Here is a 55,736-nt window from a genome sequence, read left to right as displayed (position 1 = left end):
GACCACGGGGATGCTGCACAGCTCCGGGGTACCACGCACCAGGTCCAGCACCTCGAGGCCATCGACCTTGGGCAGCTTGAGATCCAGCAGCATCACGGCGGGATTGCCCGGCTCGCGATCGGCATAGGGCTCGCGGCGCAACAGGTAATCAACCGCTTCGGCGCCGTCACGCAGAACCACGACATCGTTGGCCAACTGGCTGCGCTCCAGAGCCACCAGGGTGAGCTCCAGATCGTGCGGATTGTCTTCGACCAGCACAATGGGTTTGAGCATGAATAGAACTACCTTTTGTGTACCGGCGACGGTCGTTGTTTGGGAAGGGCGAAATAGAAGGTCGCGCCCTCGCCGATGGCACCCTCGGCCCAGACGCGACCGTCATGGCGCTCGATGATGCGTCTGACACTGGCCAGACCGATGCCGACCCCTTCGAACTCATCGGCATGGTGCAGGCGCTGGAAGACGCCGAACAGCTTGCCTACGTAATCCATGTTGAAACCGACGCCGTTGTCCCGGACAAAGATGATGTCCTCGGAATCGCTCGGCAAGGTGCCGATCTCGATCACCGCCGGCTCTTCGTAGCGACTGTATTTGATGGCATTGGCCAGCAGATTGCGCAAGGCGAGATGGACGAAGGCGGCATCGGCGATGACGACAGGCAGGGGGCCGATGTGCCACTCCACCTGCCGCTCGGCATAGTCCGGCGCCATCTCTTCGCGGATGGCTTCCACCAGGGCGGTGAGATTGACGTCGGAATAGCGGATCGCGGCCCGCCCCATCTGCGAGAAGCTCAGCAGGTTGTCCACCAGGCTGCCGGCGAAGCGTGCCGACGAACCGATGTTCTCCAGGAAGCGCCGCCCCCGGTCCGACAGCTTGCCGCCCTCGATGTCGCCCAGCAGCTCGGCATAGCCGGCGATGTGGCGCAGCGGCGCCCGCAGGTCGTGGGACACGCTGTAGGAAAAGGCCGCCAGTTCCTTGTTGCTGCGCTGCAGCTCCTCGGCCAGCTCGGCCATCTCCTCGGCCTTGCGCAGGACGATCCCGCGCACCGCGTTGCGCAATTCGATGGCGCTTTCCAGCTCCAGCGGCGACCAGGGTAGCGACAGCCCGCGCACCGTCTCCTGCCAGAGCACGAAACTCTGCCGCGGCGACAGGCGCCCGTCGCTGCCTTCCTGCTTGGTCGGCCGGCCGGCCCAGTTGACCACCTGCACCAGCTCGCTGCGGAACCAGATCAGGTAGTGTGAATGCAATTCGGAAATGGGGACGGCGAGCACCCCGGCCGCATGCTGGGCCAGCTGGGGGAGCTCGGCGATATCCTTGGCCAGGTTGTCGGTGACGAAGTGGTCCTTGACGTTGACCGACAGCCACTCGACCAGGCTGTCCACCACCTCGCGCGGCGGTACCTGGCCGATCAGCTCGGTCCCGTCGGAGGAGATGATGGCGGCGCCCTGCGCCCGGGCGAAATCCAGGAAGACCTGCGGCAGCTCCAATAGTCCCTGGCAGACGCTGTCGCGGTCGGCCATGGTCGAGAGCATCTGCACCATGGATTGGCGCAGCGCCAGCCGGCGATCGGATTCCGCATGGGTCTCGGCGGCATCGATCTGCAGCGACAGCACCCGGCCGAACAGCTCGCAGGCGGTACGCGTCTGGAAGGACACCCGCTGGGGTTGACGGTCGTGGCAGAGCACCAGGCCCCAGAGGCGATCACCGACCACGATGGAGATGGACATGGACGCCAGGGTGCCCATGTTCCTCATGTACTGCAGGTGTACCGGCGACACGCTGCGCAGCTGCGCGAAGCTGAGATCCAGCGGCTGCCCGGTCAGCGGATTGGTCTGCGGCTGCAACGGCGAGGGCTGGTAGTAGGCGTTGCCAATCACCCGGATGCGGTTGGCCAGGTACAGGCGACGCGCCTGGGCCGGAATGTCCGAAGCGGGAAATCTCAGGCCCAGATAGCTGGGTACGCCGGGATCGCACTCCTCGGCCAGCACCTGCCCATGACCGTCCTCGTCGAAGCGATAGATCATGGTGTGGTCGAAACCGGAAATACGCTTGGCTTCGCGCACCGCGAGCTTGGCGATGGCGTCGACGGTTTCGGCCTGATGCAGCTGTTCGATGAACACCCGCACCATGGGATAGAGGGTATTGAGGCCAAGGCGGCTGTCCACCGGCGCCTCGAATTCGACGATCAGCACCCCGCCGAAGCGGTGCATGAACAGCGCGAAGGTCTGCTGCCGCGGTCCCAGGGTCACATCGCCCTGATAGATGGGGTTCTGCTCTTCCTGGGTCAGGGCACCGAGCATGGCCGGCAGATCCCGTTCCGGCAGCAATTCGCCGAGGGTGCGACCCAGCACCTCCTCCACGGCGACCCCGAGGTACTCGCGGACGTTGGCACTGGCCTGGACGATGCGCAGATCCGGCTCTTCCACGGCGAACAGGAAGCCATGTTCCTGGATACTGCCGGGAATATGGATCGGCTCGTTGGCGCAATCGGCCAGAGCGTCGGGCTGCGTCTTGGAGGGTGACTCGAGCGCCAAACCGGGAACCTCATGTGATCGGAAAGAAGCGCAGGGAAAGCGGTGCGCCGAAACGGAAACAAAGGTCATTCAGACTATCAGACCCTGGGCAGGAGGCGAAGCGAAACGGCGCGCAGCCTGGAGAGCGACATGCGCGGCGACACTGTCTCGCCGCGGGTTGGAATCTTCTCCGTCGGCCTTCGGTCGGAGCTGGTTTAGCCCCAGGATCCTGCCCATGTCCTTGCGCCGCGCCCTCCCCCTGGCCGCCCTGCTGCTGAGTCCGCTCAGTCAGGCCGAGCCCCTCTACGGCGAACGTCTCGAAGGCTTCGACTACGACTATCCGGTCAAGACCTTCAGCTTCGACTCCCAGCGCCAGGCGCTGGAGATGGCCTATCTCGACGTCGCGCCGAGCGGAAAACCGAACGGCCGGACTCTGGTGCTGTTGCACGGCAAGAACTTCTGCGCCGGTACCTGGGCGCAGAGCATCCAGGTGCTGAGCGCTGCCGGCTATCGGATCGTGGCCCCGGATCAGATCGGTTTCTGCAAATCCAGCAAGCCAGCCCACTACCAGTACAGCTTCCAGCAACTGGCCGCCAATACCCGGGCCCTGCTCGACCACCTGGGCATCGCCCGGGCGACCCTGATCGGCCATTCGACCGGCGGCATGCTCGCGACCCGCTACGCCCTGCTCTATCCCGAGGCCACCGAACAGCTGGTGCTGGTCAACCCCATTGGCCTCGAGGACTGGAAGGCCCTGGGCGTACCCTATCGCAGCGTCGACCAGTGGTACGCCCGGGAACTGAAGACCTCCGCCGACGGCATCCGCGACTATGAGCGCAGCACCTACTACGCCGGCCAGTGGTCCCCGGCCTACGAACGCTGGGTGACGATGCTCGCCGGTCTCAACAACGGCCCCGGCAAGGAAAGGGTCGCCTGGAACTCGGCCCTGATCTACGACATGATCTACAGCCAACCGGTGGTCTACGAATTCGCCCGACTGCGCATGCCCACCCTGCTCATGATCGGCCAGCGAGATACCACCGCCATCGGCAAGGACGCCGCGCCGGCCGCCATCAAGGCGCAGCTGGGTCACTATCCCGAACTGGGCAAGGCGGCGGCGCGACGCATCCCCCGGGCGACCCTGGTGGAATTCGAGGACCTGGGCCACGCGCCCCAGATGCAGGCGCCGGAGCGCTTTCACCAGGCCCTGCTGCAGGGGCTGAGCGCCCTCAAGGCATCCTCGACGCAGCCCCAGCCCTGATCGAATCCGAACGATGAAAAAGGGCGGCGTACCCAAGGGTACGCCGCCCTTTTTCATGCCCTGTCAGACGACGCTGCCCACGAACGCCATTCGTGGGCAGCGCCTGCCTCAGGCGCTGCTGCTGGCCAGATCCGCCAGTTCACGACTGGCGACGCTGTACATCGCATAGTCCTGACCGCTGGCATTGCGCAGATCCACCAGCAGACCCCGCCAGCGCTCCACGGCTGCCCGATGGCGCTCCAGCCACAGCGAGAGCCGCGCTTCCGGATCGCTTGGCGCCTCGCTCAGGTTGAGCATGGCGATGGTGATGGCGCGCTGCTGCACATCCACCTCGTCGCGGAAGGCCTCGCGCGCCAGGGCCTGCCAGGCATTGGCCACCGGCAGCTGGTTGAGCTGCTGCTGGTACCAGGCCAGGTCCAGCACATCGCCCGCGGCGAACCAGGTAGCCGCCACTTCCAGCGGATCCTGGGCGGTGACCTCCGCGGCCTGGATCACCGGCAGCAGGGTATAGATGTGGTTGGTCCCGGCGACGACCCGCGCCAGCAGCTCGGGCACGCCCGCCTCGGTATAGGCGCGGAAGCGCTCTTCCCAGTCCTGGCGCGGCTCGCCCTGCAGCAGTTCGTCCAGACGCACCCCCAGGGCGGCGATGCGCGGCCCGAAGAAGGCCGCCACGGCGCCGGCATCCAGGCCGCTGCGATGGCTGCGCAGGAACCAGCGGGTCGCCCGCCGGCCCAGTCGCATCAACTCGCTCATCAGGCGCAGCTGCAACTCCGCCGGCACCTGATGATCCAGGGCTTCCACCTGACGCCACCAGTGCGGCAGGTGCAGGACGTCGCGCATCACCACATAGGCGCGGGCGACATCGGCCGCGCTCATGCCGGTGGATTCGCACAGGCGCTGCACGAAGGTGATGCCCATGTGGTTGATCAGGTCGTTGGCGATCTGGTTGGCGACGATCTCGCGTTTCAGGCGATGGCGCGCCATGGCCTCGGGGAACTGCTCGGTCAGGCGCTGCGGGAAGGCACCCTGCATGTCCCGGGCAAGGTATTCGTCGTCCGGCACCGAAGAGGCCAGCAATTGCTCCTTGAGGTCGATCTTGCTGTAGGAGATCAGCACCGACAGCTCGGCCCGGGTCAGTCCCTGCTCCTTGGCGGCGCGCTCAGCGAGCACCTCGTCGCTGGGCAGGAATTCGAGGGTGCGATCCAGCTTGCCACGCCCTTCGAGGTCGACGATCAGCCGCTGGTATTCGGCCAGGTGCGTCCGCGCCCGGTATTCCGCCAGCGACAGGGCACCGGTCTGCATGTAGTTGTTGGCGACCACCAGTTCGCCGACCTCGTCGGTCATCTCGCCCATCAGCGTGTTGCGCTGCTTGACGGTCATGTCGCCGGCGGAGACCACGTCGCCCAGGAGGATCTTGATGTTGACCTCGTGGTCGGAGCAATCCACGCCGCCGGCGTTGTCGATGAAGTCGGTGTTGCAGGCGCCGCCGTGCAGGCCGAACTCCACCCGCGCCAGCTGACTCATGCCCAGGTTGCCACCCTCGCCGATGACCTTGGCGCGCAGGTCGCAGCCGTCCACGCGCAGGGCGTCGTTGGCCTTGTCGCCGATGTCGGCATGGCTTTCGAAGCTGGCCTTGACGTAGGTGCCGATGCCGCCGTTCCAGATCAGATCCACCGGCGCCTTGAGCAGGGCGTTGATCAGCTCGTTGGGCGTCAGGTGATCGGCCTGCAGATCGAAGCGCGCCTTCATCTCGGGACTGATGGCGATGCGCTTGGCACTGCGCGGGAAGATGCCACCACCCTGGGAGATCAGGCTGGCGTCATAGTCGGTCCAGCTCGACCGCGGCAGGTTGAACAGCCGTTCACGCTCGACATAGCTGCGCTCGGCGTCCGGATTGGGATCGATGAAGATGTGCAGGTGGTTGAAGGCTGCCACCAGCTCCAGGCTGCGCGAACGCAGCAGGCCGTTGCCGAAGACGTCGCCGGCCATGTCGCCGATGCCCACCACGGTGACCGGATCGGTCTGGACGTCGATGCCGCGCTCACGGAAGTGGCGCTGCACGCTGACCCAGGCGCCCCGCGAGGTGATGCCCATCTTCTTGTGGTCGTAACCCGCCGAACCACCGGAGGCGAAGGCGTCGTCGAGCCAGAAGCCATAGTCCTGGGCGATGCCGTTGGCGATGTCGGAGAAGGTCGCGGTGCCCTTGTCGGCGGCCACCACCAGATAGGGGTCGTCGCCGTCGTAGCGCACCACGGCAGCCGGCGGGACCACTTCACCGTCTTTCAGGTTGTCGGTGATGTCCAGCAGACCGCTGATGAAGATGCGGTAGCAGGCGATGGCCTCGGCCTGGATGTCGTCGCGGGAGCCGCCGGTGGGCAGACGCCGCGGCACGAAGCCGCCCTTGGCGCCCACGGGGACGATCACCGAGTTCTTGACCTGCTGCGCCTTGACCAGGCCCAGCACCTCGGTGCGGTAGTCTTCCTCGCGATCCGACCAGCGCAGGCCGCCGCGGGCGACGTTGCCGAATCTCAGGTGCACCCCTTCCACGCGCGGGCTGTAGACGAAGATCTCATAGCGCGGCACCGGGCGCGGCAGCTCGGGAATGGCCTTGGGATCAAGCTTGAAGCTGAAATAGGCCTTGGGCTTGCCAGCGGCGTCGGTCTGGAAGACGTTGGTTCTCAGGGTCGCCTTGATCAGGTCCAGGTAGCGCCGCAGGATGCGGTCCTCGTTGAGTACCGCGACATCGTCGAGGGCACTGAGGATGGCCTGCTCCAGGCGCTGCTGCTTGTCGTCCAGGTCTTCGCTGGTCATGCGCCGCGCCAGGTAGAACTTCATGCGGAACAGCCGCACCAGTTCCCGGGCGATGTCGACGTGGGCGTTGAGGGTGGCGGCGATGTAGCCGATGTCGAAGCCGATGCGGATCTGCTTGAGGTAGCGCGCATAGGCGCGCAGCACCGCGACGTCCCGCCAGGGCAGCCCGGCGGTCAGCACCAGACGGTTGAAGCTGTCGTTTTCCGCCTGCCCATCCACCACCTGGACGAAGGCGTCCTGGAAGGTGTCGTTGAGTTGCTGCAGATCCAGCTCCAGGCCGGCCACGGTGGTGAAGGCAAAGTCATGGATCCAGTAGCGGCGGCCATTGCGATGGCGCAGCTCGTAAGGGAATTCGCCGAGCACGCGCAGCCCGAGGTTTTCCAGGATCGGCAGGACGTCCGACAGCGCCAGGGGGGTATCGGCGTGATAGAGCTTGCAGTGCAGGATGTTGTCGCCGGTCTGGGTCAGCGGCTGATAGAAGCCCATGGCCAGACGGCGCTCGTCGCTGAGCGCCAACAGGTGGCGCATGTCTACCACGGCCAGGTGCGGCGCGAAACGCTCGCGATAGCCGGCCGGGAAGCCCAGCGGATAGTCGGCGAGGATGGAGGTACCCTGGGCTTCGCCGAAGCTGTCCACCATCAGGCTGGCGAAGTCGTCCTTCCAGCTGCGGCAGGCCTGCACCATTTCCTGTTCCAGGCGCGCCGGATCGACATCCTGCGGCTGCAGGGGATCGACGCGCAGGATGAACTGCACCCGCGCCAGCACGGACTCGGAGAAGAAGGTCCAGAATTCGCAGTCGGTGCCATGCAGGCGATCCATGAGGATCTGCTGCATGCGCTGGCGCACTTCGGTGGAATAGATGTCGCGCGGCACATAGGCCAGGCAATAGAAGAACTGGCCATAGGGATCGCGGCGCAGGAAGACGCGCACCTTGCTGCGCTCCTGGATCTGCACGATGGCCATGGCGGTGCTGAACAGATCGTCCACCGGGGTCTGGAACAGATCGTCCCGCGGCAACCCTTCGAGGACCTGGGCCAGTTCCTTGCCCAGGTGGGCGCTGCTGTCGAAATCGGCGCGGCGACGCACCTCGTCGACCTTGCGGCGGATATAGGGAATCTCGCGCACGCTGTCGTTGTAGACGCTGGAGGTGTAGAGACCCATGAAGCGGTGCTCGCGCACCACCCGGCCACTGGCGTCCACTTCGCGCAGGGAAACGAAATCGGGATAGGCCGGGCGATGCACCCGGCTCGGGTCGGCCGCCTTGGCGAAGGACAGCAGCACCGGTTCGCGCAGATAGCGCAGCGGCTCACCGGACAGGGTGATCTCGGCGGTCTCGGGGCGACCGCGCAGGCGCCGCGACAGGCCGAGCAGGGAGTCGGGCACATAGCGTTGCACCGCGGTCTCGCCGTCGCCCTCGACGGTGAATTCCTCGTAGCCGAGGAAGGTGAATCTGTCGTCGCGCAGCCAGTCGAGGAAGGCCTTGACCTCGGCCAGTTCGCCCTCCTCCACGCCGGCCGGACGCCGATCCAGCCAGCTCAGCAGGTCGGCAACCTTGGTCTTCATGGCGGCATAGTCGCCGACGGTCAGGCGCACTTCACCGAGGATCTCCTGCAGCGCCGCCTCCAGGGTGCGCAACTCGCTGCTTGCGGCACAGCGGTCGATCTCGAGGAACATCAGGGCTTCGCGGGTCACCCCTTCGCCCTGCTGGCCCTTGGGCAGCAACTCGAGCAGACGACCCTGGGCATCCCGGCGCACGCTGAGGACGCTGTTCTGCAGAGTATGGACACTGTAGCCCTGGCGATTGAGCTCCATGCGCACCGAGTCGACCAGGAACGGCGAATCGGCGTGCAGCACCTCCACCACGGTGTGGCTCGATTGCCAGCCGTGTCGTTCGTAGTCCGGATTGAAGACCTGGACCCGCGGCTCGGACGGATCGAAGACATCCAGCAGACGCCAGGCCGACAGTACGCAGCCGACCAGATCGGAGAGCCGACGCTGAGTGAGTTCTTCCAGCGGGACGATGCCGAAGAACTGGGCGGTGAAGCGCTCCAGCTGTTCGAGGGTATCCCCTTCGACATGGGCCGCGAGGGCATTCTTGAGTTGTTGTTGGAAATCCGCTTGGCTGGCAGCGGTGAAAAACGCCATAACCGTACTCCGTCCTGAAGGTGCTGTGGGCTTCGCTCCGCAGAGGACAGGCCTCTCCCGGAGCGAGTTCCACAGGGACGAGGCCGGACTGCACCAAAAAAGTGCAAAGATGCAGTGCGGCTAGAGTAGCCAACAAAGACAGCTATGCACGTACGTCAGGGCGACAACAAGATTCAGCTGCGGAACGGATCTCAATAGTGCGGTGGCGGCGCCTCGTCCGGCAGACCACCGCCACCCGAACTCTGCAGCTCGGCCTGGCGCTCGGCCAGGACGCGAATCTGGGCCGCGCAGCGATCCAGCGCCCGCTGCTGCTCGACGATGATGTCGTTGAGGGTCTGAATGGTGTCGTCCTGGAAGGCCTGGCGCATTTCCAGGTCGGCGATACGGTCTTCAAGGGTCATGCCTGTGTCTCCTCCGCGAGCAGCACCCGCCAGCGTTCCGCTGCGGCATGGCCGGCTTCCGCGGTATGGGGCTCGCGTGGCGAGTGCCCCCATACCGGGCCGGGCCAGGCCGGATCGCCCTCCTGCCGCAACAGGACGTGCAGGTGCAATTGCCTGACGACGTTGCCCAGAGCACCGATGTTCAATTTTAGATCCGGCTGCGCGTGGCGCAACACCTGGGCAACAAGTGTCACCTCTCGCCACAGTTGTGCCTGATCCTGGGGTGACAGGTCGAGGATCTCGGTAACACTTTCGCGCCGGGGTACCAGCACCAGCCAGTCATAGCGCCTGTCGTTCAGCAGCAATACCTGACACAGCGTCAAGGACGCCACTTCTAGGGTATCTTCGGCCAGCCGTGGGTCTATTTGGAACATCTCATCTCCTGCCAACACCTGTCGGCACTAAAAGTGTGCACAGCTTTGTGCAAGTGAAACCTTTGGTGTCACAAAGGTGCAACCAACCCTTCCGAAACTGCCCATTGCTTGGGAAGCGGAGCAGCGATAGACAGGCGGGCTCAGGGATTGAGCGTTTGTGCACGCTTTTTGCTATCACGATCCGGGTACGACGATCGGACGGGAACTCTTAAAGAGCTTTCTTAAGAGTCACGGTTAATCCGCTCATCACACGCAAAATTTTGATGAAGCCTATCGCCCCTCCGAGAGAGGTGCTATATGTGCCGCCATTAGAACAAACAGCCACGGCTGACACGATGGCTGACTTTCAACCCAAAGGAGCATTTCTGATGCAAGCGATGAAGTGGAGCATTCTCGCCCTGGCCGTAGCCGCAGGGACCACTCAACTGGCTTTCGCCGACCAGCAGTCCGAATCCAAGGGCTTTGTCGAGGACAGCAAGCTGACCCTGCTGAACCGTAACTACTACTTCAACCGGGATCTCAAGAACGGCGCCAACGATCGTAAAGATTGGAGCCATGGCTTCCTGATGAACTACGCATCGGGCTTCACCCAGGGAACCGTAGGTGTCGGTGTGGACGCCTTCGGCTACCTGGGTCTGAAACTGGACGGCGGCCGCGGCCACGTCGGCTCCGGCAACCTGCAGATCGACAGCGACGGTCGCAACAAGGACGAGTACTCCACCGCTGGCGCCGCCGTCAAACTGCGCGTCTCCAACACCGTCCTGAAGTACGGCAACGTGCAGCCCACCTCCCCGGTCTTCGCCGTGGGTGGCAGCCGTCTGTTCCCGCAGACCGCTACCGGCTTCATGCTGACCAGCGAAGAAATCGAGAACCTGTTCCTGGAAGCGGGTCACATCACCGCTGCCCGTGACCGCACCAACACCTACCACGACGGCAACATGGGCGCGGCTTACGCTCCTGCGTTTACCACCAGTTCCGCCGATTACCTGGGTGGCAAGTACAAGATCAACGATCAACTGAACGCGTCGCTGTATTACGGCCGTCTGGAAGATCTGTGGAACCAGTACTACGCCAACGTCAACTTCGTGCAGCCGCTGGCAGCCAACCAGGCGCTGACCTTCGACTTCAACTACTACTACACCAAGGACGCTGGCAGCGCCAAGCTGGGCGACTTCACCAACAACGCCTACTCGCTGGCCGCCGCCTACAGCATCGATGCCCACACCTTCACCCTGGCCTACCAGGGCGTAAGCAGCGACTCGCCGTTCGACTACGTCGGCGTGGGTGGCAAGGGTGCTGGCACCGGCAACGGTGGCGACAGTATCTTCCTGGCCAACTCCATCCAGTACTCCGACTTCAACGCCTCCGGCGAGAAGTCCTGGCAGGCGCGCTACGACCTGAACATGGCGACCCTGGGCGTACCCGGCTTGAGCTTCATGGCCCGCTACATCTACGGTCACGACATCGACGCGCCCAAGGGCAGCACCGCCTACGCGGGCCTGTATCAGGATGGCGACAAAGAGCGCGAGACCAACGTCGAAGCCAAGTACGTCCTGCAGAGCGGCCCGGCCAAGGACCTGTCCTTCCGCGTCCGTCAAGCCTGGCACCGTGGCGACGCCAGCACCGGCGGCACCGTCAACGAGTTCCGCCTGATCACCGAGTACCCGCTGAACATCCTCTAATAGAGGCCAGCGTCACTCGCACGATCCAGCAGCCCGGCATTCGCCGGGCTGTTCTTTTCCGGCCTCCGGTCGGCGCCACCCGCGTCCCTGTACGCCCTGCCCCACCCCGCCGTACAATGCCGGTCCCGTCTCGATGCCGACAGACCGCCTAGCCATGCGTACCAGCCAGTTCCTGCTGTCCACCCTCAAAGAAACCCCTTCCGATGCCGTGGTGATCAGCCACCAGCTGCTGCTGCGTGCCGGCATGATCCGCAAGCTGGCCTCGGGTCTCTATACCTGGCTGCCGCTGGGCCTGCGCGTGCTGCGCAAGGTGGAAGCCGTGGTGCGCGAGGAAATGAACGCCACCGGCGCCCTGGAAGTGCTGATGCCGGCGATCCAGCCCGCCGAGCTGTGGCAGGAGTCCGGTCGCTGGGAGCAGTACGGCCCCGAGCTGCTGCGCCTGAAGGACCGTCATCAGCGCGATTTCTGCGTGGGCCCGACCCACGAGGAAGTCATCACCGACCTGATGCGCAACGAGTTGAACAGCTACAAGCAGCTGCCGATCAACCTGTACCAGATCCAGACCAAGTTCCGCGACGAGATCCGCCCGCGTTTCGGCCTGATGCGCGGCCGCGAGTTCGTGATGAAGGACGCCTATTCCTTCCACCTGAACCAGGCGTCGCTGCAGGAAACCTACGACGCCATGTACCAGGCGTACTGCAACGTCTTCAGTCGCCTGGGTCTGAACTTCCGTCCGGTGCAGGCCGACAACGGCTCCATCGGCGGCAGCGGTTCCCACGAATTCCATGTGCTGGCCGGCTCCGGTGAAGACGACATCGCCTTCAGCGACAGCTCCGACTACGCGGCCAACATCGAGAAGGCCGAGGCCCTGCCGCGGGAAACCGCGCGCGGCGCCGCCACCGAGGAATTGCGTCTGGTCGATACCCCCGACACCAAGACCATCGCCGATCTGGTGGAGAAATTCGGCCTGGCCATCGAAAAGACCGTGAAGACCCTGGTCGTGCGTGGCGCCGAGGAAGGCACCCTGGTCGCGCTGGTGGTGCGTGGCGATCACGAACTCAACGAGATCAAGGCGGCCAACCTGCCGGAAGTCGCCAGCCCCCTGGTGTTCGCCACCGAGCCGGAGATCCGCGCGGCCATCGGCGCCAGCCCCGGTTCCCTGGGCCCGATGAATCTGTCGATCCCCTGCATCGTCGATCGCTCGGTCGCCCTGATGAGTGATTTCGGCATCGGCGCCAACCAGGAAGACAAGCACTACTTCGGCGTGAACTGGGAGCGTGATCTGCCGCTGCCCCAGGTCGCCGATCTGCGCAACGTGGTGGCCGGCGATCCGAGCCCCGATGGCCAGGGCACCCTGGTGATCAAGCGCGGCATCGAAGTGGGCCATATCTTCCAGCTGGGCACCAAGTACAGCGAGGCGATGAAGCTGTCGGTACTGGGCGAGGAAGGCAAACCCACCACCCTGACCATGGGCTGCTACGGCATCGGGGTGTCCCGTGTGGTCGCCGCCGCCATCGAGCAGAACCATGACGAGCGCGGTATCCGCTGGCCGGCTGCCCTGGCGCCCTTCCAGATCGCCCTGGTGCCAATGAAGTACGAAAATGCCGCGGTGAAGGAAGCGACCGATCGCCTCTATGCCGAGCTGAAGGCCGCCGGCTTCGATGTGCTGCTGGACGACCGTGACAAGAAGACCAGCCCTGGCGTGAAGTTCGCCGACATGGAGCTGATCGGCATTCCCCATCGCCTGGTGGTGGGTGAGCGCGGTCTCAACGAAGGCCTGGTCGAATACAAGGGCCGTACCGACAGCGACAGCCAGAACGTCGCCCTGGCCGAGATCGTAGGCTTCCTCAAGGCCCGTTGAGGGCTACCGCTCCAGGTCAGGCGTCCGTGCGCCTGACCTGGAAGTCGGTCAGGCCTGCGCAGGCCACCTCCTCCAGCTCCACCCCGGTCACCTCGGCCGCTGCCGGTCCCTGCCAGAGCCAGAGCTCCATTTGGGCGAGCGCCTCGACCGAACCTTCCAGGTGGCATTCCACCCGGCCATCCGCCAGATTCCGCACCCAGCCGGTGACGCCCAGTCGCTGCGCCTCCTGCCGCGTGCTCTCGCGATAGTAGACGCCCTGGACGCAGCCACTGATCAGGCCATGACGTGCCGATTTTGCCATCATCGCGGGGCTCCTCGTTCTTCCAGCACCGGCGCGACCTTGAGCCACTGGGCCACGCTTCCGGCGAGCAGTTCATGACGTTGTGCCTGCAGCCGCGCGAAGGCCTCCTGCAACTGCGGATACCAGTCACCGGGAAAGCGCTCGGCAGGCGGCCAGCAATCCGGCGCAGGCGGTGCCCAGGGCGCGCGATCCAGCAGATCCAGCAGCGCATAGCCATGCAGGTCGCGGCAGAGCACCCAGTGGCCGCTGTCGTTCTGGCACACCAGGCGTTCCTGCTGCAGGAACGCCAGCACCGCATGCCATTCATGCTCCGGCAGCTTCCAGCCCGCCTGGTGCAGCCGCCCCAGGTGCAGACTGGAACCGCTCTGCTGCCGTTCCAGGAAAGCGCGCAGCACGGCGAGCAGGATGAAGAAGGCCGGCAGCGGTGCGCGGCGCCAGTGATGGGTGGTGGACAGGCTGCAGACCACCTCCGCGCCGAGCAGCACGATCAGCCAGCAGACATAGATCCACACCAGGAACAGCGGCACCGTGGCAAAGGCGCCATAGATCAGCTGGTAGCCGGGGAAATAGAAGACATAGAGGCCGAACAGACTCTTGGCCGCCTCGAACAGCACCCCGGTGAGTGCCCCACCAATCAGCGCGTGGCGCAGCGGGACCCGGGTGTTGGGCACGGCGGCATACATCAGGGTGAAGGCGGCGATGCTGAACAGCAGCGGCGTGACCTTGAGCAGTGCCTGGGCGCCGGACATGCCGTAGGAGCCGAACACCAGGGCCACCGAGGCCAGATAGGTACTCATGGCGAAGCCGGCGCCCAGCAGCAGGGGCCCCAGGCTGAGCACCGCCCAGTAGAGCAGGAAGCTGGAGACCCCGCGCCGCGGAATGCGTACCCGCCAGATGTCGTTGAAGGTCTTTTCCACCGTCACCAGCATGAAGAAGGACGTCACCGCCAGGAGGGCCACGCCCAGCCAGGTCAGGTGCCGCGCCTGCTCGATGAAGTTGCGCAGGTACTCTTCCAGGGTCGCCCCGGTGGAGGGCACGAAATTGCGGAAGATGAAGGCCTGGATCTGCACTTCCGTGCCCTGGAAGGCGGGTATCGCCGAGAGCATGGCGAAGGTGACGGTCATCACCGGGACCACCGCGAACAGGGTGGTATAGGTGAGAGCCGCGGCATTGTTGGGGGCGCGGTCTTCGATGAAGCGGTCGGCGAGGTAGCGAACGAAGGACAGCAGTTCACGCAAGCGGGCCGGCATTGGCGGTTCCTCGAAAGGCACGGTCAAGGGCTGGCGCGGCAGTCCTCGCCAACCCGCTACAATGGGCATCTTACCTTCTATGGATCAGCCCATGAGTGAAATCGTCCTCTATCACAATCCGCGCTGCTCGAAATCGCGGGCGGCCCTGGAGCTGCTGCAAAGCCGCGAGCTAGCCGTGTCCGTGGTGCCCTACCTGGAAACGCCGCCGGATGCCGCCACCCTGCGCGCGCTGCTCGCCAAGCTGGGCCTGGAAGCGCGTCAGTTGTTGCGCACCGGCGAGGACGCCTATCGCGAATTGAACCTCGCCGATCCGGCGCTGGACGACGCAGCCCTGATCGCGGCCATGGCCGCCCATCCCAAGCTGATCGAAAGACCCATCGCCGTGCGCGGCGAACGCGCCGTCGTCGGTCGTCCCCCCGAGCGTGTCCTGGAGATCCTGCAATGACCCCCGAAGCCTATGTCCTGGTGCTCTACTACAGCCGCCATGGCGCCACCGCCGAGATGGCCCGTCAGGTCGCCCGCGGGGTGGAGATGGGCGGCATGGCCGCGCGCCTGCGTACCGTGCCGGCGGTCTCCGCCGAGTGCGCCGCCGTCGCCCCGGCGGTACCCGAGCAGGGCGCGGTCTACGCCACCCTCGACGACCTGCGCGATTGCGCGGCCCTCGCCCTGGGCAGTCCGACGCGCTACGGCAACATGGCCGCCGCCATGAAGTACTTTCTCGACGGCACCAACAGCCTCTGGCTGACCGGCGCCCTGGTGGACAAGCCCGCCGGCGTCTTCACCTCCACCGCCAGTCTGCACGGCGGCCAGGAGAGCACCCTGCTGTCCATGGCCCTGCCGCTGCTGCACCACGGCATGCTCATCACCGGCCTGCCCTACAGCGAGAGCGCCCTGCTGGAAACCAAGGGGGGCGGTACGCCCTATGGGCCGAGTCATTTCGCCGGGGCGGATGGCAAGCGCGCGCTGGACGAGCAGGAGACGGCGCTGTGCCGGGCCCTGGGCAAGCGCCTGGCGACCCTGGCGGGTCGCTTGCAGAAGAAGTAGTAGCGGTAGCCGGCGCGGCTACCAGCCCATGATTTCCTTGACGAAGGGAATGGTGAGCTTGCGTCGCGCCTGCAGCGACGCCTGATCCAGGCGTTCAAGCATGTCGAACAGGGCGTCCATGCTGCGGGTGTTGCGCGAGAGGATGAAGCGACCGACCTCGTCGGTCAGGTGCAGGCCGCGGCGGGAGGCCCGCAGTTGCAGGGCGCGCAGCTTGTCTTCGTCGGACAGCGGGCGCAACTGGAAGACCAGCGCCAGGGTCAGGCGCGACTTGAGATCGGCCAGCTGCACCGGCAATTGCCGCGGCGAGGCGGTACTGGAGATCAGCAGTCGCTTGCCGGCATCGCGCAGGCGATTGAACAGATGGAAGAGCGCCTCTTCCCAGCGCCGCTGCCCGGCCAGGGCGTCGAGATCGTCAAGGCAGACCAGCTCGCACTGTTCGAGGTTGTCGAACAGCTCGACGCCGTAGTCGGCCAGTTCGCCCATGGGCAGGTAGATGGCGCGCTCGCCCAGTTCTTCCAGGCGGTGACAGGCGGCCTGCATCAGGTGGCTGCGACCGGCACCCGCGCCGCCCCAGAGATAGATCAGGCTTTCCGTCCAGCCGGCATCGGCATCGCAGAGACGCTCGACATAGCCGAGCGCCGCGGCATTGGCGCCAGGGTAGTAGTTGACGAAGGTGGCGTCGTCACGCAGACGAATGCCCAGGGGCAGCTGTAAAGGCATCATGCCGGCTCGAACGGCTCTTGGCAGTTTCGCGAGGGCGCCAAGTCTAACCAAATCCCGGGCCCCTCGCAGCAGCCGCTTCAGTCTTAGGTGTCAGCCCTCATGGCCAGCGGAAATACAGGGTGGTTCGCGCCGGTTGCGCGGCTGACGCCGGCGGGGCCGCGGGCGGGGTCGGAGCAGCCGTGGCATCGACGGGTGCAGCCGGGGTCGCCGGTGCCGGAGCGGCCGGCGCCGTAGCGGGCTGCAGACCGGCAAGACCGAGTTGCGCCTGCAACTGGTCCGGATTGGCGGTGAGGTCGTAGGTCAGCTGGGTGCCGTCGACCTTGACCAGCCGGCTCGACAGGGGCTCCAGTACCTTCTGCAGCTGGGCATAGCGTTCGAAGTTGGAATTGTCGGCCACCAGGGTCAGCGGCTGGGTCGTGCCCGGGCGGGAGACGAATTTCTTTGACAGGCGCGCGGCGACATCCTGCAGCACCGCAGCGGCCAGGGCATCCTGATCGGCGGCCTGGCTGCTGCCCTGTTCGGCGGCACCGTTGTTCCACAGGCGCCACTGGGCCTGCCAGCCATTGCCTTGGGGTTTGGCGTGGACGGCCAGCAGGGCATTGGCGCCGTAGCGCTCGGAGGCCTGGCGCAGGGCGGTCGGATCGCTGGCGTCGATGTTGGCGGCGGTGCCGGCGAGTTGTTCGTTGAGGTCGGCCAGCGGCAGACGGATCGGCAGACCGGCGCGCTGGGCGCCGCGCTGGACCCCGGTGCTGGCGGGCTGGCCGTCACCGACCAGGGTCGCCCCGCTGTCGGCGTCGTTGAGCCACCAGATCATCACCACCGGACGATTGGCGCCCCATACCGAGAGACCCGCCTGACCCAGGGCCCGCTCGGTGGCGGCCGGATCGAAGTTGACCACCAGCACCTCCGGCGGACCGGCGTCGTAGCCGTACTGGCTGATCAGGGATTCGGGCGCCGCCAGGGCGCTGGCCAGCGCCGGGGTCTGGCCGGCCTGGGGGTTGCCGGTCAGGCGCCCGGCCAGGACCTGCAGGGCGCGCTTGAGGGCGGCATTACGCTCGTCCGGCTGTTGCGAGGTCACCGGCTCGCGGACCTGGTAGAGGTTGTCCACCACCTCGGCGCGGGCGAGCGGACTCAGGACCAGCAGCGAAGCGAGCAACGGAAGGACGAGACGGCGCATGGCGATTCCATAGAAGGGGCAAGGGGCATACCTTAAAAGCCGCCTGACCCGCGAGCAAGGGCACTGGGTCGCGGGCCGCGCAGAAGGTTGCGGCGGAGACTGCCCGCCCGGCGAACGGGCAGGCGATCTGGCTCAGACCACGGCAGGCTGGCCGGGTGCCATCGCCGCCCGGACCGGAGGCCGCGGCGGGCCGCGTGCTTTGGCACGGCTTCTGGTAAAATCGCCCGCCTCATTGCCGGCTGGCGCCAGCCGGCTCGTTTCGCCATTAGCCAAAGGCCAGGATTCATGAGCAAACAACCCCAGCTGAGCTACAAGGACGCCGGTGTAGACATCGACGCCGGTGAGGCTCTGGTAGAACGCATCAAGGGCGTCGCCAAGCGCACCGCCCGCCCGGAAGTCATGGGCGGCCTGGGGGGCTTCGGTGCCCTGTGCGAGATCCCGGCAGGCTATCGCCAGCCGGTACTGGTCTCCGGCACCGACGGTGTCGGCACCAAGCTGCGCCTGGCCATGAACCTGGCCAAGCACGACAGCATCGGCATCGACCTGGTCGCCATGTGCGTCAACGACCTGGTGGTCTGCGGCGCCGAGCCGCTGTTCTTCCTCGACTACTACGCCACCGGCAAGCTCAACGTCGACGTCGCTGCCCAGGTAGTGACCGGCATCGGCACCGGCTGCGAACAGGCCGGCTGCTCCCTGGTGGGCGGCGAGACCGCCGAGATGCCCGGCATGTACGAAGGCGAAGACTACGACCTGGCCGGCTTCTGCGTCGGCGTGGTGGAGAAGTCCGAGATCATCGACGGTTCCAAGGTGGCTACCGGCGACGCCCTGATCGCCCTGCCCTCCTCCGGTCCGCACTCCAACGGCTATTCGCTGATCCGCAAGATCATCGAGGTGGCCGGTGCCGACATCGAGAACATCCAGCTCGACGGCCAGCCGCTGACCGAGCTGCTGATGGCGCCCACCCGCATCTACGTCAAGCCGCTGCTCAAGCTGATCAAGGACACCGGCACGGTCAAGGCCATGGCCCACATCACCGGCGGCGGTCTGCTGGACAACATCCCGCGCGTGCTGCCCGAAGGCGCCCAGGCGGTGCTCGACGTGGCCAGCTGGCAGCGTCCGGCGGTGTTCGACTGGCTGCAGCAGCAGGGCAACGTCGACGAGACCGAGATGCACCGCGTGCTGAACTGCGGCGTGGGCATGGTCATCTGCGTGGCCCAGGAGCAGGTCGAAGCCGCCCTGCAGGTGCTGCGTGCCGAGGGTGAGCAACCCTGGGTCATCGGCCGCATCGAACAGGCCGCCGCAGGCGCCGACCAGGTCGTGCTGAACAATCTGAAACAGCACGGATGAGTCAAGCCGACTGCGCCGTGGTGGTGCTCATCTCCGGCCACGGCAGCAACCTGCAAGCCCTGATCGACGCCGCGACGCCGCCCGTGCGGATCGCGGCGGTGATCGCCAACCGCGCCGAGGCCTATGGTCTGGAGCGGGCCCGGCAGGCCGGGATCGCCACCCAGGTGATCGATCACCGCGAGCATGCCGATCGCGAAGGCTTCGATGCGGCCCTGGCGGCCGCCATCGACGCCCAGGGCGCCGATCTGGTGGTGCTGGCCGGCTTCATGCGCATCCTCACGCCGGGCTTCGTGCGGCGCTACCAGGGTCGCCTGCTCAATATCCATCCTTCGCTGCTGCCCCTCTACAAGGGCTTGCACACCCACCAGCGCGCCCTCGATGCCGGCGATGCCTGGCACGGGTGCAGCGTGCACTTCGTCACCGAAGAGCTGGATGGCGGTCCGGTCGTGCTGCAGTCGCGGGTGCCGGTACGTTCCGAAGATACGGCGGAGAGCCTGGCGACACGGGTACACGCCGCCGAGCACCTCCTTTATCCTGTGGCCGTGCGGTTGTTCGCCGAAGGCCGTCTGCGGCTGGGTACCCTGGGTGCCGAGCTCGACGGCGAGGCGCTGCCGCCTACCGGGGCCGAGTTGCCGTCGCTGACGGCCGTGGCCTCCCCTTCCTGATCCAAGGAGAAACTGATGCGACGTCTGTTGTTCCTATTGGCCACCCTCTGCAGCGCCTCGGCCTTTGCCTTCGACCTGCAGCCGTTCACGGCCAGCTACACCGCCGACTGGAAGCAGATGCCGGTCAGCGGCTCGGCCGAGCGCTCGTTGCAGAAGGAAGCCGATGGCCGCTGGGAGCTGAAGTTCGAAGCCTCCATGCTGGTCGCCGGCCTCAACGAATCCAGCACCTTCCGCCGCGAAGGCGAGGCCTTTCTGCCGGATACCTACCAGTACAAGCGCAGCGGCCTGGGCAAGAGCCGCGAAAGCGAGCTGACCTTCGACTGGGCCGGCAAGAAGGTCACCGGCAAGGACAAGGATGATCCGGTCAGCCTGACCCTGGATCGCGGTCTGCTGGACAAGTCCACCTACCAGCTCAAGCTGCAGCAGGACGTGGCCGACGGCAAGAAGAGCATGAGCTACCAGATCGTCGACGGCGACAGCATCGACACCTATGACTTCCGCGTCATCGGCCCGGAGCGCATCCGCACCCCGCTGGGCCTGCTCGACACCATCAAGGTCGAGCGCGTGCGCGACCCGACCAAGAGCAGCCGCAAGACCGAGCTGTGGTTCGCCAAGGACTGGGACTATCTGCTGGTGCGTCTCTACCAGCAGGAGAGCGACGGCAAGGAATACCAGACCAGCCTCAAGGAAGGCACGGTCAATGGGCGCACGGTGAAGGGCGCCAACTGATCTGGTCTGCGGGCAAAAAACGCCCTCTTCGGAGGGCGTTTTCTTTTATGCGCCCACGCAGGTGTGATGGCTGCCCCTGGTGACAGGCGAGTGGGTATCCAGCAGCCTTCTTCAGGCAGTGTGCCTCTTCTCCTATCGCGGCCATGGGCCGCTCCTACAAAATCCATAAAGGTGTAGGAGCGGCCCATGGCCGCGATACCAACGCCGCGAGACGACAACCGCAAGCGCGACAGATTGTCGCAGAAATTGTAACGACTTGTTGCCGAGATACGCCTTGGTCCGGAAGCGAAACGCTCTAGTATGGGTTTTCAAGCCCTGCCGTAGCGCGGGCTCGACCAAGGAGATTCAGCATGACCATTACCGTAACCGAACGTGACGAAGACCATATGTCCCGCGAAGCCCGTGGCCTGGGCATGCATCTGTGGGACGTGAAGCAGGAAGGGGAACTGGTCGGCGTCTACCAGAGCGAAGCCGCTGCCCTGGAATACAAGGAGCAGATCGAACACGAAGGCGCGTCGCACGCCGAGTGAGTCGAAGGATCTTTTTACCGACTGCCTGAAAAAGGCCCGCCTCTTGGAGGCGGGCCTTTTTCGTTTCAGGGAGTAGCGACGGGTTGGGGTAGGTTGGGTTGAGCGGAGTGAAGTCCAACGTCACCTGGTCCAGCGGTATGTTTGGTTCCCCTCACCCCAACCCTCTCCCAGAGGGAGAGGGGGTGGTTCAGCGCGGGGAGCTTTATCGTCGGAGCCCAACATGGCCCCAACCTCGTCCTAGTGCACCAACTCGTCGGCGAATACCTTGTCCAGGGTGATGGGCAGATCGCGTACGCGCTTGCCGGTGGCGTGGAAGATGGCGTTGGCAATGGCGGCCGCCACCCCGACGATACCGATCTCGCCGATACCCTTGGCGCCCAGCGGATTAACGATCTCGTCCTTCTCTTCAACGAAGATCACCTCCAGCTGCTGGATGTCCGCCTGCACCGGGAAGTGGTACTCGGCGAGACTGTGATTCATCCAGCGACCTTCGGAGGTATCCATCATTCCCTCTTCCTGCAGGCCCATGCCGATACCCCAGACGATGCCGCCGGCCACCTGGTTCTCGCCGGTCTTGAGGTTCAGTATGCGACCCGCGGCCACGGCGGTGACCACGCGACTGACCTGGACGCTGCCGAAGTCTTCGTCGACCTTGACCTCGACGAACACCGCCGAGTGGGTACCGGTGGCGTAGTCGTCGCGCCCCTCCGCCGGTTCGGCGCTGGCCAGGGTTTCCATGGACGGCGAGCCAGAGGCCTTGAGGATGGCGGTGAAGTCGACGCGCTGGGCCGGGTCGGTCTTGAGGCTGATGCCGCCATCGGCGAACACCACCTGGTCCAGTTCGGCCTTGGCCAGCGGCGAGTCGTCCATCTCCTTGGCCGCATCCAGCAGTTGCTGGCGCAGCTGGTCGCAGGCCAGTTTCACCGCGGTGCCCACCGAGGAGACGGTGAAGGAACCACCTTCCAGCGGCGCTTTGGGCAGGGTGGAATCGCCCAGCTTGAAGGTGACCTTGTCCAGCGGCAGGCCGAGGTTTTCGGCGGCGATCTGGGTCATCACCGTGTAGGTGCCGGTGCCGATGTCGGAGGTGGCACTGGCCACCACCAGGCTGCCGTCGATGTTCATCACCGCCTTGGCGGTGGCGGGTTGCTGCATGGCTTCCCAGACCCCGGTGGCCATGCCCCAGCCCACCAGCTGGTTGCCGTCGCGCATGGAGCGTGGCGCCATGCTGCGCTGCTCCCAGCCGAACCGCTCGGCGGCCTGGCGGTAGCACGCCAGCAGTTCCTTGCTGGAATAGGGCTTGCCCTTGGCCGGATCGGTGTCGGTGAAATTGCGGATGCGCAATTCCAGCGGATCGATGTCGGCAGCATAGGCCAGTTCGTCCATGGCGCTTTCCAGCGCATAGACACCCAGCACCGCGCCCGGGGCGCGCATGTCCAGGGGGGTGTAGACGTCCAGCGCGGCCAGTTGATAGGCCAGCTTGACGTTGGGGCAGGCATAAAGCGACGCCGACCAGACCAGCACCATTTCGGTGAAGTCCTCGAAGCGCGAGGTGATGCCCAGGGCGCTGTGATCGATGGCCTGCAGCTTGCCGTCGCTGTCGCAGGCCAGCTTGAGTTGCTGGTAGGTCTCGGGGCGATAGCCGAAGGTGAACATCTGCTGGCGGGTCAGGGTCACCCGCACCGAGCGCTTGAGTTGCAGCGCGGCCATGGTCGCCAGCACCAGCTGGTACTGGGGACGCAGACCGGAGCCGAAGGCGCCGCCGACGAAGGGCGAGATGACCTTCACGTCACCCTCGCCCAGGCCGAAGATGTTGCTGACGAACTGGGCGCTGTTCTGCACGCCCTGGGTCTTGTCATGCACAGTCAGCTTGCCGTCCTTGTGGTAGATGACGGTCGAGGCATGCATCTCCATGGGGTTGTGGAATTCCGCCGCGGAGTGGTACTCGGCCTCGATCCGTACGGGCGCCGCGGCCCAGGCCGCCGAGGCGTCGCCGCGGTTGTCCGGCAATTCCATGGGCGCTTCGTGGGCCTGGCTGCGGGCCTGGGCCAGGTCGGTGGCATGGTCTTCCTCGCTGTACTGGGCCCGGATCAGCGAGGCGGCGTGGCGCGCGGCTTCGAAGGTCTCGGCCACCACCAGGGCGATGGGCTGGCCGCTGTAGAGGATGCGATCGTTGTACAGCGGCCGGAAGGGCTTGCCGTCGGCCGCGTCCATGTCGGTGTAGCTCTCGTCGTAGCTGGCCATCTTGGGTCGGTTGAGATGGCTGAGCACCTCGAGCACACCCGGCTGGGCCAGGGCTTCGCTGACGTCCAGGTCGAGCAGGCGACCCTTGGTGATGGTGGCATTGACCACGAAGCCGAAGGCCAGATCAGGGACGCTGAATTCGCCCGCATAGAGCGCCCGGCCGGTGACCTTGAGCGGACCGTCGACGCGGGGAACGGCTTTTTGCAGATGGACGACGGTCATTGCAGGGTACCTCCGGCGGCTTCGGTAAGGGCACGCACGATGGCGCGCCGGGCCAGTTCGATCTTGAAGCTGTTGTGGGCGAAGCCCTGGGCGCCCTGCAGCAGGCGATCGGCCAAGTGGCCAAAGGCCGCCTTGTCCGCCATCTGACCGACGACGGCCTGCTCGGCTTCTGGCAGACGCCAGGGTTTGTGGGCCACGCCGCCCAGGGCGACGCGGACCTGCTTGATGCGCTCGCCGTCCAGTTCCAGCGCGGCTGCCACCGAGACCAGGGCGAAGGCATAGGAGGCGCGGTCGCGAATCTTCAGGTAGGCGCTGTTGGCCGCCAGGCTGTCGGCCGGCAGGGTCACGGCGGTGATGAGTTCATCGGCGGCGAGGTTGGTATCGCGCTCGGGGGTGTCGCCGGGCAGTCGATGGAAGTCGGCGAAGTCGATGACGCGCTCGCCGTTCGGACCGCTTACCTCGACCCGGGCTTCCAGCGCGGCCAGGGCCACGCACATGTCCGAGGGATGGGTGGCGATGCACTGCCCGCTGTGGCCGAGGATGGCGTGGATGCGATTCTGGCCTTCGCGGGCACCGCAGCCGGAGCCGGGCTCACGCTTGTTGCAGGGGGTGCCCACGTCGTAGAAGTAGTAGCAGCGGGTACGCTGCAGCAGGTTGCCGCCAGTGGAGGCCATGTTGCGCAGTTGCGGCGAGGCGCCGGCGAGGATCGCCTTGGCCAGCAGCGGATAGCGCCGCTGTACCTCGGGGTGATAGGCGACCTCGGCGTTCTTGACCAGGGCACCGATGCGCAGACCGCCTTCGGCGGTGGTCTCGACCTCGCGCAGGGGTAGGCCGTTGACGTCGATCAGCTGCTCGGGGCGCTCGACGTTTTCCTTCATCAGATCCAGCAGGTTGGTGCCACCGGCGATGAAATGGGTCTGGGGGCCATGCTGGCGGATGGCGTCGGGCACGGCGTTGGGCTTGGCATAACCGAAGCGGTTCATTCGCGGCCCTCCCCTTGCTGACAATCCGGACGCGCCCGCTCGATGGCGGCGCGGATGTTGCGATAGGCGCCGCAGCGGCAGAGGTTGCCGCTCATCTGCTCGGCCACCTCGGCCTCGCTGTGGGCATGGCCCTCCTTGAGCATGCCGATCGCCGAGCAGATCTGCCCCGGGGTGCAATAGCCGCACTGGAAGGCGTCTTCGGCGACGAAGGCGGCCTGCATGGGGTGCAACTGGTCGCCCTGGGCCAGGCCCTCGATGGTGGTGACCTCGGCGCCGTCCTGCATGACCGCCAGGGCCAGGCAGCTGTTGATGCGGGTGCCGTTGACCAGCACGGTGCAGGCGCCGCACTGCCCGTGATCGCAGCCCTTCTTGGTACCGGTCAGATCGAGGTGGTCGCGCAAGAGATCGAGCAGCGTGGTCCAGGGCTCCACGGCCAGCTGCAGCTGCTTGCCGTTGAGGGTCAGGGCGATGGTATGGGACTCGGGTTCGGCCAGGGGCTGGAGCTGGCGCGCGGGGGTGGCGTTCATGGCGGACCTCACGGTTAAAGCCGCGGGGTGCAGATTGCCCCCGTGGTCGGAATCAGGCGGTGACAGCGAAAGGCCACCTCAGGTAAGGGACTGCGCCCGACCGGAAGCGGTTCAGCACCCCTGCCCAGCGGTATTCAACGTCACGTTGAAGGTTGTTCAGCGAAGCGTTGGAAAGCCCGTGTCAGAGGGTTTCGCCCTGGTCAGGACACATCTGGTATGGCGCTTCGCTACGCCAGCGGCCCAGTGGCCTGAACCCCATAGGTTCTGGGGCAGTCATCAGAACTCCCGTGATGTGCCCCCAACGATGAGAATCCGACCATGGCTTCCGACTCCGATGCACGCTGGCGCCTGTCCCGGCGTCAGTTCCTCGGCACCTCCGCGGTGCTGGTAGCGACCAGCGCCATACCCGGCTATGGCTTCGCCCAGGCCAGCGGTGGCGCGCCCCTGACGCCCCAGGCCATCGCCGCCCGCCTGCCGCAACTGCTGCCGCTGACCCTGCAGATCAATGGCGAGGCGCGCCGGCTCCGGGTCGACAGCCGCACCACCCTGCTCGATGCGCTGCGCGAGAACCTGCACCTCACCGGCACCAAGAAAGGCTGCGACCATGGCCAGTGCGGCGCCTGCACGGTGCTGGTGAACGGCCAGCGCATCAACAGCTGCCTGAGCCTGGCGGCCATGCACGAAGGCGACACCATCACCACCATCGAGGGCCTGGGCAACGCCGAGCGCCTGCATCCCATGCAGGCGGCCTTCCTGGCCAAGGACGGTTTCCAGTGCGGCTATTGCACCCCGGGGCAGATCTGCTCGGCGGTGGCCCTGCTGGACGAGGTCAAGGCCGGCATGCCCAGTCACGTCTCGAAGCGCCTCGACGGACCGATGCGGCTGAGCGAGGAAGAGATCCGCGAGCGCATGAGCGGCAATCTCTGCCGCTGCAGTGCCTATCCCAACATCGTCGCGGCCATCCAGATGGCGGGGGGCCAGGCATGAGAGTCTTCGACTATCAGCGCGTGCAGACCGAAGCCGATGCCAGCCGCCAGGGTGCGCGGGCCGGCAGTCGCTTCATCGCCGGCGGCACCAATCTGCTGGACCTGATGAAGCTGGAGATCGAGACCCCCAGCCAGGTGCTGGACATCAATCGCCTGCAGCTGGACCAGATCAGCGCCACCGCGGATGGCGGCCTGCGCATCGGTACTCTGGTGCGCAACTCCACCCTGGCCGCCGATGCCCGGGTGCGCGAACGCTATCCGGTGCTCTCCCGCGCGCTGCTGGCCGGTGCCTCGGCGCAGTTACGCAACAAGGCCACCACCGGCGGCAACCTCCTGCAGCGCACCCGCTGCTCCTACTTCTACAACACCGCCATGCCCTGCAACAAACGCCAGCCCGGCAGTGGTTGCGCGGCCCTGGGCGGCTTCAATCGCATGAACGCGGTGATCGGCGCCAGCGATCAGTGCATCGCCGTGCACCCCTCCGACATGGCGGTGGCCATGCGGGTGCTGGACGCCACGGTAGAGACCCGCGAAGCCAATGGCCGCACCCGGCGCATCCCCCTCGCCGATTTCCATCGCCTGCCCGGGGACACCCCGCAGATCGAGACGGTGCTGCAACCCGGCGAACTCATCACCGCCGTGACCCTGCCGCCGCCACCGCCCGGCATCCAGGTCTATCGCAAGGTGCGCGACCGTGCCTCCTATGCATTCGCCCTGGTGTCCATGGCCGCCATCGTCGAGCTGGACGGCCCGCGCATCCGCAGCGGTCGGGCGGCCTTCGGCGGCCTGGCGCACAAGCCCTGGCGGGTGGCGGCGGCCGACCAGGCCTTTGCCGGCCAGGCCGTGGACAGCGATCTGGCGGCCGTGGGCGATGCCCTGCTCGCCGGTGCCCGTGGCTATGGCCACAACGACTTCAAGCTCGAGCTGACCCGCCGCATCCTGCGCGCCGGCGTGGCCGACGCTCGCCAACAGGCCTGAGGACAGCAGCATGGAAATGAATGAACCCGCCGGCCGCAACCTGATCGACGAGAATCGCGGCGGCCTGATCGGCAAGCCCATCGACCGCGTCGACGGCCTGCTCAAGGTCACCGGCCAGGCGCCCTACAGCTTCGAATTCCGCAACGATCGCGTGGCCTACGGCTTCATCGTCGGGGCCACCATCGCCAAGGGCCGCATCAGCCGGCTGGACACCTCGGCCGCGGAGGGCGCGCCGGGCGTGCTCAGCGTGCTGACCTATCGCAACGCGCCGCGCCAGGCCGCCCGCGAGCCGGAGAACAGCGGTCGCTTCACCCGGCCCAAGCCCTACCTCGACAGCGACCAGGTGCGCTATTTCGGCGAGCCGGTGGCCTTCGTGGTGGCCGAGACCTTCGAGGAGGCGCGCCTGGCAGCGGCTCTGGTGGAGATCGACTACGCGGCCGAACCGGGCGTCTTCGATCTCGCCGCCAACCTCGGCCAGGCGGTCAAGCCGCCGGATGCCGATCAGCCCACCGATACCGCCTCGGGCGATGTCGACGCCGCCTTTGCCCGGGCGCCGATCAAGCTCGACGAGCGCTATACCACGCCCTACCACATCCATGCGCAGATGGAGCCCCACGCCAGCCTCGCCCAGTGGGACGGCGACCGGGTGACCATCTATTGCTCCACCCAGTTCGTCGAGCAGGCGCAGAGTTGCGTGGCCAATACCCTGCAGCTGCCCAAGGAAAACGTGCGCATCGTGGCGCGCTATATCGGTGGTGGCTTCGGTGGCAAGTTGCCGATCTATGCCGACGCCCTGATCGGCGCCATGGCCGCTCGCGCCATCGGCCGGCCGGTCAAGGTCACCCTTACCCGCCAGCAGATGTTCCAGATCACCGACCATCGCTCGGCCACCATCCAGCGCATCCGCCTGGGCGCCGACCGCGAGGGCCGTATCCAGGCGATGGCCCATGAAGGCTGGTCCCATTCCGCCCGCGGCCTCACCTACTACGAACCCACCGGCCTGTCTTCGCGCACCCTCTATGCTGGCGACGACCGCCTGGTGGCGCACCGCATGGTCGAGCTGGATCTGCCCGAGTCCGGCTCCTGCCGGGCGCCCGGCGAAGCCGTGGGCATGCTCGCCAGCGAAGGCGCCATGGACGAGCTGGCGGTCATGCTCGGTCTCGATCCCATCGAGCTGCGCATCCGCAACGAGCCCAGCCAGGATCCGGAAAAGCACATCCCCTTCTCTTCCCGCAAGTTGGTGGAGTGCATGCAGGACGGCGCCCGCCGCTTTGGCTGGAGCCAGCGCAAGGCCACGCCCGGCCAGGTGCGCGAGGGCGACTGGCTGATCGGCATGGGTATGGCGGCAGCCAGTCGCGCCAACATGCTCAGGCCGTCCCAGGCCGGGGTGCGTCTGGAAGCCGATGGCTCGGCCACGGTCAAGACCTCCATGACCGACATCGGCACCGGGACCTACACCATCCTGGCGCAGATCGCCGGCGAGTCCCTCGGCTTGCCGGTGGAGCGGGTCAAGGTGCTGCTGGGCGACAGCGACGACCCGGCCGGAGCCGGGTCGGGTGGCTCCTTTGGCGCCGCCAGTTCCGGTTCCTCGGTCTATGTCGCCTGCGAGAATCTACGGCTGAAGGCGGCAGAGGCGGCGGGCCTGGATCCGGCCAGTGCCCGCTTCGTCGGTGGTCGGCTGATCGCCGACAACGGCAGTCGCGACCTCGCCGAACTGGCGCGCCAGCACGATCTCCAGGCCATCGGCGAGATCAAGCCGGGCCAGACCCTCAAGGACTATTCCCAGCAGGGCTACGGCGCCTTCTTCGCCGAGGTGGGGGTGCACGCCCTCACCGGCGAGATCCGCCTGCGGCGCATGCTCGGGGTGTTCGCCGCGGGCCGCATCCTCAATGAGAAGACCGCCCATTCGCAGATGCTTGGCGGGATGATCTGGGGGGTGGGCAGCGCCTTGCACGAAGACGGGGTGATCGACGTTCGCCACGGGCATTTCGTCAACCATGACCTGGCCGACTACCACTACCCCTGCCACCTGGACATTCCCGCCATCGAAGCCCATTTCCTGCCGGAAGTGGACGACAAGGCCAATCCGCTGAAGATCAAGGGCGTCGGCGAACTGGGGATCTGCGGCGCCGGGGCCGCGCTCACCAACGCCGTCTACAACGCCTGCGGGGTGCGCATCCGCGATTATCCGCTGACGGTGGACAAGGTGCTGGCCGGGCTGAAGACGGCCTGACGGCGGGCGGCGCGGTTCAGCGCGCCGCCTTGCCCCCGGCCCGTGTCGCCAGCAGCACCCCACCGATGGCGATCACCATGGCCACCCAGGCCAGCGGCGGCAGGGTCTCGCCGAGCAGTAGCCAGGCGCTCAGGGCGGCGCCCGGCGGCACGCAAAAGAACAGCGCACTGACCCGCGCCGCCTCGCCGGCGCGGATCATCCACACCAGCAGGCTGATGGCCAGGAGCGAGTTGGCCAGCACCAGGTAGGCCAGGGCGCCGATGAAGGCCGGCGCCCAGTGCACCGGATTGTGCTCGAACAGCAGCGCCACCGGCGCGCAGCAGACCAGGCCGACGCTGTACTGCACCAGGTTGTTGGTGACCGGATGCTGGGCCACGCCCAGGCGCTTTTCGTAGAGCACGGCGCTGGTCATGCCCAGCAGCGCGCCGACCGCCAGGAAGATGCCCGGGACGGACTCCACGGCGACGCTGGCCCGGGCCAGGATCACCCCGATGGCGCCGAGCAGCCCCAGGGCCAGCCCCAGCCATTGCAGCGGCGTCACCCGCTCACCGACCAGCAGGGGCGCGCCCAGGGCCACCAGGATCGGCTGCAGCGAGGCCACCATGGCCACCACGTTGGCCGAGGCGCCCAGCACCAGGGCGCCATAGCTCATGCCGAAATAGACGCCCTGGATCAGAAAGCCCACCACGGCGAGATTCGCCCATTCCCGCCGCGTTCGTGGCAGCGGGGGACGCAGGACCAGGAAAGCCACCAGCAGCACGCTGAAGGCCAGCGCATAGCGCATCGCCAGCAGGGTGAAGGGCGGCGCATAGGCCAGACCTACCTTGGACACGGCGAAGCCGGCGGACCACAGGGCCAGGAACACCAGGGGAATGAGGCGCAGCAACCAGGGATTCAGCGAGGTGGACGACATCGGATGCTCAGGGCCAGGCGAGTCAGCGGGACGCGACTCGCGAGCGGGAAGGATAGCTGACGATCAGCAGCCCGCTGAGCACCAGGGCCGCGCCGGCGAGAAATCCCGGTCCCGGGGTCTCGCCCAGCAGCCAGACGCCCATCAGCACACCGAACAGCGGCGTCAGCAGGGTCAGCACGCCCAGGGGCGCCGCGCGATAGCGACTGAGCAGTACGAACCAGCCCAGCAGGCTGATGCCGGCGACGATGAACACCTGGAAGGCCAGACTCGACCAGGCCAGGGAATCCAGCCCGGCCAGATCCAGGCGCTTGCCGAGCGGCAGGGCCAGCGCCAGCAGCACCACCCCGGTCACCCCGAGTTGATAGAACAGGGTGCGCAGCGGCGGCGCCTCGGCCAGGGCACTGCGGCGGATCAGCACCGTGGTGGCGCCCCAGGCGGCGCCGCCAGCCAGACCGATCAGATCGCCCAGCCAGCTGGTGCCGCCGCTCGGCTTGCCGATCAGAAAGGCGCAGACCACCCCAGTGGCCGCCAGCAGCATGCCCAGCCACTGCCGCCCCGACAGCCGCTCCCCGGGCACCAGCCAGTGCAGGCCGCAGGCGGCGAACAGCGGCGCCGTGTAGATGAACACCACCATGTGCGCGGCGCTGGTGTATTTCAGGCCGACCGCCATGCAGAGGAATTCCAGGGCGAACAGCGACCCGGCGAGCAGCCCGGGAAGCAGCGTCTGGTCGCGGCCCAGGCAGCGGATGCCGCGCCAGCGCGCCAGGCCATAGAGCAGCCCGGCCGCCAGCAGCGAGCGCCAGCCGATCTGCAGCAGGGGATCCACCTGCTCGGCGATGGCCTTGATCGCCGTCTGCTGCAGGCCCCAGACCAGGCAGAGCACCAGCATGACCAGCACGGCGGGGAGATCCAGCTCCTTGCGCATGAGCGTCGCTCCAGGAAAAAGTGAGCCTGCATGGTGAAGGTGGCTGAACAGGTCAGACAAACGATGTTTAATGGGCGTCAGGCTCAGGAAAACTAAGGCTTGTCTGAGAAGTCGCCGAGCGAAGGTCAGGCAAGGCAAAAATCGGTGAGCAAGCGGAGTTTACGAGTGGTAAATGAGTATTCCGACCGGGCTGGCGATCCAGCCGGTTTTTAACGCAGCATGACCGAGCGCAGGCACTTTTCAGACAAGCCGAGGCTGCCGTGACCACCGCCCTCCCCCTCAACGCCCTGCGCGCCTTTGCCGCCGCCGCGCGACACCAGCACTTCGCCAAGGCCGCGGACGAGCTGCACGTCACCGCGGGCGCCATCAGCCGGCAGATCCGCCTGCTCGAGGAAGAGCTGGGGCAGCCGCTGTTCGAGCGCCTGGCCCAGGGGGTGCGCCTCACCGTCCAGGGGCGCGCCCTGGCGGCGGAGATCGCGCCGCACCTCGACGGCCTGACCCGCGCCGTCGCCCGGGCGCGGGTCAAGAGCAGCGTCCTGACCGTCAGTGCGCCGCCCACCTTTGGCCAGGAATGGCTGCTGCCGCGCCTGGAAGACTTCCAGCGCCAGCATCCGGATATCGAGGTCTTTCTCGATGCCTCCTCCGCCATCGTACCGCTGGGTACCGAGGGCGGTGCCCAGGCGGCGATCCGCTATGGCCGGGGCGACTGGCAGGACGGCGAGACGCGCCTGCTGCTGCGCGAATGGATCTTTCCGGTGTGCAGCCCGACGCTGATCCCGACGCCACTGACAGAACCCGCCGCCTTGCTGGCCTATCCGCTGCTGCATGCCGAATGGCCCGGCGGCTGGCGTTCGGGCCGGCCCAGCAGCCGTTTCAACGCCTGGCAGGACTGGTTCGCCAGCCAGCAGGTACCCCTGGGCGAAAGTCTGCGCGGTCCGCGCTATTCGCTGAGTGGCATGGCCCTGCAACAGGCCGCGGCCGGCAAGGGCGTGGCCCTCGGCGGCTGCGTGCTGGCCCAGCGCCTGCTGGCCAGCGGCGCCCTGGTCCGCCCGCTGCCGGACCGGTTCAACCAGCTGTCGACCCAGGCCTACTTCCTGGTGTTGCCCAAGGGCCCGGTGGACGCGCCGGTACAGCGCTGGATCGACTGGCTGCTGGTGCAGATCCGCCAATTCCGCGAGACCCAGGGCGAGCCGCAGGAGACCGGCGGCGCCTGGTGAGAGCCGCGCTTTTACGGCAGTCTAGGCGGTCCGCCCCTGCAATAGTCAGCCTGCATGAACACCTGTCGCCTGTCCGCCCTGCTCGCCCTGCTGCTCTCGACCGCCGCCCTGGCCGCCGAGCAGCCCCCGGCCGACTGCGATCGCCAGGGCAGCGAGGCGCAGCTGGCGGCCTGCGCCGCCGGGGATCTGGCCCTGGCCGAAGCCCGGCTGGCCGACGTCTACGGCCGCCGCCTGGCCGCGCTCTCCGCTGCGCAACGACCCGCCTTCGAACAGCTGCAGCAGCTCTGGCAAAGCGACCGCGCCCCCCGCTGCGCTGACGCGACGCGCGGATTCCAGGGCGCCATGCAGCAGCTGCAGTATCTGAGTTGTCTGAAGTCGGTGACCCTGCTGCGGCTGGACGATCTGCAACGGCAACTCCCGCGGCGCGACTGACGCTTCGTCGCCACCGCTGCTGTCCGGCGCCGGAACTCACTATCATGGCGCCCCGCTGTTGGAGTTCGAGATGTACGAGCGTTACCTGCCCCTGCTGGTTTCGGCCGGACTGCTGTTTCTGGGGGCTTTGTGGTGGTGGCAGCGCCGGCGCCAGGCCGCCTTTCCCTATCGCCAGGTCGAAGCCCTCTTCACCCCCGCCGAACAGGCCTTTCTCGCGGTGCTCGACGAAGCCGTGGGCGACGACTACCGGGTGTTCGGCAAGGTGCGCATCGCCGATGTGGTCCAGACCCTGCCGCTGCGCGATCGCCGCCGCTATCTGATCGCGCAGAATCGCATCAACTGCAAGCACTTCGACTTCGCCATCTGCCGCCGCGACGACCTCGCCGTGCACGCCGTGGTCGAACTCAACGACAGGTCGCACCTGCAGCGCCATCGCCAGCAGCGCGACCGCTTCGTCCGCGCAGTGTGCGAGGCCGCCCAGTTGCGCCTGGTGGAGATCCCGGCGGCGGCGCGCTATTCCGCCACCGCCGTGCGCGACGCCGTGTTCGGCGGGCGCCGTCCGCGCCAGCGAACCGCAGCGCCCAGCCAGCCCCTGGCGCCGGAATGCCCGGAATGCCAGGCGCCCATGGTCCGCCGCCGCGCGCGCAGCGGTCGCCACCAGGGCCGGGAATTCTGGGCCTGCTCGAACTATCCGGATTGCCGCGGCCTGCTCGACATCGACGACTGACCAAGGGGCCCTTGCCATGCGCTATCCCACCACCCCGGACGGACGCTACTTCGTGGTCAGGGGCCGACTCTGGCGCTGCACCGACCCCAGCCTGCCCGCCGACCGCCGCGACCTGCTGACCCATGAACTGATGGATGCCCGCCGTCAGGTGGGCGTGGCCAAGCGTCAGGGTGACGAAGCCGCCCTGCGCAGCGCACGCGCCGCGGTGGACGCCGCCAAGCACGCCCTGGGCGAGCGCGGACCGGTCTGGTGGACCGATGGCGCGCCCGACTACAACCGGCGGATGGCCAGGAACACCCCCTATGCCGACTGGTACCGGCAGCTGGATGCCAAGGCTTCCTGACCCGCGCAGCGCGGCGTAAGGTGAACGGCCGACTCCTCTTGCGAGCACCGCTCTTGCGTATCCGTCCCGCCTTCGTCACCGATCTCGCCGCCGTCTGCCGGCTGGCCGAGCAACTCGCCGAGCAGCATCACCGGCAGGCCCCGGCGACCTTCGCCGAGCCCTCCGGCGGCTGGCGCGACCAGGACTACTGGGCCGCCCAGCTGGAGCCGGAAGACGGGGTGCTGTTTGTCGCCGAGGCCGGTGACGAAATGGTCGGCTTCGTTACCGCGCGCCTGTCCGACACCCGCTCGATTTCCTTTCTGCAGCCGCTGATCCTCTGCCGGATCGGCACCCTGGTAGTGTCGGCCTGCCACCGACGGCTGGGCGTGGGTGCCCGGCTGCTGGACGCAGTGGAAGCCTGGGCGCGGGACAACGACGTCGACGAATTGCGCCTGGAGGTCATGGAATTCAACGAGGACGCCCAGGCCTTCTACGCCCGTCAGGATTTCCGGGGGCAGTCGCGGATATTGGCCAAGGCGTTGCGGTAAGACCTGCTGCACCGCGATCGCGGTTATGACGGTCCGCGGAGCTGATGGATGCCAGAAGATGGATTATTCGTTGTCGGAGCAAAACCTTATCGCGGCCATGGGCCGCTCCTACAGAAGCGTCAAGCCCGGTAGGAGCGGCCCATGGCCGCGATAAGCAAAGTCATACCGTTCTGGCTGCATCGACGGACCGCCGTGGTCACGATCGACCCAAGCCAAAGCCCTATACACTCTCCCGACTCACCAACTCGAATCCCAGGTCCACGCAGGTCGGTTGGCTGCGGCCGTCGAGCAGCCCCAGCAGGAGGGTCGCGGCCTGGCGCCCTACCGCGGCGCGGGGGGTCTGGATGGAGGTCAGCCGGGGGACCGTGTGCGCCGAGCCGGGCAGGTCGTTGAAGCCCAGCACCGAGATCCGTTCGGGGATGGCGATGCCCAGCCGCTGCGCCTCGAACAGCGCGCCCTGAGCCAGGTCGTCGTTGCAGAAGAACAGGCCGTCGACATCCGGGCGGCGGGCCAGCAGCTCGCGAAACTGTCGGGCGCCCAGCCCCACGGACGACGGCTGCGGATCCAGTACATCCAGACTCGGGTCATAGCAGCCCGCCTCGCGCAGCACCTCGCGGAAGCCCTCCCCTCGGGCCAGTGCCCGCGGGTCGAGCTGGGCGGCCACATAGCCCAGGCGCTTGCGTCCGGCCGCCAGCAGATGCCGCGCCGCGGCGGCCCCGGCGGCGCGCTGAGAAAAGCCGACGCTGGGCACCGTCCCCGCCGGATCCAGCTCCATCATGTGCACCCGCGGCACCCCGCTGGCCGCCAGCAGCTGGCGCGCGGCGTCGGTGCGGTCGAAGCCGGTCAGCAGCAGTCCCCGGGGCTGATAGGCCAGGTAGTTGCGGATCAGCTTTTCCTCTTCCTCGGGATCGTAGTGGTAGTTGCCGATCAGCACCTCCAGGCCACGGGGACGCAGGACCTCGTGGATGGCCTCGAGGGGCTCGATGAACAGGTGGTTGGACAGCGAGGGCACCAGCACCACCACCGAATGCCCCTGGGCCGAGGCCAGGGCACGAGCGGCCGGATTGGTGACATAGCCAAGGCGCGCGGCGGCCTCCTGCACGCGGGTGACCAGCTCCGGTGCCACGCTGGCGACACCTCGCAGGGCACGCGAGGCCGTGATGGGGGAAACACCGGCCTGCAGCGCCACCTCGGTGAGGGTGGGCCGACCGGAACTACGAGAACCCGTTCGATTCATTGTTATGGTTTCAGGCTTGTCAGAGACGGAGAACGCGCCTAAGGTAGCGCTGTCTCAGCAGACACTACAAGCCTGACGTGGCCTTCCGCACCGCGTCGGCATTCGGCCTAACAAGATCGACAAGAACTGGAAGCCGCTGCCTTTTTCGCTTTTCGGGGTAGCGCTGTCTCCAGACCGGAGGTGACGATGAACACTCCCATTCCCGCGCTGGTGGTCATGGGCGTCGCAGGCTGCGGCAAGAGCAGCGTCGGCGCGGCCATCGCCGAGCAGGACGGTGGCCGCCTGATCGAAGGCGACGCCTTCCACCCCGCCGCCAACATCGCCAAGATGAGCGCCGGCATCCCCCTCGACGACGGGGATCGCGCCGGCTGGCTGACCCGCCTCGGTGAAGAACTGGCCGCTGCCGTGGCCGCGGGCGAACGCCCGGTACTCACCTGTTCCGCACTCAAGCGCCGCTATCGCGACCAGCTGCGCCAGGCCGTGCCCGGTCTCGGCTTCGTCTTTCTCGAACTGACCCGCGAGACCGCCGCCCAGCGCGTGGCCAATCGCCCGGGGCACTTCATGCCCGCCAGCCTGATCGACAGCCAGTTCGCCACCCTCGAAGCACCCCACGGTGAACCGGCTACGCTGGTAGTGGACGCTCGCGATACCCTGCCCGCCATCGGCACCCAGGTGTCGGCCTGGTGGAACACCTCGATTCGCCTGGCCCAGCCGGCCTGACGAGACAGCGCTACCCAATCCAACCACCCGCAACGCCCACAACAACAATAGGAGAGGCGCCATGTTCGGCATGGACCACAACAGCTTCCTTCTGCTCGACGCCGCGGTCACCATCGTCGGCCTGGTGCTCCTGATCACCAAGTTCAAGGTCCATCCCTTCATCGCCCTGACCATCGCCTCGGGCTTTCTCGGCCTGACCTCCGGCATGCCGGTGGAAAAGGTCATGAAATCTTTCCAGGACGGCTTCGGCGGCGTGCTCGGCTTCGTCGGCATCCTGCTCGGCCTCGGCACCATGCTCGGCAAGCTGATGGCCGATTCCGGCGGCGCCGACCAGATCGCCCAGACGCTGATCCGCGCTTTCGGCATCAAACGCGTGCACTGGGCGATGATGTTCGCCGCCTTCCTGGTGGGCATCCCGCTGTTCTTTGAGATCGGCTTCGTGCTGCTGGCGCCCCTGGTGTTCATCGTCGCCCGCCGTACCGGGTTGTCGCTGGTCAAGCTGGGCATCCCGCTGCTGGCCGGCCTGTCCGCCGTGCACGGCCTGGTGCCGCCGCACCCGGGTCCGCTGCTGGCGGTCGGGGTGTTCGGTGCCGACATCGGCAAGACCATCTTCTATGGTCTGATCGTCGGCCTGCCCACCGCCATGATCGCCGGTCCCATCTTTGGCGCCTGGATCTCCAAGCGCATCCCCGGTTCGGCCAATCCCGAGCTGGTCGCCCAGATCGCCCAGGAGACCGACAACCGCAACCTGCCGGGCTTCGGCATCACCGTCTTCACCGTGCTGCTGCCGGTGATCCTGATGCTGCTCAAGGCCTTCGCCGACATCTTCTTTGCCGCCGACAACCATTTCCGCATCTGGATGGACTTCATCGGCCACCCCATCACCGCCCTGCTCGCCGCCCTGCTGCTGAGCTTCTACAGCTTCGGCACCGCCTGCGGCTTCTCCCGCGAGAAGATCGTCAAGCTGCTCGACCAGAGCCTGGCGCCGGTGGCGGCCATCGTGCTGATCGTCGGCGCCGGCGGTGGCTTCAAGCAGATGCTGGTGGCCAGCGGCGTGGGTGAGGTGATCGGCAATCTGGCGGTGCAGACGCAGATCTCGCCGATCCTGCTGACCTGGCTGGTGGCGGCGGTGATCCGCGTGGCCACCGGTTCCGCCACCGTGGCGACCATCACCGGCGCCGGCATCGTCGCCCCCGTGGTGGCGCTGATCCCCGGGGTGAACAAGGAGTTGCTGGTGCTGGCCGCCGGCGCCGGTTCGGTGATCCTCTCCCACGTCAACGACGCCGGCTTCTGGCTGGTGAAGCAGTACTTCAACATGACCGTGGCCGAGACCTTCAAGACCTGGTCGATGATGGAAACCATCCTCTCGGTGGTGGCCCTGGCCTTCATCATGCTGCTGTCGCTGTTCGTCTGATCCGCTAGACCGGGACGGCCCCTGGCCGTCCCGCCTCCACCACGAAGCTCGCCCGGGTGCCGCGCCTGGCATCCGGGCGCGTTCGGTCACTGATGGTGCGCAGATCCACCTGCAGCCGCTCCCGCGTCAGCTCCAAGGCCAGATAGCCACGCTCCCGGCTGTCGAAGAAACGCACCTGGGGATTCTCCGGCAACAGCGCCTGGAAGCGTCGGTAATCCGGTCCGTCCGAGGTGATGGAAGTGCCGACGAACTCGCTCGCCACCACCGGGCTCCGCTCGTCCTCCGGATCGCGGTGCAGATCCGTCACCCAGAAGGAATGGATGTCCCCGCCCAGGGTCACCGGATTGGCGAGGCGACTCGCGGCCATGGCCGCCAGCAGGCGCTCGCGGGTGGCCGGATAGCCGTCCCAGCCATCGGTCCAGCGCGCCGGATCGCCATCCGGCAGGCGCTGCCGCAGGGGTGCCAGCAGCAGGTCCTGGGCAATGAGGTTCCACTGCGTACCGTTATGGCGAAAGCCGTCCAGCAGCCAATCCTCCTGCGCCCGCCCCAACATGCTGCGCGTGGTATCACGCAGGCCCGGGCAATCCGGCGCGACCAGATGGCCACCGCGGGTCCTGGTCGTCGCGCAGGCCGGTTCGCTGCGGTATTGCCGGCCATCGAGCAGATGGATCTCCGCCAGGTCGCCAAAGCGCCACCGGTCATAGAGGCGCAGCGCGCTGCCCTGGGTGCGCCAGGCGCGCAGCGGGGCGTGTTCGCGAAAAGCCTGGTAGGCCGCCTGCCGTCGCGCGGCGAAGGCGGCCAGACTGACCCGGGGATCCGCCGACCAGGGACCGGAATAGTCGTTCTGCACCTCGTGGTCGTCCCAGGTCAGCAGGCTGGTGACATTGGCATGCAGGTACTGCAGATCGGGATCGGTGCGGTACAGGGCATGGCGCCGCCGATAGCTGGCCAGGTCGCGGGCCTCCGGCAGGCCGTGGCGGCGGACCGCTGGCAGCAGCAGCGGCACATTGGATTCATAGATGTAGTCGCCAAGGAACAGCGCCAGGTCCGGCTGCTCCTCGGCCATGTGCCGATAGGCACTGAAGAAGCCCTTCTCATAGTGGGAGCAGGAGGCAGCCACCAGCTTGAGTCGCTGCGGCGCGCTGGCCGGCGGCGGCAGCGTGAGGGCGCGACCGATGCGACTCTGATGCCCCAGGGCGGTGAAGCGGTACCAATAGGGTCGCCCCGGCAGCAGACCCACCAGGGTGATGGACACGCTGAAGGCCGCCCGGGGCTGCGCCAGGACCGTACCGCTCTGCACCACCTGGCGCAGCCCCGGATCCAGGGCGACTTCCCATTGCACCTCGACCGGGGCATGCAGACCGCCCAGGCCATCCTCGGCCAGGGGATCCGGCGCCAGGCGGGTCCAGATGACGAAGCCATCGGCAGCGGGATCGCCACTGGCGACGCCCAGGGTGAAGGGATCCGGTTGCGGTTCACGCGCGCTGCACCCGGCGAACCAGGGCGCGCTCAGACCCAGACCGAGCAGACCCAGCGCTTGACGTCGAGAGGGATTCATCCAGGCCTCCACGAAAAGAGGCCAGGGTGACTCAGGCAAATGACAGCGCTATGTCGCCCGGCTCAGGCCAGCGGCAATTCTTCCAGGATCATCACCTGGGGCGCCTCGGTGAGCAGGCCGTCGAGATCGCTCAGCAGCTGCTTGAAGTGCGCGGTCTCCTCGTGCTCGGCCAGGGCCTCGCGGCTGGCCCAGCGCTCGATGAAGACATAGCGACCCTCGTGGCTCGGATCGCGGTGCGGAGTGTAGAAATGGCAGGCGGCCTCGGCGCGGGAAGGGGCGACGATGGCGCGTAGGGCGTTCTCGACGGCTGCGGCCTGGCCGGGCTTGGCCTGCAGGATGGCGACGACGCGAATTTCACTGGTCATGCAAAAAACTCCGAAAAGGGTGCCTCAGCATGCCGCCTGGACACCCCGAATACCACCGGGGTCGAGAATCGGCCCCGGCCATGGTGGATCACTGCTTGGCTTTGACGATCTTGTCGATCACCGCATTGCTGCGCTTGATCAGCACATAGTCGGAGCCGATCTTGACCCATTGGCTGTCTTCGCCCGGCTGCTCCAGGCCGTGCTTCTTGAAGTCCTTGATCACGTACTCGTCGCGGATGTACTTGCGCGGCGCCCGGCCACCCTCTTCGAGTTCAAAGGTAGGATGATCAGGGTCATGAGTGACGGCATCATCGCTCTGATTGGCATCCTTCTTGTTGACCTTGTTCTGGTACTGCGAGCTGGTGGGCTCCGAAGCCGCCTTGTCGGCAGCGGGCTTGACCGGGGTCATGGCCTCGGGCGCGGCCTGGGCCTGCAGGGCGCCGGTCAGGACGACGGTACCCAGGGCCAGAGAGAGCAGCGATTGCTTGATCATGGGGGTGTTTCTCCTCTGCATTCGAGGTTTTGACCCCGGGGTCAGCGGAAAAGCTCCACGAATACCTACGGCTACGCCTTTGGCCTTACTGGCATTCGTCCCGGTCTGCCTTTACCAGGGTCAGCACCGGGGGCAACTGGCGTGAGCGCTGGGTGGAAAAGGCGTCCAGCGAGCAACTCAGACGATAGGACTGCTGGCTGAGGAGTGAGGCCTCCTGACGCAGGGTCAGGAAGTTGAGGAAATAGCGCTGATGCTGGCGCTTGGCCTGGCTACCCCGTTCGAGCAGCCGCCGGGCTTCCGCCATGGCCATGATGTGGCTATCGATCACGTCCTTCATGCAACGGCTTCCTCATGGCGATGACGATTAGCGAACCTGTCTCCTCTGGACTTTAGCAGCCTGTTCGAGAGACGGTGGCAAATCCTTTGACTTTTTATCGGCAAGCCAGGGCTGGCGCGCCTTGCAGCACCTCAGGCAGAGTAGCCCACCCCTTGGCCTGAGGCGCTGCCCCATGGAACGCTGGAAGATTCTCGCCGGCCTGGTGAGCTTTACCTTTTTCATGGAAAACCTCGACGCCACCGTGATCGCCACGGCCCTGCCGCCGATGGCGGCGTCTTTCGGCCGTGATCCGGTGGACCTAAACCTGGGCATCAGCGCCTATCTGCTGGCCATTGCCGTAGGCATCCCGGTCAGCGGCTGGATCGCCGAGCGCTTCGGTCCACGACCGGTCTTTACCCTGGCTATTGGCGTCTTCACCCTGGCCTCGCTGCTGTGCGGGATGGCCCTCTCCCTCGAGCAATTCATCGCCGCGCGCATCCTCCAGGGGCTCGGCGGCGCGCTGATGGTCCCGGTCGGGCGGCTGGTGGTGCTGCAGGTCACCGAAAAGCACGAACTGGTGCGCGCCATCGCCCTCATCACCTGGCCGGGCCTGGTGGCCCCCGTGCTGGGCCCGCCCCTGGGCGGCCTGATCACCACCTATGCCGACTGGCGCTGGATCTTCTATCTCAATCTGCCGCTGGGATCGATCGCCCTGCTGCTGGCCTGGCGCCTGGTGCCCGCCGACCTGCCGACCCAGCGCCATCCGCTGGACTGGCGCGGCTTCCTGTTGCTGGGCGGGGCCTGCGTCGCCTTCATGTGGGGCGTCGAACGGCTCGGCCAGAACCACGGCAGCCTGGGCAGCAACCTGGCCTGGATGGGGATAGGGCTGATCCTCGGCACCAAGGCGGTGCGTCACATGACGAAGATCGAACGTCCGCTGATCGATTTTGGCACACTGCGGATTCCCACCTACCGCGCCGCCATCCTCGGTGGCGGCCTGTTCCGCGTCACCATCGCCACCGCACCCTTCCTGCTCCCCCTGATGTTCCAGCTGGCCTTTGGCCTGGACGCCTTCCAGGCCGGCCTGCTGCTCCTGGCGCTGTTCGCTGGCAACCTGGCGGCCAAGCCCTTCACCACCGCCGCCATGCGCCGCTTCGGCCTGCGCGCCATCCTGACCATGAACGGCGTGCTCAGCGCGCTCAGCCTGCTGGCATGTGGCCTGCTCACCCCGGACTGGCCGCTGCCGCTGATCGTGCTGCTGCTGTTCGCCAGCGGCGTGTCCCGCTCGCTGCAATTCACCGCCAGCAATGCCCTGGCCTTCGCCGACATTCCGAAACCCCAGCTGAGCCATGCGTCCACCCTGTTCAGCACCAATTTCCAGCTGGCCATGGGCTTGGGCGTGGCCATCGCCGCCCTGCTGCTGCGCGCCTCGATGGAGTGGCACGGCCACCTCGATCCGCAGTTGTCGGACTTCCGGCTAGCCTTTTGCATAGTGGCCGTGCTCGGCATCCTGAGCACCCTGGATGCCTTCCGCCTGGCCCGCAACGCAGGCGATTCGGTCAGCGGCCACACCGCGAAAAGCTGACCGACCGGACAGTGCTCGACCCGATGCCGATTTGGGGGTAAGTCTTAGTGCCTTACCCGTGTTAACCGACCTGTTATGATGCGCGCCGTTTTTTCCGATCAGACCGGCGCGCACGAGGCATCCCATGCTGGAAAGACTCTTCCAACTCAAGGCCCACAACACCTCTGTCCGCACCGAACTGCTGGCTGGGGTGACCACCTTCCTGGCCATGGCCTACATCCTGTTCGTCAACCCGAGCATCCTCGGCGCGACCGGCATGGACAAGGGCGCGATCTTCGTCGCCACCTGCCTGGCCGCCGCCATCGGCTCGGCGCTCATGGGACTCATCGCCAACTACCCCATCGCCCTCGCCCCCGGCATGGGCCTCAACGCCTTCTTCACCTACACCGTGGTCCTGCACCTGGGCCATACCTGGCAGGTGGCCCTGGGCGCGGTGTTCCTCTCGGCGCTGATGTTCTTCCTGCTGTCGATCTTTCGCATCCGCGAATGGATCATCAACAGCATCCCGCTCCCGCTGCGCTCGGGTATCGCCGCCGGCATCGGCCTGTTCCTGGCGCTGATCGCCCTGCAGACCGCCGGCATCGTGGTGGGTAATCCGGCGACCCTGGTGGGCCTGGGCGACCTGTCCAAACCCGGTCCGCTGCTGGCCATCCTCGGCTTCTTCCTGATCGTCGTGCTCGAGGCGCGCAAGGTCACCGGCGCGGTGCTGATCGGCATCCTGGTGGTCACCGTGATCGCCATCGCCCTGGGCGTCAGCACCTTCGGCGGCCTGGTCTCCATGCCGCCGTCGCTGGCACCGACCTTCCTGCAGCTGGACATCCGGGGGGCCCTGGACGTCGGCCTGATCAGCGTCATCTTCGCCTTCCTGTTCGTCGACCTGTTCGACAACTCCGGCACCCTGATCGGCGTGGCCAAGCGCGCCGGCCTGATGGGCAAGGACGGCCATCTGCCGAAGATGGGCCGCGCCCTGATCGCCGACAGCTCCGCCGCCATGTTCGGCTCGCTGCTGGGCACCTCCACCACCACCAGCTACATCGAATCGGCCGCGGGCGTTTCCGCCGGGGGTCGTACCGGCCTCACCGCCGTGGTGGTCGCGGTGCTGTTCCTGCTGGCGCTGTTCTTCGCTCCCCTGGCCGGTAGCGTGCCGGCCTTCGCCACCGCCCCGGCGCTGTTCTTCATCGCCGTGCTGATGACCTCGGGCCTGGCCGAGATCGAGTGGGACGACCTGACCACCGCCGCCCCGGTGCTGGTCACCGCCCTGGCCATGCCGCTGACCTATTCCATCGCCAACGGCATCGCCTTCGGCTTCATCACTTGGACGGTCATCAAGCTGCTGTCCGGCCGTACCCGCGAGCTGAATTCGGCGCTGATCGTGCTGTCGATCCTGTTCGTCATCAAGCTGGGCTGGTTCAACGCCTGACCCTTCACCCTCGGGGCCCTGGTCCCGAGGGTTTCCCCGCCTTATCGTCTCTCCGGATCTACCATGTCCCAGCCTTCCTTCGCCCCCGCCGACTACCAGACCCAACTCGATGCCAAGGCCGGTCGCCTGCGCGACCTGCTGGCGCCCTTCCAGGCGCCCGAGCCGGAGGTCTTCGCCTCGCCGCTGCAGCACTACCGGCTGCGCGCCGAATTCCGCCTGTGGCGGGAGAACGAAGAGCGCCACTACGCGATGTTCGCCCCGGGCGACAAGCACACGCCGATCCTCATCGAGGACTTCCCCATCGCCAGCCAGCGCATCAACGACCTGATGCCCCGGCTCAAGGCCGGCTGGCAGGCGGACGTGGCGCTGTCGTTCAAGCTGTTCCAGGTGGAATTCCTCACCACCCTGAGCGGCGATGCGCTGATCACCCTGGCCTACCACCGCCCGCTGGACGCCGCCTGGCAGGCCGCCGCCGAGCGCCTGGCCGCCGACCTCGGTGTCAGTCTGATCGGTCGCTCCCGCGGTCAGCGCCTGGTGATCGGGCGTGACCATGTGCTCGAAGAACTGGAGGTGGCCGGGAAGACCTATAGCTATCTGCAACCCGAGGGCGGCTTCACCCAGCCCAATGGCACCGTCAACCAGAAGATGCTGACCTGGGCCCATACCGCCCTGGGCGAGCGCGAGGACGATCTGCTGGAGCTCTATTGCGGCAACGGCAACTTCACCCTGCCGCTGGCCAGCCGGGTCCGCAAGGTGCTGGCCACCGAGGTGAGCAAGACCTCGGTCAACGCCGCCCTGCACAACCTGGCCAGCAATGGCGTGGACAACGTCAGCCTGGTGCGGCTCTCCGCCGAGGAACTGACCCAGGCGCTCAACGAGGTCCGCCCCTTCCGGCGCCTGGCCGGCGTGGATCTCAAGAGCTACGACTTCGGCACCGTCTTCGTCGATCCGCCGCGCGCCGGCATGGATCCGGACACCTGCGAGCTGACCCGCCGCTTCGAGCGCATCCTCTACATCTCCTGCAACCCGGAGACCCTGGCCGAGAACATCGCCCAGCTGCAGGACACCCACCGCATCACCCGCTGCGCCCTGTTCGACCAGTTCCCCTGGACGCACCACATGGAGAGTGGGGTGTTGCTGGAGCGGCGTTGAGCATCGAGCCAGCCCGCGTGGAAAAGGCTACGCCGTTTTCCACCCTACGCCGGGGCTGAGCGCCTTTCTCCCTTGGGAAGAGGGTTGGGGTGAGGGAAGCCAACAAGCCAAGCCACCCTTGTTGGGCTTCGCTGCGCTCAACCCAACCTACACGAGCCCGAGGTGGCGCCCCCTTGCCCTGCGGGAGAGGACTGGGGTGAGGGAAGCCACCGAGCCGTAGATTGGGTTGAGACAGCTCCACCGTCGAAACCCAACAGGCCAAGCCACCCTTGTTGGGCTTCGCTGCGCTCAACCCAGCCTACAAGAGCCCGAGGTGGCGCCCCCTCTCCCTCCGGGAGACGGCTGGGGTGAGGGAAGCCGTACCGTAGGTGGGTTGAGACAGCTCCACCGTCGAAGCCCAACAAGCCAAGCCATCCCTGTTGGGCTTCGCTGCGCTCAACCCAACCTACACGAGCCCGAGGTGGCGCCCCCTCTCCCTCCGGGAGAGGGCTGGGGTGAGGGAGGCCCTACTCGTGAAACTCCGCCACCGTCTCGCGTCGGCCATAGAGGAAGGCGTCGGCCACATGGCGTAGCGGGGCCACGTCGACGTCGGAGCGGTTCTGCGCCACCAGCTCGGCGAAGCGCGCATAGAGACCGGCGTATTCCTGGTCCGGGCCCTGGTGGCTCAGTTGGCCGTCCAGGTACAGCTCGCTGCCGCCCTTGCTCAGGGTCAGGCGACCCGCATCGGTGTCGACGTGGATGTCCCAGGTCTGGGGCCCGGTCTGCAGGAAGTCGAAGTCGGCGGCGATGGGCACCCCGGCGCTGTCGACGAAGGCCAGTTGCGCCGCCACCGGGGTCTGGCAGTTGCCGGGCACCTGCAGCGTCGCCTCCTTGAGAAAGAACGGCCGCGGCAGGATGGCGGTGACAATGGACAGGGCATTGATGCCCGGATCGAAGACGCCCATGCCGCCCGGTTCCCAGATCCAGGCCTGACCCGGATGCCAGACGCGCACGTCTTCCTTCCACTCGATCCGGACCGCCTGGATGCGCTTGCCTTCCAGCCACGCGCGCGCCGGCTGCACGCCCTGAGCATGGCGGGAATGCCAGGTGGCGAACAGCGAAAGACCGGCCGCCTCGGCCTGGCGCGCCAGGGCGTCCACCTCGCTCAGGGTCGCCCCCGGCGGTTTCTCCAGCATCACGTGCTTGCCCGCCGCCAGGGCCTCGCGGGCCTGTTCGTAGCGCACCGCCGCGGGCGCGCAAAGCGACACGGCGTCGATCGCCGGACCGTCTTCGAGCAGCGCGCTCAGGCTGGGATAGTGGGCGACGCCGTCGAGCTGGGCATTGCGGCTGGCCACGGCGACCAGCTCGTATTCGGGATTGGCGGCGAGCGCCGGCAGGTGCTGGTCACGGGCGATCTTGCCCAAACCGACGATGGCTATTCTTATCATGATCGTCCTCGGTAGACGGTAGGAAACCGCCGCCTAGGATCGGGTAATCATCACACCAAAGCAACAGCTTCGCGGTCGGTCTGCAGGCTCTCGCGCAACTCCAGCCAACTGCGCAGATTGGCCCCCTCGCGGCCCTTGCGCCACATCAGCCAGGTGGTGGCCCGGGCGAAGCGTGCCTGGATTTCGTGACGCTGCACCCGCTCGCGACCGGGCAGGCTGTCGAGCATGGATTCCGGCATCAGCGCCACTCCGCCGGTGATCACGCAGGCCAGCATGCTGTGGTAGGACTCGATCTCCATCACCGGTCCGCTGGGCACCCCGGCGGCGGCGTACCAGGTGTCCAGGTAGCGACGATAGGAGCAGCCGGCGCGAAAACCGAACACCGGGCGCCCCGCCACGTCGGCGGGCGAACGCACCGGACCGAGTTCCAGTCCGGTGATCAGCACCAGGCGCTCCTCGAACCAGGGCTGGCCTTCCAGCGCCGCGTCGGGCGCCGGGCCGTCCACCAGGGCGGCGTCCAGGCGACCGGCCAGCAGGCCCTCGACCAGTTCGCCACTGGGGCCGCTGTGCACCTGCAGATTCACCTTGGGATAGCGCTGGTGATAGCGCGCCAGCAGCCCCGGCAGGTGGATGGCCGCGGTGCTGAACATGGAGCCCAGCACGAAGGTACCGGCCGGCTCGCCGCCCTGCACCGCGCTGCGCGCCTCGTCGGCCAGGGCGAACAGGCGATGGGCGTAGTCCAGCAGCCGGTGGCCGGCGGCGGTCAGGTGCAGCCGCTGGCGTTCGCGCAGGAACAGCTCCACCCCCAATTTGTCTTCCAGCTGGCGCAGGCGCGTGGAGAGATTGGACGGCACCCGGTTGAGCCGCTCGGCGGCCTTCACCAGGGATCCCTCCTCGGCCACCGCCTGGAAGATGCGTAGCTCTGCGAATTCCAAGGATCACCACCTTTCTCTTTAGCTGAACATCTACTTCTTTATTATTCGTTTTTATTGATTAACTTCAAGGCCTAGGCTGTACCCATCCGCTCGCTACTGGAGTCTTGCGATGACCGCCACCACCCGCCTGCTGGCCTGCCTGCTCGCCCTGGCCACCGCCATGGGCATCGGCCGCTTCGCCCTCACCCCCGCCCTGCCGCACCTGATCGCCGAAGGCCAGATCGACCTCACCGGCGCCAGCCTGCTGGCCGCGGCCAACTACCTGGGCTATCTGCTGGGCGCCCTGGATGCGCTCTTCGCCCGCCGGACCCATGCGCGGCTGGTCGGCGGCCTCTGGCTCTGCGCCGGCCTGACCCTGGCGTCGCTGCTGGCCGATGGCCTGGCCGCCCAGGCGCTGCTGCGCTTCGGCACCGGCCTGGCCAGCGCCTGGGTGCTGGTGATGGTGACCGGTCTCAGCCAGCCCCTGGCCGCCGAAGCCGGCCGGCCGCGCCTGGGCGCCCTGGTCTTTACCGGTCCCGGGGTGGGCATCCTCATCAGCGGGTTGATGGCCCTGGTCAGCAATCGCCTGGGCGGTGGCTCCAATCAGCTGTGGCTGAGCTACGGCCTGCTCGCCAGCGTGGCGACCCTGGCGCTGCTGCCCCTGCTGCCACGGCGCGGTCCGGCCACCCCGCTACCCACCGCCGCAGCGCCGGCCAAGCGTTCCCCGGCCTTCAACCGCCTGATCCTGGCCTATGGCCTGGTGGGCGTCGGCTACATCCTGCCGGCGACCTTTCTTTCGCAGATGGCCGCCAGCCGCTTCCATGGCCAGTGGCAGGCCGACCTCTTCTGGCCCGGCTACGGCCTGGCCGCGGCCCTGGGCGTGGTGCTGGTCAGCCTGAGACGCCCGGGCACCGATACCCGGCGCTGGCTGATCGTGACCCTCTGGCTGCAGGCCGCGGGCGTACTGCTCTGCCTCCTGCCGGGCAGCCTGGCGCTGTTCCTCGGCGTGCTGCTCTGCGGCGGTCCCTTCCTCGCCTGCATGCAGCTGGTGATGCAATACGGTCGCGAGCTGGCACCGGCCACGCCGCAACGCAACGCCGGGGTGCTCACCGCCAGCTTCGCCAGCGGCCAGTTGCTCGGTCCGCTGCTCGGCGCGGCCAGCAGTCATTTCGCCGGCGACCTGCAACCGGCCCTGGTGATCGCCGCGCTGGGCCTGCTGTTCGCCGGTCTGCAACTGCGCCGCGCCCGGGCGTCGCTACAGCGCTGCATCGCCTGAATCGTTTCCGCTGCGGCCATTCGTCACAGAAGTAAAACTGGGTGGTTCCTTGTTTTGAAATGTTTCGCCGTTCCTGAGTACAGTGATCGCCGCGCCTCATAGAGGAGGCGCCTCAGGCGCTCGCCATCCACCCTACAAGGAATACAACACTCATGATGAAGGCCTCCGATCTGGTCGTTCGCTGCTTGGAGAACGAGGGTGTGGAATACATCTTCGGCATTCCCGGCGAAGAGAACCTGGACCTGCTGGAATCCCTGCGTCGCTCTTCGCAGATCAAGCTGATCCTGACTCGCCACGAGCAGTCCGCCGGCTTCATGGCCGCCACCTACGGCCGCTTCACCGGCAAGACCGGTGTCTGCCTTTCCACCCTCGGTCCAGGTGCCACCAACCTGGTCACCGCCGGCGCCTACGCCTACCTGGGCGGCATGCCGATGCTGATGCTGACCGGCCAGAAGCCGATCAAGAAATCCAAGCAGGGGCGTTTCCAGATTCTCGACGTGTGCCGCATGATGGCGCCGCTCACCAAGTACACCCACCAGTTCGCCTCCGCCGACAACATCCCGTCGCGCATCCGCGAGGCCTTCCGCCTCGCCGAGGAAGAAAAGCCCGGCTCCGTGCACCTGGAATTGCCGGAAGACATCGCCGACGAGCACACCGAGAGCCTGCCGGTCCCGCCGAGCCTGAGCCGTCGTCCGGTCGCCGAAGCCAAGGCCATCGCCGCCGCCGTCTCCAAGCTGGAAAACGCCCGCAGCCCGGTGCTGGTGCTGGGCGCCGGCACCAACCGCAAGATGACCGCGCGCGTCCTGCGCCAGCTGATCGAGAAGACCGGCATCCCCTTCGTCACCACCCAGCTCGGCAAGGGCGTGGTCGACGAGCGCCATCCGCGCTTCCTGGGCAACGCCGCCCTCTCCGCCGGTGACTTCGTGCACCGTGCGCTGGAGTCCGCCGACCTCATCGTCAACATCGGCCACGACGTGATCGAGAAGCCGCCGTTCTTCATGACCCGCGGCGGTACCGAGGTCATCCACATCAACTTCCGCTCCGCCGAAGTCGATCCGGTGTACTTCCCCCAGGTCGAGGTGGTCGGCGACATCGCCAACGCCATCTGGGAGATCAAGGAGCGCATCGAGGTCCAGCCCACCTGGGACTTCGACCGCCTCCTGACCATCCGCGAAGCCAACGAGGCCCATGTAGCCGAAGGCGCCACCGACGACCGCTTCCCGGTCTATCCGCAGCGCCTGGTGGCCGATCTGCGCCACGTGCTGCCGTCCGACGGCATCGTCGCCCTGGACAACGGCATCTACAAGATCTGGTTCGCCCGCAACTACAAGGCCTACATGCCCAACACGGTGCTGCTGGACAACGCCCTGGCCACCATGGGCGCCGGTCTGCCGTCGGCCATGGCCGCGCGCCTGGTGCACCCCAACACCCCCATCGTGGCGGTGTGCGGTGACGGCGGCTTCATGATGAACAGCCAGGAGCTGGAAACGGCGGTGCGCCTGAAGATGAACCTGGTGGTCATCATCCTGCGCGACGACGGCTACGGCATGATCCGCTGGAAGCAGGCGCAGATGGGCTTCGAGGACTTCGGCCTGGACTACGGCAACCCGGACTTCGTCCGCTACGCCGAAAGCTACGGCGCCCACGGCCATCGCGTGGAAAGCGCGGCGGCCTTCGCGCCGCTGGTGCAGCACTGCCTGGACACCCCCGGCGTCCACGTCATCGACTGCCCGGTGGACTACTCCGAGAACGACCGCATCCTGCACCAGGACATCAAGGAGCGCAGCGCGGCGGTCTGATCGCTTAGCCCCGGCGATCCCTACGACGCCCCGGCCTCCAGGTCGGGGCGTTTTTCATGGCGCCCGAAGCAGCCAGTTAGTCCTTTCCGCCATCCAAGCTGGCGCCATATCGTCAAACTAATAGGCAGAAAAAGCCTGAAAAAACAAACAGATACGATGTGGGACCACACAAAACCCTGCCGGCTATCCGGGTAATCACACAGCCTATCGTCCGGACTCGAATATCGCGGCGATTCGAGTTCTATTAAGCAACCCTTAAGCACCGCGGTGGATGAGTTCTAGCCGTCCTGACGAGCGCCCTGCCCTCGCCGAGGTCGCGGGTCGGGACCCGACGGCAGATGGCTCGGTACCCGCAAAGAGTCCTTGGGGTCAATCCGTGGTTACCCGCACAAGCTGCCAAGCGCCCCCTTCGCGCCGCCGGCTTCTGCCGGCCGGCTGACGAATCGACAGAGGCTGCCGTAACCGCGAAGCACGAGGCGCGAGGTCCCCGGACCCGCACCTTCCAACGCTCCGCTATCCAGGTAGTCCACATGCAGCAAGTTGGCTGGAATCCACTAAGCAATATAAGCGTCAGGGCCAAGCTGGGCCTTGGCTTCGCCCTGCTCATCGGCATGATCCTGCTGGTGGCCTACACCGGCTGGTCGGCCACCGATACCCTGCGCGATCGCAGCGAGCGCATGAACGATATCGCCGGCTACAGCACCCTGGCCCGCGACATGCGCATCGAGCGACTGGTGTATTTCACCAAGGCCGATGACGCCCAGGCGGCCAAGTGGCTCGCCGCCCTGGACAAGACAGAAGGCCAGTTGCAGGCCATCGTCCCGCACTTCAACTCCCCGGCGAACAAGGCCCTGCTCGACGAGGCCGGGGCCGCGCTCAAACGCTATCGCGACTTCTACAACCAGACGATCACCGCCACCCGCGAGCGGGAATCCATCCGCAAGATCGCCAGCAATGCGGCAGAGGCGGCCAATGCCCAGCTGCTGGCACTGGCCGAAGAGGCGAATGGCGAGACCGGCCGCCAGGCCGATCGCCAGCAGCTGGCGGCGCTGTTCATCGGTGTGCAGCGGATGAGGGTCGATTTCCGTGGCTACGCCAGCTTACCCGGGAAGGACACTGAGCAGACGGCACGCACCTCCGTCAATGCCACCCTCACCCAGGCCAAGGCGCTCGGCACCACGGCCTTGCCGACCGAGACCGTGCAAAAGCTGGTCGGTGAAATCACCGCCTACGGGCAGCGTCTCGACCAGCTGGTGGCGGCGCAGGCGCAGGTGGACCAGGCGCAGGGTGGCATCACCACCACCATCACCACCCTGCTCGGCATCGCCGACAAGCTCACCGCCATCCAGCAGGAATTCCGCGCGGCCGACGTGGCCGGCGCCCGTCAGCTGCTGTTGATCTGGCTGGCCGTCGCCATCGCCCTGGGCCTGACCTGTGCCTGGCTGATCACCCGCTCCATCGTCAAGCCCTTGCAGGACACCGTGACCCTGGCCAAGCAGGTTGCCAACGGTGACTTCACCCATCAGCAGCAGGTCACTCGCAAGGATGAACTGGGCGCCCTGCAGACCAGCATGCAAGGCATGACCGGCAACCTGCGGCGCCTGATCGGCGAGGTGCGCGACGGGGTGGTTCAGGTGGCCAGTGCCGCCGAGCAGCTGTCGGCGGTCACCGAGCAGACCAGTGCTGGAGTGCAATCGCAAAAGGTCGAGACCGACCAGATCGCCACCGCCATGCAGGAAATGACCGCCACCACCCACGAGGTGGCGCGCAACGCCGGGAATGCCGCCAAGTCCGCACTGGAAGCGAGTCGGCAGGCCCAGCAAGGGGAGCAGTCGGTGAGCAAGGCGGTCGACCAGATCGAGGTGCTGGCCCGGGAAATGGAATCGACCAAGGCCGCCATGGCCACCCTGCGCGGCCATGCCGACAGCATCGGCGGCGTGCTCGACGTGATCAAAGCCGTTTCCGAACAGACCAACCTGCTGGCGCTCAATGCCGCCATCGAAGCCGCCCGCGCCGGCGAGGCGGGGCGCGGCTTCGCGGTGGTCGCCGACGAGGTCCGCGGCCTGGCCCAGCGCACCCGCTCCTCGACGGACGAGATCGCCCAGCTCATCACCGGCCTGCACCAGAGCACCGACCGCATGGCGACGGTGCTCGACCACAACGTGCAGCTGACCGACAGCAGCGTCGGCCTGTCGCGCGAGGCGGGCGAGATGCTCAAGCGCATCACCCAGTCGGTCAAGGACATCGAATCGATGAACGAACAGATCGCCTGCGCCGCCGAGCAGCAGAGTTCGGCCGGCGAGGAGATCAGCCGCAATGTCACCAACGTCCGCGACATCTCCGACCAGACCGCGGCCGCCAGCGAGGAGACGGCTTCCTCGAGCATGGAGCTGGCCCGCATCGGCGTGCGCCTGCAGGAGATGACGGCGCGCTTCAAGGTGTAGGTCTGGCGCCGGGGCTTCCCTCACCCCGACCCTCTCCCCCAGGGAGAGGGGGCGCACCCGGTGTGGCTGTGGCCCGCGCTGGGTGGAAAACGGCGCAGCCTCTTCCACGCGGACGAACCGCTGCGATAGCGGCTTCGCTGTAAACCAACCTGCAGATCCCTCACCCCGACCCTCTCCCCCAGGGAGAGGGGGCACACCCGGTGCGTCCCGCGTAGGGTGGAAAACGGCGCAGCCTTTTCCACCCTCGGGTAGCAACTCCCCTACTCCAGGCTGGCCTCTTCCAGCAACCACCGCTCGAAAAGCGCCAGCGTCGGATCGACGGCCTCCGCGGGACGGGTCACCAGCACATAGCGCTCGCGCAGTTCGGGCATGACCGGCCAGGGCGCCTGGAGGCGGCCGGTGGCCAGGTCTTCCTCGATGTAGCGCTGGGGCACCAGAGCCATGCCGAAACCGGCCTTGGCGGCCTCGATCAGCAGCGAATAGCGATCATAGGTAGGGCCGGTCACCTGGGCACCCAAGGGCAGTCCGGTGAGCGCGGCATAACGACGCCAGCTGTGCGGACTCTCCCGCTTGTGCAACAACGGCAGACTGGCCGGCGGATGATCGGCCAGCCGCGGATGACAGACCGCGACCAGTTGCGCCTCGAACAGCCGTTGCACCCTCAGGCTCTGCCAGGCCGGATGCTCGTAGTTGATCGCGGCATGCAGGCCGCTGTCCTCCAGGGCGAAGGGCTGCGTCCGCTCGCGCAGGTTGACCTGGATCTCCGGATGGCGCTCGTAGAAACGCGCCAGGAGGGGGATCAGCCAGCGACCGGCCAGGGTCGGGATGACGCCGATCTCCAGCGTCGTGGCGCCGCGGGCCTGGGCGATCAGCTGCTGGGTATGGCGCTCGATGTCGGCGAGTGCCGTGCGTATATGGGCGGCATAGCCGGCACCGGCGGCGGAGAGCTCGACGCGATTGCCGATCCGATTGAACAGCCGGACACCCACCGCAGCCTCCAGCTTGGCGATCTGCCGGCTGATGGCGCCCTCACTCAGCGCCAGCTCCTGCGCGGCCCTGGCGAAGCTGAGATGGCGGGCAGCCGCTTCCAGGGCCACCAGCGCCGTGGTGCTGGGCAGGCGTCTAGTCATCGGCGGTCATCCTTGGCGGCGGGGCGGCACAGGATGACGCCTGGGCAAGCTGCCTTGCAAAAAAATCCGTAACGCTCGCCGGCCAGCGCCTCCTAGCATGAGCGGACCTGAAGACCAAGGAAGCGCGAGCCATGATGAAGAGGACGTCCACCTTGAACAGGGTCGACCGGGTTCTGCTGGGCTTGGGTCTGGTGATTCCTGTCTGGTTGACGATCGGTGTAGGACTGACCGCCCTGGCCTATCCCGGCTATAGCCATGTCGACCACGCCCTGAGTCGGTTGGGCGCCATCGATGCGCCTACCCAGGGCTTTTCCGCCTGGATCAATAACCTGCCGCTCGGCGTGCTCTTCGTGCTGGTGGCCCTGGGCCTGGCCCGGCGCTTTCGCGGTTCGCGCCTGGCCAGCCTGAGTGCGGCCCTGATCCTGCTGCATGGCCTGGCGAGCTTCGCCACCGGCGTCTTTCCCTGCGATCAGGGCTGCGCCCCGGTGCAGCCCTCGCGCTCGCAAACGCTGCACAACCTGGCGGGCCTGGTGATGTTCCTGTCGCTAACCCTGGCCAGCGCACTCTGGGGCTGGCTTGGCAGGCGCCTGCTGGCCTCGCCGGGCTTTGCCTGCTTGTCGATCCTCTGTACCGCGCTGGCGCTGGTCACCGCGGCCCTGATGGCGGGAGCGGTCACCGACGGCCAGGGCTTCGGCCTCTACCAGCGCCTCAACTACGCCACGGGCGTCTGCTGGCTCGCGGTCCTGGCCTGGCTGGCCCGGCACGAACGCGGGTAACCGCCGGCCAGCAGCACGCAGACGAACGCCGCAGGCATCGCCACCTGATATCGCCGAACGTTCGGCGCTGACCGGCAAGGTGCGCGCCTTCATCGACTTTCTCGAAGAGGCGTTGCAGACCCGCGACGGGACGGTGCCCGCTCACTGAATAGGCCTGCGTCGGCAGCGCTGCGGTCAGTGCCCCCCGCCGTCGGTGACGAAGTAGGTAGCCCGGTCCAGGCCGCGTGGCAACTGCTCAGGGGTTCGGTTGATCAGGCCGATGTCCTTGGCGGCATCGTAGCCCAGGCGCCGTCTGTTGCTCTCGGAGGACAGCAGGGTGGTGAGCTCCTCCGGCGCCAGCTTGAGGCAGCCCTTGTAGATCTCACTGAACTTGAGGTTCGCCCGTTCCGCATCCTCGAAGGCCTGCCTGGCCTGGTCGGGCTTCATGTAGCCGTTGACGGCGATGGACGTCGCGGCCGGATGCAGGAGAAAGGTGGACAACGGCGCGGCATAGCGATCCTCGGTCGCGCAGTAGATCAGCGTGGCGGAAGAGTCCGTCGCGGCGGCATTGATGGTGTTTAGATGCAGCGGATAGTGACGGATGAATTCGTAGGCCACATAGCCCGCCTCCAGGTCGCCACCATGGCTGTTGAGATAGAGATTGACGTTCTTGACGGCGGGGTATTTGAAAGCGATGTCGCTGAGGGCGGCCAGCAGGGAGCTGACCGCTCGATCGCTGATGCCACCGTTGAAGTACACCGAGGCGGTGTCGGCAGTGGCCGCTCCGCCCTCCCCGCGGATGACGGTCATGTCGGCCACAGCCTCCGTCACCCAGCTCGCGGCCAGCAGCGCCAGGACGACCCTGGACAGCCGTGGCGCAGGCGTCGAACGTCTCATCCCTGCTCGCTCCCTTCTCGGCATCAGGCCTGAAAAGGTAGATAGCGCGGCTTAAGGTCGGCTTAACCCGCCAGGGCGCATCGGCGTTCGGTACCCTCAGTCCTTTTTCAGCAGCCCGGCCAGTCCGGCGAAGGGATTGTGGGTGGCCTGGGCCACCTTGGGCGAGCTCAGGGAACTGTCGCTGAAATACTGCTGATCGGTGTAGCGGCTGTGCTCGTTGTCGTGGCAGTACAGGCACAGCAATTCCCAGTTGGAGCCGTCCTGGGGATTGTTGTCGTGGTTGTGGTCACGGTGGTGCACGGTCAGCTCGCTCAGGCGCTTGCCGGAGAATTCGCGGGCACAGCGACCGCAGACGTGGGGATACATCTTCAGCGCCTTGTCGCGGTAACCGCGTTCGCGCTCGCGCTGGGTCTCGGCGAGGATTCGATCCAGCTTCGAGGTATCGGTGGCCATGCTGCGTCCTGAGGGGTCGTGTCGGGAGGCTCAGTATAGCCCGCGCCTGGCCCCGCGGGTGATCAGGCACGAGTCCACTCAGGGCTTCGGCTGGGCGCCTCCCTCCTCCCCCTCGAATTCGGCGAAATACTGCTCCGCCATGGCCCGCAACGAGCGGCCGATGTTGGCGTACTCGTATTCGTTGAGGTTGGCGAGGGACACCCGGGCAGCCGGTTGCTGGGTGCCGAAGCCCTTGCCGGGGAGGAGCACGATGCTGGTCTCCCTGGCGATGCGGAAC

Annotated in this window: 51 protein-coding genes (2 of these 51 running past the window's edge); 26 read left to right on the top strand and 25 right to left on the bottom strand. The window is 66.7% G+C overall.

The genetic code is table 11. The features are described 5' to 3' along the window. Together DBY63_RS04260 and DBY63_RS04255 are read right to left on the bottom strand one after the other, a co-directional pair. Positions 1–273: the 5' portion of a response regulator gene (locus tag DBY63_RS04260; RefSeq protein ID WP_007159296.1), read on the bottom strand. It extends 189 nt beyond the left edge of the window; only the first 273 of its 462 coding nucleotides appear in the window; its start codon is at positions 271–273; its stop codon lies off the left edge, out of view. Positions 274–281: 8 nt separating this feature from the next. Beyond that, positions 282–2,531 (bottom strand): ATP-binding protein, encoded by a 2,250-nt coding sequence (locus DBY63_RS04255; protein WP_007159297.1) that lies wholly within the window; start codon positions 2,529–2,531, stop codon positions 282–284. 214 nt (positions 2,532–2,745) lie between these two features. Between DBY63_RS04255 and DBY63_RS04250 the strand changes: the two genes are divergently transcribed. Continuing rightward, positions 2,746–3,771 (top strand): alpha/beta hydrolase, encoded by a 1,026-nt coding sequence (locus DBY63_RS04250; protein WP_108581335.1) that lies wholly within the window; start codon positions 2,746–2,748, stop codon positions 3,769–3,771. Between the two features lie 108 nt (positions 3,772–3,879). Here the strand turns inward: DBY63_RS04250 and DBY63_RS04245 are convergent, their stop codons facing one another. The 3 genes from DBY63_RS04245 to DBY63_RS04235 all read right to left on the bottom strand — a co-directional run bounded on the left by DBY63_RS04245 (position 3,880) and on the right by DBY63_RS04235 (position 9,541). Next, a complete protein-coding gene (locus DBY63_RS04245; RefSeq protein WP_108581334.1) occupies positions 3,880–8,727 on the bottom strand; it encodes an NAD-glutamate dehydrogenase in 4,848 nt (1,615 codons plus the stop codon). Positions 8,728–8,918: 191 nt separating this feature from the next. Beyond that, positions 8,919–9,128, bottom strand: a complete 210-nt coding sequence (locus DBY63_RS04240; protein ID WP_007159300.1) for a SlyX family protein — start codon at positions 9,126–9,128, stop codon at positions 8,919–8,921. Continuing rightward, the gene (locus tag DBY63_RS04235) at positions 9,125–9,541 is read right to left on the bottom strand and encodes an HIT family protein (RefSeq protein ID WP_108581333.1); all 417 of its coding nucleotides are present in this window, start codon (positions 9,539–9,541) and stop codon (positions 9,125–9,127) included. The genes DBY63_RS04240 and DBY63_RS04235 overlap by 4 nt, the downstream gene beginning before the upstream one ends. Positions 9,542–9,909: 368 nt before the next feature. Between DBY63_RS04235 and DBY63_RS04230 the strand changes: the two genes are divergently transcribed. Then, complete coding sequence (locus DBY63_RS04230) at positions 9,910–11,223, top strand: OprD family porin (RefSeq protein WP_108581332.1); 1,314 nt, start codon at positions 9,910–9,912, stop codon at positions 11,221–11,223. A gap of 154 nt (positions 11,224–11,377) precedes the next feature. Further along, positions 11,378–13,084 carry a proline--tRNA ligase gene (locus DBY63_RS04225; protein WP_027596987.1) on the top strand — a complete coding sequence of 569 codons (1,707 nt, stop codon included), beginning with the start codon at positions 11,378–11,380 and terminating at the stop codon, positions 13,082–13,084. 16 nt (positions 13,085–13,100) lie between these two features. Here the strand turns inward: DBY63_RS04225 and DBY63_RS04220 are convergent, their stop codons facing one another. Both DBY63_RS04220 and DBY63_RS04215 read right to left on the bottom strand, forming a co-directional pair. Further along, positions 13,101–13,385, bottom strand: a complete 285-nt coding sequence (locus DBY63_RS04220; protein ID WP_108581434.1) for an acylphosphatase — start codon at positions 13,383–13,385, stop codon at positions 13,101–13,103. Next, positions 13,385–14,635 carry a YihY family inner membrane protein gene (locus tag DBY63_RS04215; protein ID WP_027602651.1) on the bottom strand — a complete coding sequence of 417 codons (1,251 nt, stop codon included), beginning with the start codon at positions 14,633–14,635 and terminating at the stop codon, positions 13,385–13,387. Before DBY63_RS04215 ends, DBY63_RS04220 begins: the two co-directional genes overlap by 1 nt. A gap of 91 nt (positions 14,636–14,726) precedes the next feature. Between DBY63_RS04215 and arsC the strand changes: the two genes are divergently transcribed. Next, the gene (arsC, locus tag DBY63_RS04210; protein WP_007159306.1) at positions 14,727–15,080 is read left to right on the top strand and encodes an arsenate reductase (glutaredoxin); all 354 of its coding nucleotides are present in this window, start codon (positions 14,727–14,729) and stop codon (positions 15,078–15,080) included. Continuing rightward, positions 15,077–15,679, top strand: coding sequence for an NAD(P)H:quinone oxidoreductase (gene wrbA, locus DBY63_RS04205; protein ID WP_108581331.1), 603 nt, complete (start codon positions 15,077–15,079; stop codon positions 15,677–15,679). Before arsC ends, wrbA begins: the two co-directional genes overlap by 4 nt. Before the next feature lie 18 nt (positions 15,680–15,697). Here wrbA and hda read toward each other — a convergent pair whose 3' ends face one another. Beyond that, complete coding sequence (hda, locus tag DBY63_RS04200; protein ID WP_017638945.1) at positions 15,698–16,402, bottom strand: DnaA regulatory inactivator Hda; 705 nt, start codon at positions 16,400–16,402, stop codon at positions 15,698–15,700. Between the two features lie 97 nt (positions 16,403–16,499). Further along, positions 16,500–17,579 carry a DUF2066 domain-containing protein gene (locus DBY63_RS04195; protein WP_108581330.1) on the bottom strand — a complete coding sequence of 360 codons (1,080 nt, stop codon included), beginning with the start codon at positions 17,577–17,579 and terminating at the stop codon, positions 16,500–16,502. Between the two features lie 285 nt (positions 17,580–17,864). Here DBY63_RS04195 and purM point away from each other — a divergent pair, with 285 nt between their 5' ends. The 4 genes from purM to DBY63_RS04175 all read left to right on the top strand — a co-directional run bounded on the left by purM (position 17,865) and on the right by DBY63_RS04175 (position 20,850). Then, positions 17,865–18,926, top strand: a complete 1,062-nt coding sequence (purM, locus tag DBY63_RS04190) for a phosphoribosylformylglycinamidine cyclo-ligase (protein ID WP_108581329.1) — start codon at positions 17,865–17,867, stop codon at positions 18,924–18,926. Then, complete coding sequence (gene purN, locus DBY63_RS04185; RefSeq protein WP_108581328.1) at positions 18,923–19,591, top strand: phosphoribosylglycinamide formyltransferase; 669 nt, start codon at positions 18,923–18,925, stop codon at positions 19,589–19,591. Before purM ends, purN begins: the two co-directional genes overlap by 4 nt. Positions 19,592–19,606: 15 nt before the next feature. Continuing rightward, on the top strand, positions 19,607–20,320 hold the full coding sequence (locus tag DBY63_RS04180) for a DUF3108 domain-containing protein (protein WP_027596994.1): 714 nt from the start codon (positions 19,607–19,609) through the stop codon (positions 20,318–20,320). Between the two features lie 350 nt (positions 20,321–20,670). Further along, a complete protein-coding gene (locus tag DBY63_RS04175) occupies positions 20,671–20,850 on the top strand; it encodes a hypothetical protein (protein ID WP_007159313.1) in 180 nt (59 codons plus the stop codon). Between the two features lie 237 nt (positions 20,851–21,087). Here DBY63_RS04175 and DBY63_RS04170 read toward each other — a convergent pair whose 3' ends face one another. Genes DBY63_RS04170 through DBY63_RS04160 form a run of 3 tightly spaced genes read right to left on the bottom strand, consistent with a single transcriptional unit; the run spans position 21,088 to position 24,823 of the window. Beyond that, positions 21,088–23,313, bottom strand: coding sequence for a xanthine dehydrogenase family protein molybdopterin-binding subunit (locus DBY63_RS04170; RefSeq protein WP_108581327.1), 2,226 nt, complete (start codon positions 23,311–23,313; stop codon positions 21,088–21,090). Then, positions 23,310–24,296 (bottom strand): xanthine dehydrogenase family protein subunit M, encoded by a 987-nt coding sequence (locus DBY63_RS04165; RefSeq protein ID WP_108581326.1) that lies wholly within the window; start codon positions 24,294–24,296, stop codon positions 23,310–23,312. Before DBY63_RS04165 ends, DBY63_RS04170 begins: the two co-directional genes overlap by 4 nt. Then, the gene (locus DBY63_RS04160; RefSeq protein WP_007159316.1) at positions 24,293–24,823 is read right to left on the bottom strand and encodes a (2Fe-2S)-binding protein; all 531 of its coding nucleotides are present in this window, start codon (positions 24,821–24,823) and stop codon (positions 24,293–24,295) included. The genes DBY63_RS04165 and DBY63_RS04160 overlap by 4 nt, the downstream gene beginning before the upstream one ends. A 318-nt stretch (positions 24,824–25,141) precedes the next feature. On the opposite strand from DBY63_RS04160, the gene paoA reads away from it, so the two are divergent. The 3 genes from paoA to DBY63_RS04145 are packed head-to-tail and all read left to right on the top strand — an operon-like array spanning position 25,142 to position 29,020. After that, a complete protein-coding gene (gene paoA / locus DBY63_RS04155) occupies positions 25,142–25,810 on the top strand; it encodes an aldehyde dehydrogenase iron-sulfur subunit PaoA (protein WP_027602642.1) in 669 nt (222 codons plus the stop codon). Then, positions 25,807–26,787: a xanthine dehydrogenase family protein subunit M gene (locus DBY63_RS04150; protein WP_027596998.1), complete on the top strand. Its 981-nt coding sequence runs from the start codon at positions 25,807–25,809 to the stop codon at positions 26,785–26,787. Before paoA ends, DBY63_RS04150 begins: the two co-directional genes overlap by 4 nt. A 10-nt stretch (positions 26,788–26,797) precedes the next feature. Then, a complete protein-coding gene (locus DBY63_RS04145; RefSeq protein ID WP_108581325.1) occupies positions 26,798–29,020 on the top strand; it encodes a xanthine dehydrogenase family protein molybdopterin-binding subunit in 2,223 nt (740 codons plus the stop codon). Positions 29,021–29,036: 16 nt separating this feature from the next. Here the strand turns inward: DBY63_RS04145 and DBY63_RS04140 are convergent, their stop codons facing one another. Both DBY63_RS04140 and DBY63_RS04135 read right to left on the bottom strand, forming a co-directional pair. Further along, positions 29,037–29,933: a DMT family transporter gene (locus DBY63_RS04140; RefSeq protein WP_027597000.1), complete on the bottom strand. Its 897-nt coding sequence runs from the start codon at positions 29,931–29,933 to the stop codon at positions 29,037–29,039. Between the two features lie 22 nt (positions 29,934–29,955). Then, entirely contained in the window at positions 29,956–30,858 is a 903-nt protein-coding gene (locus DBY63_RS04135) for a DMT family transporter (RefSeq protein WP_027597001.1), read from the bottom strand. A gap of 260 nt (positions 30,859–31,118) precedes the next feature. Here DBY63_RS04135 and DBY63_RS04130 point away from each other — a divergent pair, with 260 nt between their 5' ends. From DBY63_RS04130 to DBY63_RS04110, 5 genes are all read left to right on the top strand, one after another. Continuing rightward, on the top strand, positions 31,119–32,075 hold the full coding sequence (locus tag DBY63_RS04130; RefSeq protein ID WP_027602639.1) for a LysR substrate-binding domain-containing protein: 957 nt from the start codon (positions 31,119–31,121) through the stop codon (positions 32,073–32,075). Positions 32,076–32,129: 54 nt separating this feature from the next. After that, complete coding sequence (locus DBY63_RS04125) at positions 32,130–32,507, top strand: lysozyme inhibitor LprI family protein (RefSeq protein WP_027602638.1); 378 nt, start codon at positions 32,130–32,132, stop codon at positions 32,505–32,507. Positions 32,508–32,577: 70 nt separating this feature from the next. Beyond that, a complete protein-coding gene (locus DBY63_RS04120; RefSeq protein WP_027602637.1) occupies positions 32,578–33,234 on the top strand; it encodes a DUF2726 domain-containing protein in 657 nt (218 codons plus the stop codon). A 16-nt stretch (positions 33,235–33,250) separates the two neighbouring features. Beyond that, on the top strand, positions 33,251–33,577 hold the full coding sequence (locus DBY63_RS04115) for a hypothetical protein (RefSeq protein WP_108581324.1): 327 nt from the start codon (positions 33,251–33,253) through the stop codon (positions 33,575–33,577). Then, positions 33,484–34,104: a GNAT family N-acetyltransferase gene (locus DBY63_RS04110; RefSeq protein WP_327170493.1), complete on the top strand. Its 621-nt coding sequence runs from the start codon at positions 33,484–33,486 to the stop codon at positions 34,102–34,104. The genes DBY63_RS04115 and DBY63_RS04110 overlap by 94 nt, the downstream gene beginning before the upstream one ends. 220 nt (positions 34,105–34,324) lie before the next feature. Here the strand turns inward: DBY63_RS04110 and DBY63_RS04105 are convergent, their stop codons facing one another. Then, on the bottom strand, positions 34,325–35,341 hold the full coding sequence (locus DBY63_RS04105) for a LacI family DNA-binding transcriptional regulator (RefSeq protein WP_108581323.1): 1,017 nt from the start codon (positions 35,339–35,341) through the stop codon (positions 34,325–34,327). 186 nt (positions 35,342–35,527) lie between these two features. Between DBY63_RS04105 and DBY63_RS04100 the strand changes: the two genes are divergently transcribed. Both DBY63_RS04100 and DBY63_RS04095 read left to right on the top strand, forming a co-directional pair. Beyond that, on the top strand, positions 35,528–36,061 hold the full coding sequence (locus DBY63_RS04100; protein WP_108581322.1) for a gluconokinase: 534 nt from the start codon (positions 35,528–35,530) through the stop codon (positions 36,059–36,061). Between the two features lie 61 nt (positions 36,062–36,122). After that, on the top strand, positions 36,123–37,475 hold the full coding sequence (locus DBY63_RS04095; protein WP_007159329.1) for a GntP family permease: 1,353 nt from the start codon (positions 36,123–36,125) through the stop codon (positions 37,473–37,475). A gap of 4 nt (positions 37,476–37,479) precedes the next feature. Here DBY63_RS04095 and DBY63_RS04090 read toward each other — a convergent pair whose 3' ends face one another. From DBY63_RS04090 to DBY63_RS04075, 4 genes are all read right to left on the bottom strand, one after another. Continuing rightward, positions 37,480–39,033 (bottom strand): alkaline phosphatase D family protein, encoded by a 1,554-nt coding sequence (locus DBY63_RS04090; RefSeq protein WP_108581321.1) that lies wholly within the window; start codon positions 39,031–39,033, stop codon positions 37,480–37,482. 62 nt (positions 39,034–39,095) lie between these two features. Continuing rightward, complete coding sequence (locus DBY63_RS04085; protein WP_027602631.1) at positions 39,096–39,398, bottom strand: putative quinol monooxygenase; 303 nt, start codon at positions 39,396–39,398, stop codon at positions 39,096–39,098. 88 nt (positions 39,399–39,486) lie between these two features. After that, positions 39,487–39,891: an RcnB family protein gene (locus tag DBY63_RS04080; RefSeq protein ID WP_027597011.1), complete on the bottom strand. Its 405-nt coding sequence runs from the start codon at positions 39,889–39,891 to the stop codon at positions 39,487–39,489. 85 nt (positions 39,892–39,976) lie between these two features. Continuing rightward, complete coding sequence (locus tag DBY63_RS04075; protein WP_027597012.1) at positions 39,977–40,228, bottom strand: hypothetical protein; 252 nt, start codon at positions 40,226–40,228, stop codon at positions 39,977–39,979. A gap of 172 nt (positions 40,229–40,400) precedes the next feature. Between DBY63_RS04075 and DBY63_RS04070 the strand changes: the two genes are divergently transcribed. From DBY63_RS04070 to trmA, 3 genes are all read left to right on the top strand, one after another. Then, positions 40,401–41,792, top strand: a complete 1,392-nt coding sequence (locus DBY63_RS04070) for an MFS transporter (protein ID WP_108581320.1) — start codon at positions 40,401–40,403, stop codon at positions 41,790–41,792. Positions 41,793–41,916: 124 nt separating this feature from the next. Then, the gene (locus DBY63_RS04065; protein ID WP_108581319.1) at positions 41,917–43,212 is read left to right on the top strand and encodes an NCS2 family permease; all 1,296 of its coding nucleotides are present in this window, start codon (positions 41,917–41,919) and stop codon (positions 43,210–43,212) included. A 63-nt stretch (positions 43,213–43,275) separates the two neighbouring features. Further along, the gene (gene trmA / locus DBY63_RS04060; RefSeq protein WP_027602629.1) at positions 43,276–44,364 is read left to right on the top strand and encodes a tRNA (uridine(54)-C5)-methyltransferase TrmA; all 1,089 of its coding nucleotides are present in this window, start codon (positions 43,276–43,278) and stop codon (positions 44,362–44,364) included. Positions 44,365–44,870: 506 nt separating this feature from the next. Here the strand turns inward: trmA and DBY63_RS04055 are convergent. Together DBY63_RS04055 and DBY63_RS04050 are read right to left on the bottom strand one after the other, a co-directional pair. Continuing rightward, a complete protein-coding gene (locus tag DBY63_RS04055; RefSeq protein WP_108581318.1) occupies positions 44,871–45,791 on the bottom strand; it encodes a Gfo/Idh/MocA family oxidoreductase in 921 nt (306 codons plus the stop codon). A 50-nt stretch (positions 45,792–45,841) separates the two neighbouring features. Next, positions 45,842–46,726: a LysR family transcriptional regulator gene (locus tag DBY63_RS04050; RefSeq protein WP_027602627.1), complete on the bottom strand. Its 885-nt coding sequence runs from the start codon at positions 46,724–46,726 to the stop codon at positions 45,842–45,844. Positions 46,727–46,835: 109 nt separating this feature from the next. On the opposite strand from DBY63_RS04050, the gene DBY63_RS04045 reads away from it, so the two are divergent. The 3 genes from DBY63_RS04045 to DBY63_RS04035 all read left to right on the top strand — a co-directional run bounded on the left by DBY63_RS04045 (position 46,836) and on the right by DBY63_RS04035 (position 52,224). Next, positions 46,836–47,981 (top strand): YbfB/YjiJ family MFS transporter, encoded by a 1,146-nt coding sequence (locus tag DBY63_RS04045; protein WP_108581317.1) that lies wholly within the window; start codon positions 46,836–46,838, stop codon positions 47,979–47,981. Positions 47,982–48,133: 152 nt separating this feature from the next. Continuing rightward, the gene (locus tag DBY63_RS04040) at positions 48,134–49,780 is read left to right on the top strand and encodes an acetolactate synthase large subunit (protein WP_027597019.1); all 1,647 of its coding nucleotides are present in this window, start codon (positions 48,134–48,136) and stop codon (positions 49,778–49,780) included. Positions 49,781–50,310: 530 nt separating this feature from the next. After that, positions 50,311–52,224: a methyl-accepting chemotaxis protein gene (locus DBY63_RS04035; protein ID WP_077171903.1), complete on the top strand. Its 1,914-nt coding sequence runs from the start codon at positions 50,311–50,313 to the stop codon at positions 52,222–52,224. A 260-nt stretch (positions 52,225–52,484) separates the two neighbouring features. Here DBY63_RS04035 and DBY63_RS04030 read toward each other — a convergent pair whose 3' ends face one another. Then, complete coding sequence (locus DBY63_RS04030) at positions 52,485–53,354, bottom strand: LysR substrate-binding domain-containing protein (protein ID WP_108581316.1); 870 nt, start codon at positions 53,352–53,354, stop codon at positions 52,485–52,487. 152 nt (positions 53,355–53,506) lie between these two features. On the opposite strand from DBY63_RS04030, the gene DBY63_RS04025 reads away from it, so the two are divergent. Then, positions 53,507–54,130, top strand: a complete 624-nt coding sequence (locus DBY63_RS04025) for a DUF998 domain-containing protein (RefSeq protein WP_108581315.1) — start codon at positions 53,507–53,509, stop codon at positions 54,128–54,130. A 174-nt stretch (positions 54,131–54,304) separates the two neighbouring features. Here the strand turns inward: DBY63_RS04025 and DBY63_RS04020 are convergent, their stop codons facing one another. The 3 genes from DBY63_RS04020 to DBY63_RS04010 form a co-directional block, all read right to left on the bottom strand. Continuing rightward, positions 54,305–55,006: an ATP-dependent Clp protease proteolytic subunit gene (locus tag DBY63_RS04020; protein WP_074584469.1), complete on the bottom strand. Its 702-nt coding sequence runs from the start codon at positions 55,004–55,006 to the stop codon at positions 54,305–54,307. Between the two features lie 96 nt (positions 55,007–55,102). Continuing rightward, a complete protein-coding gene (locus DBY63_RS04015; RefSeq protein WP_007159345.1) occupies positions 55,103–55,459 on the bottom strand; it encodes a YajD family HNH nuclease in 357 nt (118 codons plus the stop codon). A gap of 78 nt (positions 55,460–55,537) precedes the next feature. Beyond that, a protein-coding gene (locus DBY63_RS04010; protein ID WP_027597023.1) for a bifunctional aspartate transaminase/aspartate 4-decarboxylase crosses the window boundary here: on the bottom strand, positions 55,538–55,736 show its 3' end. It continues 1,421 nt past the right edge of the window; the window shows 199 of its 1,620 coding nt (coding positions 1,422–1,620); its start codon lies beyond the right edge, outside the window — the gene reads right to left on this strand; its stop codon occupies positions 55,538–55,540.

It is taken from the genome of Pseudomonas sp. RIT411, from assembly GCF_003057735.2.
In the GTDB taxonomy this organism is placed as follows: domain Bacteria; phylum Pseudomonadota; class Gammaproteobacteria; order Pseudomonadales; family Pseudomonadaceae; genus Chryseomonas; species Chryseomonas oryzihabitans.
Note: the sequence above shows the minus strand (reverse complement) of the source record. Positions and strands in the feature narration are given on the sequence as shown.

What these genes read in the sequence shown, in the direction of transcription:
- DBY63_RS04250 (WP_108581335.1), top strand. Translation starts at nt 2,746, where the DNA reads ATGTCCTTGCGCCGCGCCCTCCCCCTGGCCGCCCTGCTGCTGAGTCCG.
- DBY63_RS04245 (WP_108581334.1), bottom strand. Translation starts at nt 8,727, where the DNA reads ATGGCGTTTTTCACCGCTGCCAGCCAAGCGGATTTCCAACAACAACTC.
- DBY63_RS04240 (WP_007159300.1), bottom strand. Translation starts at nt 9,128, where the DNA reads ATGACCCTTGAAGACCGTATCGCCGACCTGGAAATGCGCCAGGCCTTC.
- DBY63_RS04235 (WP_108581333.1), bottom strand. Translation starts at nt 9,541, where the DNA reads ATGTTCCAAATAGACCCACGGCTGGCCGAAGATACCCTAGAAGTGGCG.
- DBY63_RS04230 (WP_108581332.1), top strand. Translation starts at nt 9,910, where the DNA reads ATGCAAGCGATGAAGTGGAGCATTCTCGCCCTGGCCGTAGCCGCAGGG.
- DBY63_RS04225 (WP_027596987.1), top strand. Translation starts at nt 11,378, where the DNA reads ATGCGTACCAGCCAGTTCCTGCTGTCCACCCTCAAAGAAACCCCTTCC.
- DBY63_RS04220 (WP_108581434.1), bottom strand. Translation starts at nt 13,385, where the DNA reads ATGGCAAAATCGGCACGTCATGGCCTGATCAGTGGCTGCGTCCAGGGC.
- DBY63_RS04215 (WP_027602651.1), bottom strand. Translation starts at nt 14,635, where the DNA reads ATGCCGGCCCGCTTGCGTGAACTGCTGTCCTTCGTTCGCTACCTCGCC.
- arsC (WP_007159306.1), top strand. Translation starts at nt 14,727, where the DNA reads ATGAGTGAAATCGTCCTCTATCACAATCCGCGCTGCTCGAAATCGCGG.
- wrbA (WP_108581331.1), top strand. Translation starts at nt 15,077, where the DNA reads ATGACCCCCGAAGCCTATGTCCTGGTGCTCTACTACAGCCGCCATGGC.
- hda (WP_017638945.1), bottom strand. Translation starts at nt 16,402, where the DNA reads ATGATGCCTTTACAGCTGCCCCTGGGCATTCGTCTGCGTGACGACGCC.
- DBY63_RS04195 (WP_108581330.1), bottom strand. Translation starts at nt 17,579, where the DNA reads ATGCGCCGTCTCGTCCTTCCGTTGCTCGCTTCGCTGCTGGTCCTGAGT.
- purM (WP_108581329.1), top strand. Translation starts at nt 17,865, where the DNA reads ATGAGCAAACAACCCCAGCTGAGCTACAAGGACGCCGGTGTAGACATC.
- purN (WP_108581328.1), top strand. Translation starts at nt 18,923, where the DNA reads ATGAGTCAAGCCGACTGCGCCGTGGTGGTGCTCATCTCCGGCCACGGC.
- DBY63_RS04180 (WP_027596994.1), top strand. Translation starts at nt 19,607, where the DNA reads ATGCGACGTCTGTTGTTCCTATTGGCCACCCTCTGCAGCGCCTCGGCC.
- DBY63_RS04175 (WP_007159313.1), top strand. Translation starts at nt 20,671, where the DNA reads ATGACCATTACCGTAACCGAACGTGACGAAGACCATATGTCCCGCGAA.
- DBY63_RS04170 (WP_108581327.1), bottom strand. Translation starts at nt 23,313, where the DNA reads ATGACCGTCGTCCATCTGCAAAAAGCCGTTCCCCGCGTCGACGGTCCG.
- DBY63_RS04165 (WP_108581326.1), bottom strand. Translation starts at nt 24,296, where the DNA reads ATGAACCGCTTCGGTTATGCCAAGCCCAACGCCGTGCCCGACGCCATC.
- DBY63_RS04160 (WP_007159316.1), bottom strand. Translation starts at nt 24,823, where the DNA reads ATGAACGCCACCCCCGCGCGCCAGCTCCAGCCCCTGGCCGAACCCGAG.
- paoA (WP_027602642.1), top strand. Translation starts at nt 25,142, where the DNA reads ATGGCTTCCGACTCCGATGCACGCTGGCGCCTGTCCCGGCGTCAGTTC.
- DBY63_RS04150 (WP_027596998.1), top strand. Translation starts at nt 25,807, where the DNA reads ATGAGAGTCTTCGACTATCAGCGCGTGCAGACCGAAGCCGATGCCAGC.
- DBY63_RS04145 (WP_108581325.1), top strand. Translation starts at nt 26,798, where the DNA reads ATGGAAATGAATGAACCCGCCGGCCGCAACCTGATCGACGAGAATCGC.
- DBY63_RS04140 (WP_027597000.1), bottom strand. Translation starts at nt 29,933, where the DNA reads ATGTCGTCCACCTCGCTGAATCCCTGGTTGCTGCGCCTCATTCCCCTG.
- DBY63_RS04135 (WP_027597001.1), bottom strand. Translation starts at nt 30,858, where the DNA reads ATGCGCAAGGAGCTGGATCTCCCCGCCGTGCTGGTCATGCTGGTGCTC.
- DBY63_RS04125 (WP_027602638.1), top strand. Translation starts at nt 32,130, where the DNA reads ATGAACACCTGTCGCCTGTCCGCCCTGCTCGCCCTGCTGCTCTCGACC.
- DBY63_RS04120 (WP_027602637.1), top strand. Translation starts at nt 32,578, where the DNA reads ATGTACGAGCGTTACCTGCCCCTGCTGGTTTCGGCCGGACTGCTGTTT.
- DBY63_RS04115 (WP_108581324.1), top strand. Translation starts at nt 33,251, where the DNA reads ATGCGCTATCCCACCACCCCGGACGGACGCTACTTCGTGGTCAGGGGC.
- DBY63_RS04105 (WP_108581323.1), bottom strand. Translation starts at nt 35,341, where the DNA reads ATGAATCGAACGGGTTCTCGTAGTTCCGGTCGGCCCACCCTCACCGAG.
- DBY63_RS04100 (WP_108581322.1), top strand. Translation starts at nt 35,528, where the DNA reads ATGAACACTCCCATTCCCGCGCTGGTGGTCATGGGCGTCGCAGGCTGC.
- DBY63_RS04095 (WP_007159329.1), top strand. Translation starts at nt 36,123, where the DNA reads ATGTTCGGCATGGACCACAACAGCTTCCTTCTGCTCGACGCCGCGGTC.
- DBY63_RS04090 (WP_108581321.1), bottom strand. Translation starts at nt 39,033, where the DNA reads ATGAATCCCTCTCGACGTCAAGCGCTGGGTCTGCTCGGTCTGGGTCTG.
- DBY63_RS04085 (WP_027602631.1), bottom strand. Translation starts at nt 39,398, where the DNA reads ATGACCAGTGAAATTCGCGTCGTCGCCATCCTGCAGGCCAAGCCCGGC.
- DBY63_RS04080 (WP_027597011.1), bottom strand. Translation starts at nt 39,891, where the DNA reads ATGATCAAGCAATCGCTGCTCTCTCTGGCCCTGGGTACCGTCGTCCTG.
- DBY63_RS04075 (WP_027597012.1), bottom strand. Translation starts at nt 40,228, where the DNA reads ATGAAGGACGTGATCGATAGCCACATCATGGCCATGGCGGAAGCCCGG.
- DBY63_RS04070 (WP_108581320.1), top strand. Translation starts at nt 40,401, where the DNA reads ATGGAACGCTGGAAGATTCTCGCCGGCCTGGTGAGCTTTACCTTTTTC.
- DBY63_RS04065 (WP_108581319.1), top strand. Translation starts at nt 41,917, where the DNA reads ATGCTGGAAAGACTCTTCCAACTCAAGGCCCACAACACCTCTGTCCGC.
- trmA (WP_027602629.1), top strand. Translation starts at nt 43,276, where the DNA reads ATGTCCCAGCCTTCCTTCGCCCCCGCCGACTACCAGACCCAACTCGAT.
- DBY63_RS04055 (WP_108581318.1), bottom strand. Translation starts at nt 45,791, where the DNA reads ATGATAAGAATAGCCATCGTCGGTTTGGGCAAGATCGCCCGTGACCAG.
- DBY63_RS04045 (WP_108581317.1), top strand. Translation starts at nt 46,836, where the DNA reads ATGACCGCCACCACCCGCCTGCTGGCCTGCCTGCTCGCCCTGGCCACC.
- DBY63_RS04040 (WP_027597019.1), top strand. Translation starts at nt 48,134, where the DNA reads ATGATGAAGGCCTCCGATCTGGTCGTTCGCTGCTTGGAGAACGAGGGT.
- DBY63_RS04035 (WP_077171903.1), top strand. Translation starts at nt 50,311, where the DNA reads ATGCAGCAAGTTGGCTGGAATCCACTAAGCAATATAAGCGTCAGGGCC.
- DBY63_RS04030 (WP_108581316.1), bottom strand. Translation starts at nt 53,354, where the DNA reads ATGACTAGACGCCTGCCCAGCACCACGGCGCTGGTGGCCCTGGAAGCG.
- DBY63_RS04020 (WP_074584469.1), bottom strand. Translation starts at nt 55,006, where the DNA reads ATGAGACGTTCGACGCCTGCGCCACGGCTGTCCAGGGTCGTCCTGGCG.
- DBY63_RS04015 (WP_007159345.1), bottom strand. Translation starts at nt 55,459, where the DNA reads ATGGCCACCGATACCTCGAAGCTGGATCGAATCCTCGCCGAGACCCAG.